The organism is Leptospira harrisiae (assembly GCF_002811945.1).
Classification (GTDB): domain Bacteria; phylum Spirochaetota; class Leptospiria; order Leptospirales; family Leptospiraceae; genus Leptospira_A; species Leptospira_A harrisiae.
In genome coordinates this window covers 1754559-1812229 of record NZ_NPDX01000001.1, presented here as the reverse complement: position 1 = coordinate 1812229, position 57671 = coordinate 1754559, and the positions used below count along the sequence as shown (strand labels likewise).

Genomic DNA, 57671 nt, shown 5'->3' with positions numbered 1-57671 from the left:
ATCCTTTTTTGTCCAACACTCAAGTGAATTCCCAAAACTATAAGCAGGGACTATGTGTTCCCATTCAATCCATGTTTGGCGGAGGTTGTCTTTTCTACTTGCGAGTCCACAGGATTCAAAATCAATTTTAAGCCTTCCTAAAACTTCCTTGTCTTCGGAAAAGGGACATCCGCAATAAAAATCCGTTCCCACTTTTTTATAAAAACGTTTTAGAACTCGTTTGGCTTTTTGAAAATCAAACTCTCTAGAGTGGTATTCTTTTGTTTCTTCTTTTTCTTCTGTTTGGGAATAGAGAAAAAAACTAACCAAACATAGGAGAAAAAAAGTGAAATAGATATAGTGGAATTTTCTCAAGGGAGAATCGGTAGTAAATAGATAAACATTGTACAAAGAAATGCTAAAGTCCAAATGGTTGACCTTGCTTTCGGTAAATCAGCAATATAAAGATAAATATATAAAAATCGCAAAGCTACAAAACTCATCGCGAGAATTTCTAACCAATAGAAATCAACTTCCAGGAGAAGATTGAATAAAATGGCGATAGAAAAAATGGAAAATGCTTCAAACCCGTTTTGATGTGCACCGTTTGCACGAGCACCCCAACCAGAGAGTTTTGCTTGTTGCATTCTCGGGTGGTGGTTGTCGTAACCTTTTCCTTCTTTTGCCATTGCAAGGGCAACAATTCCTTTTGCTAAATAAATTTGGCCGATTGAAACAAGTAAACAAATAGTGATGATCGTCATTGGCTAAAGTATTATCTTACTTTCTTGCTTGTAAAATACAAAATTACCAAAGATCTCTTAGTTTTCTTAGTGTCAAAAATATAGATCGATCATTTGAGTATGTTTCCTTTAGCTCCGTAAGTCGATCTTTGACAGAGATTGTATTCCTTCTAAAAAAAGGGTTTAGGTTTTTTTCTGCACCCATTTCAGAAATTTGAAGAGGCATTAAGGAAGATTTGTAATTGTCCCGAAACGCATTTTTTGGATCTATATGTTCTGCAAACTTTAGATTGTTGTCCCAATAATCATGGCCTGGATAAAGCAAACAGGTATCGGGAAGGTTTTCATAACGAGAAGTAATGGTTTCATACAAAACATTGGGATCTCCTCCTCGAAAACAATTTCCCACTCCCGCATTAAATAAAGTATCTCCGGAAAAAATTCCTAAGATGGTTTTTGGGTTTCTACGAACAAAGCTTAGGTGAGAAAATGTATGGCCTGGTGTGTCCCAAACTGTCAGAGATTCCTCTTCGACAGAAAAAACGATATCACCTTCTTCTAAAGTTTGATCCATCCCTGGAATTTTGTGTTTTGCGTCCTTATGTCCGTAGACAACCGCTTTAGTTTCTTCTTTTAGCTCTAAATTTCCTTGGGTATGGTCACCATGTTCGTGCGTATTTAAGATTCCTTTGATTTTCACTCCTAACTTTTGTGAATGATTTAGGATTTGTTTTGCATCAAAGGGATCAATACAATATGCCTCGCCTGTTCGATTGGAAAAAACGAGATAACTAAAGTTGCGAAGAGGTGAGTGAGTAAAAATGGGAAGGATTTCAATCATTTGGATTTATCCTTCCCATTATTTTCCTAATAAAGGATTCGAGTTCGGATCGAATGTTTATGGGCTTTGATTTTGTCTTTCAATTCATCGCCCAGGTTTTTATCAATTTCCATGCTCAAATAACCAATGTTTGCTGACGTACTCAAGTTTTGTGTCAAAATATTTCCACCTAATTCGGAAATGATGGAGTTGATATCTCTTAAAAAACCTGGTTGGTTTTGGTGGATATTGAGAATTCTATGGTAACCCGATTTCAAACTGCCTAATTCAATATTTGGAAAGTTTACAGAAAAAGTAGTGGATCCATTATTCACATATTTTAATAATTTTTCAGCCACTTCTGATCCAATGTTCTTTTGGGCTTCTTCTGTAGAACCACCGACATGCGGTGTAAGAATGACGTTTGGTAAACCTTGTAATGGACTTACGAAGGGATCATCATTCGATTTTGGTTCTTCTGGAAACACATCCACTCCGGCACCAGCAAGTTTTCCAGATTTTAGTCCTTCGACCAATGCATCAATTTCTAATACTTTTCCACGGGAAAGGTTTAATAGATAAGCACCTGGTTTGACTAAATTCAAATGTTCTTTTCGAAATAGATTTTTGGTTTCATCTGTTTCAGGAACATGGAAAGTTATAAAGTCGGATTGTTTGAGTAGTTCTTCATAACTATGTACAGAAGATGCGTTTCCAAGCGGCAATTTGGAAATAATATCATAAAAGACAACTTTCATACCCATAGATTCCGCAAGTACGGAAACTTGGGATCCGATATGTCCGTAACCAATGATCCCTAAAGTTTTGCCTCGAACTTCGAAACAACCTTTTGCAATTTTATTCCATTTACCTAAATGGACATCTCGCGACTGATCTGTTGCTTTTCTTGCAAGCATTATGATCTCGGCAATGACAAGCTCTGCCACCGATCTAGTATTGCTGTATGGTGCATTAAATACAGGAATGGCACGTTTTTCAGCTTCGTCCAATTCCACTTGGTTGGTTCCGATACAGAAACATCCAATGGTCATTAATTTTTTAGCATTCGCAAGAGCTTTGATTGTAACATTTGTTTTGCTGCGTATGCCCAAAACATGTACATCGGATATTCTTTCGATGAGTTCCGCTTCTTCCATCGCATCTTTGACGAGGGACACGTCAAAACCGTCTCGGTGGAAAAGTTCGTAAGCATCCTTGTGGATGTTTTCCAGAAGTAGGACTTTTATTTTTCCTTTGGGATAAGATACCATAGGAACAGGATTTTTTCCTTTGCCAAACCTTGCACCTCGAAAAAGGTTGAGCTTATCATGGAAAGAATCTTCTCTCTCACCCGAATTTCCTCCATTTTTCTCACTTTTCTGGTTCTAGTTTCCTGTTCGGGAACCAAAGCCTATGTGGTCACACCGGAACCTACCTTAGAGCAACAAACGGCTATTTCCAAAGAGATTTGTTTGCAGAAATTTCTTTGGTTGTTTCCTGGAAAACGTCCTTGTGTGTATTTCAAAGCAGAAAGGGACAATGGCACGGGTCTTGTGCAGTACTTTCTTCTTTATGAAATTGGAACCTTTGACGTAGACATCCCAATTGGAGTGTCATTAAAGTTAGGAGAGACTTGGTACAACCTAAAACGGACAAATACCGATTATTCTGATACCATTATCATTAGCTCTGCGATCTCTTCAGAACTCATCCCAAAAATCGGTGAGAGCCAAAATATTGCGATTAGTTATACAAACAGAAAAGAGACAATCAACTACAACTTAAGTTCAAGCCAAACTGCTACGTTTCAATCTAACTTATCAAAACTAATTCGCACCATCGAATCAGAACCAAAGCTCAATATCAATAAAAAGTAACCGGTTTCGATTTAATAAAAAAGCCTTCCTGGAAACATCCTAGGAGGCTTTTTTTATGCTCTAAAACTTTATCGCTAAAAGTTTTAAGCGATAAAGCCCCATAGTTTCATTTTTTTAATTTTTGCCTGCGATTCTATTCCGGTCTCATGAGTGGGAATAGGATCGTATCACGGATCGAATGTGAGTCAGTGAGTAACATGACAAGCCTGTCAATTCCTATCCCAAGGCCACCTGTGGGTGGAAGTCCGTATTCAAGTGCGCGGATATAATCGTCATCCATCATAAAAGCTTCGTCGTCTCCGGCTTCTCTTTGTTTCACTTGTTCTTCAAACCGTTCTCTTTGGTCGAATGGATCATTTAACTCAGTAAATGCGTTTCCAATTTCGCGTCCTGCCACATAAGGTTCAAATCGTTCCACATATTTTGGATCGTTCTCTCCCGATTTCGCCAATGGTGAAAGTTCCTTTGGAAAATCAGTGATAAAGATTGGTTGGATGAGGTGAGGTTCTACTAGAGAACTAAAAACATCGTCACATACTTTCCAAATGGAAACAGAATCAGAAGAATCCACTCCTTTGGCTTTTGCTTGTGCAATCGCATCCTTTAGTTCAGTGATTTGACTAAAATCAATTCCTGAGTATTCTTTAATGATATCTATGTATTTTACTCGTTTCCATGGAGCCGAGAGATCAATTTGATCTTTTCCGTAAGCAAACTTTAAACCTTTTCCAATGGACTCGGCAACAGAAACGATCATTCGCTCTGTGAGAGACAACATCGTTTCCATATCGCCAAAGGCCATATAGGCTTCCATCATGGTAAATTCTGGATTGTGTTTTGTGGAGATTCCTTCGTTACGAAAGTTTCTGTTGAGTTCAAACACTCGATCCATTCCACCAACAATCAGTCGTTTCAAATAAAGCTCAGGAGCTATTCGTAAAAATAGTTCCATATCGAGTGTGTTGTGGTGGGTAACAAATGGCCTTGCCGCAGCACCACCAGCAATCGGTTGCATCATAGGAGTTTCAACTTCCAAAAATCCTTCATTCGTTAAAAATTTACGAATTTCTGAAATGATACGAGAACGCATTTTAAATGTTTCCCTTACATGTTCGTTCACTACCAAGTCTACATAACGCATGCGGTATCTTTGTTCTACGTCTGAAAACGCATCGTAAATGACTCCGTCTTTTTCTTTGACAACAGGAAGAGGGCGGATACATTTCGCAAGCAGTTGAACGCTTGTTAGATGGAGCGTTGTTTCTCCTTTTTGCGTCTGGAAAAGCCATCCTTCGATTCCAATCCAATCACCTAAATCGAGTGATTTAAATAGAGAATAATTTTCTTCCCCTAAATCATCACGAGTGGCATACAATTGGATGAGACCTTCTGCATCCTTTAAATGTGCAAAACTTGCTTTTCCCATCACACGTTTTGCGTGCAATCGGCCACCCAGTTTGAAGGATTTTTTTTCCGTTTGGTTTGGATCAAATCCTGCAATGAGTGATTTGGAATCGGCATTGGGAAAAAAACGAAGAGGATAGGGGTTGATTCCTTTGGCTTTTAAATCGTTAATTTTTTGAATGCGTTGCTCTATCAGTTCGTTGGAATCTTTAATTTCATCCATTTATAGGACACCTCTAATATAAGAATACAGATAACGTACAAATTCGCCGGTGATTTCTTTGACCCCATCTTCTGTTAAAAACCAATTAGATCCCGAAATCTCGGATGGGAATCCATAAGCTGTTACCTTGATAGGCAAACTAGCTAAGGTTTTACGATAAGTTCCTAAAACTCTTTTGGTTTCATACTCCCGAGTGAGGAGTAAAATGCTTCCTAGGTTGTCAGAAACGGCTATTTTTAATAGGTTTTTGGATGCCTCGTCTGTGTCACCCATTTTGGATGTTGAGATTATGAGTGAGGACAAAAGAGTCGGACTCATTCCTTGTGAAATTAAAACATCTTTGATTTTGGATTCCCGTTCACTGGGGGAATATAATTGGTTTAGTGTTTTATCTTCTCGAATAACAAGAATTAGTTTTTTAAAATCCGCTCGTTCCGAAAGTGTAACGACTGCCTTAAGATTTTTTTTTGAAGGTAGCGGGTTTATCACCTCGAGAACCGCTACATCTGATTTTTGGTAAGTTTCCGAAGACTTTAACCAATAGGGGGATGAAAGTAATAGGCCAACTAAAACAAAAATAGGGGAAATGAAGCCGGTCAGGAGGAGTTTGAGTCGGAAGGTAAGATCGGATACTTGCATACTTGTGACCCCTACAACCTACCGAATGGTGAGTGCAAGTGACAAGAGAAAATTCATCTCCTTGACGAAAGAACCCGTTTTCCTAACCTGTCCTACATACACACCCGCTCGGATGGTGGAATTGGTAGACACGCTACTTTGAGGTGGTAGTGCCGCAAGGTGTGGGGGTTCGAGTCCCCCTTCGAGCAGAATCCTATTCATCACAAAACAATCATTATATACAATCAAATCGACTCGAACAGTTTTGTGAGCCGACTCGTTGCGACCCATAGGGAGCAATGATTCGGAAAAGCCGACCCGGAAGGGAGGCGACGAACAAAGCCGTGCCTCGAAGCGTCGTTCGGACAGGAAGTCCGAACAGCGGAGAGGTCGAGTCCCCCTTCGAGCAGAATCCCAATCAATCGCAAAACAATCATTATATAGAAGAAGATGGATTCACAATTGGTTCATAATAGTGAATGATTGCGCCTGCGCCAAAAACTTTTGTTTTTGTCAGTTTTAGGATCATTTTTTCTTTGATGTCTTTGAACAAGGACAAACCACTTCCCGCAATTACGGGATGGACACAAAGTTGGAATTCGTCTATTAAATTTAATTTAGTCAACGTAAGAATCAAACTCGGACTGCAAATGAATACGTTTTTACCCGATTGTTGTTTGAGCTCCAATACCTCTTGCTCTAGATCCTTACTTGCTAATTTTGCGCTTTTCCAATCTAAGTGTTTTAAAGTGCGAGAAAAAACAATTTTCGGAGTATTGTCTATTGCAACGGCAAAATCGTACATTGATTGGTCACCGGTCGGATTTTCTAAAACGGTTCGCCAAAATTCCATTAGTTGGTAGGTGATCCTTCCATATAAAGCCACACCGGCTTCTCGGAGTAATACAGCGTAATGTTGATGGATTTCTTTATCAGGAATTCCTGAAGTATGATCACAATAGCCATCGATTGTCATATTAATGGCTGCAATTATTTTTCTCATAAAGATCCTTTTTAATCTTCCGAACCATTGGTTCACATTAGTTTTCCCTTTTTTTTAAGGACTAACCTTATGAACAAAACAATCCTATTTCAAATACTTCTCAAAAAAAACAACGGCTCTCGTTTCTGCTTCTTTCGGTGCAAAGTTCCAAAGACGTTCATGACGATTGCATTCTGGTGACCAGAGAGATTTTGGTTCACCTGCCTTTGCATATAAATCCTTTGCATGGTGATAATCTACATAATCGTCCTTCGTACAATGAAAGATGGCGATGGGTCTTGGGCTAATGGATGCGATTTTATCAATGGGCCTAACGGAATCAATGTCCATATCTCCACGCAAGTTGAGTGCTAGTTTGACAACGGGAATAAGAGGGTAATAAGGGATTCCAAAGTCCCGTTTTGCCGATTCCACAAGAACATCAATGGCACTACCATACCCGCTACTAAAAATTCCAGCTTGGATTTCTGGATGGTCAGCCATTGCAATGATACTTGTCGCAGAACCCATTGAAAATCCGAAGATACCAATTTTTTCATAACCTTTTGATTTTAAAAATTGAATCGCTGCATCCACGTCCTTTTGTTCATGAAATCCCATTGAGGCAAAACCACCATGGTTACGGCGTAAACTGAGTAAAAGTAAATTGTATCCTGCCTCATGAAGGCTTTTGGCAAAACGAAGTCCCTCGTTTCTTTGTCCCCCGTGACCATGGACCATAATGATGGAACCTTTGTTTTGTTTGGCGGGTATCCAGTAACTAACGAGGTTTAATTTGTCAGCCGTTGTAATTTCTACTTCTTCAAATTCCAAACCCAATTCCGAAGGGCCTTGACAATACACATGGTGGTCTAGTTTACAATTCACTTTGGGATAAAGAACCAAACTGGAAAAATAAAAGGCAACCGCAACGAGTAAGGTAATAATGATAATCATTCCAGAAATTGTGTATTGAGTCGTTCGTTTCATGAGCCCATAAAAAGTCGGAAGTTTTCAATTTCTGCAAGTAAAAAATAGAGTCTTTTCATTTTTGGAACATATGGAATCTGCTTTAAGTGTTTTTTTTATTTGTTGTATGAGTGTTCTGAGTCCCCTTTCCGGTGTGAGTGATGGGGAACTGAGAGGATGCCCACCTTCGCCTAACTGTGTTTCTAGTCAAAGTATGGAATACAATTTTGTTCATAAAGTTGATCCAATTACCTATACCACTTCCCGTCAGATTGCTTACGAAAGAATTTCTAAGTATTTCCGCGAATCAGAGAACATATGGATCAAGGAAGAAAAAGAAGGAGAATACATACGTGTGATCTTTTTTACAAAGGTTTTTCGTTTCCCTGATAGGGTTGAAATTTATTTTCCAGAGGGAAAACAAGAAGCGCAAGTTCGTTCCCAGTCAATCTTGGGTCTTTGGGATATATTTGCCAATAGAAGGAGAGTCAATCAATTCAGAGAGATACTTGCGAAAGAATGATTAAATAAGGTTGTTGTGTTTTAGAAAATAAATTCCTCCAACTATCCTTTCAATTTTGGCACCAAACAGCCAATCGCCAAGAATCGTTATTTTTGTTCGTTTGCATAGCTGTTTCCATTCCTCAAATGTTTCTCTATCTAAGTCCAAAGCTCCTTCTTTTCCAAGGAGCTGAATTTGTGCTTGAGCGTATTTCCATCTGTGGTTCCAAATTAGGTTTGGTTCTGGGGCACCATACTTTTCTTTTAACTCTTGAATCAGAATTTCTTTGTATTTTGGTGTCGGATTTTTATTTTCATCCATCCAGTCTTCAAAATGAGACTCAGAAAACATGGCTCCAAATTGTACAAGAAGGGCGGATCCATTATGGAATTCTTTGGGATATTTTAAACTCTCCCAACTTTGGTATTCCCAATCAATGCCTCTTTCCAGAATTGTTGTCACTGGTATACGTGAATTTGGATCCAGTGAAAGTTCAGTCCAGTTTGGTCTCCACTGATCCCAGTAAAAATAACTAACTAGAGTTTTGCGGTAGTCGTTATAGTTTGATAAAAATTCTGCCCAAAGTTTGAGGTTAGAATTGTTGGCAGAATTTTGAATGATTTCTAGGATTTGTGGAATGGGTAAGGTTAGGATCACTGAATGTGCAGAAATCGTTTCTTTTTTTTTTGAATCAGAAAGTGAAAAATCTAAGTTCCAAACATTATCATCGTTGGAATGTATTTTTTTAAGAGTATGGCTTTGGATTTTTTTTACGTTTCCCATCATGGAAAAAACCAAATTGGACATTCCATCTTCTGGATAAAAATGTGATTCATCGTAAATAGGTTTGATTTTTATTTTTACCGATTCTGACTTCAAAATTTCTAGAATGGAATACTTAGTTTCTTGTCCAAGCCAGCGAACTTCCATTAAGTCTTGAAACATAGTTGCGCCAAAGTCAAATGGATAGGGATTGTTTTCAAATTTGGTAGAAACTCTTCCCCCAAGTTTCCGTCCCTTATCAAAAATAATGACATCCGGATGCAACATAGCTACCGCTGCGCCAGAAATTCCGGCACCAACGACAACAGGAACTTGGTAACAAAAATTTGGATCCATTTCTAACTCGCTCTTCCCAAGCGAGTTTTTATTATAATTGTTTGATTAGGGATTTCAAATCATTAATCAAAGAAAAGGGAACCGGTTTGATTTCCTCAGCCAATTTAATTGTGTCTTCAATGGTACGAGTGAGGACTTGTTTTTCGGCAGCATAAGCTGTTTGAGGTAATTTGGACTTGTTTTTCTTAAAAATTGTAACTTTGTTATCAATGATTTCGATCATTTGGTTCAAATATTGAATCTTTTGGTCCATAAGCAAAAGGTGTAACACACATAGAAAAATGAGAAACCAATTTTTCAACAAGGTAAGGAAAATCATCGTAGGGGATCCAATGACAGATGCGAAGTGGGATTCGTATCTTCCTTTGCCTTTACAAACACTCTCTCCATTCCAGTGGACTCCCATTTCAGTCATTGATAGAACTTGGAAATATCTTGCATCAGAAAATGTAACTTCTGTTGTGGATTTAGGTTCAGGTGTTGGAAAGTTTTGTATTTATCTTTCCTATCTTTCAAAAAACTCCTTAGAGATACATGGATTGGAAGTTCGACAAGAACTCCTTACTATATCTGAAACTTTGAAAAAACATTGGGGCACCAATCGGGTTCAGTTTCATAATACAGATTTTTTATCCCAATTCCCATATGGACATTCACATTATTATTGTTTTAACCCATTATATGAAACAATGAGAGGAAGCCATTCTATTGACTTAAAAAAAAATAAATCCTCAAACCAGTTTTTGAAAGATCTACAAACATTAAAACAGAATCTTTTTTTGCTGAAACCAAAGTCGAAGCTTATCACCTTTCACGGGTTTGGTGGTAGTTTTTTACCTGGTTTTCGTTTGATTTTAAATGAAGAAATTCTTGGTGGAGAGTTTCAAGTTTGGGAAAAGGTAGAAAACTGATCCCAAACAAATCAAATTAACAATTCAGAATATTCCTAGGATCTTTTTCTTTTTAAATGTGGTTTCGTTAGAAAAAGATAAAGGATTCCAGAGCCTACAACGACTAGTGAAGTAAAAATCATTCCATAATTGATGTACCAAGGTTCTTCTGGTGTTCTAGGCCAAACCATATTGGCGACCGCTGTGATTCCGTAGAACAGAGCAATGGCATTGATGGGAAATCCCAATTTTCCCAAAGTAAACGATCCAGATGGTTTCCATCCTTTGGACCTAGCATACAAAGCTGCAATCACAACCATTTGGAACGCTACATATATTCCTGCGGAGGCAAAACTAATGATTGTTGTGACTGCATCTTGTAACCAGTGTCCCATACTTGCAATGACAATCGGAATGAGACCCGTGACAATCAAAGCATTCACTGGAACTTTTCCAGATTTGGATAGATGGTTTAAGTGTTTACTGCCAAAGATCATTCCGTCTCGAGCGAAGGAAAAAAGAAGTCTACTAGCTGCTGCTTGTAAACTGAGTAAACATGATAAAAAAGAAACCATTACCACTACAATCACCATACGGTATCCTGTCATACCCATTGCCGCAACAAGAGTTGTCGTGACTGGATCAGCATCTTCTCCAGAAATTGCTTTTTCTACATTTGGTAAAGCAAGTAGAAGTGCCAAACATACAAAGGTTGCAGCACCACCACCAATGTAAATGGTCATACGCATGGATTTTGGTATCGCAGAACCCGCATTTGGTGTTTCTTCTGCAACATCACCACAGGCTTCAAACCCATAATAACAAAACATAGCTGCTACAGAAGATGCGAGAAAAGCAGGAAAATAGTTTGTACCGTCGCCAAAGGAATATGTATTCCAGAGAATGGAGAGCGAATTAACCTTTGCAAAAATTAAAAGATAACCACCAACAACGACAGCTCCAACCAATTCACATAAAAAACCAAAAAAAGCAACCTGTGCCAATAGTCTTGTTCCACTTAAATTGAGAATTGTGGAGATTAGGATCATTCCGATTGCAATCCAAATGAATCCAGAATTTCCAAATTCAATTCCGATGAGTTGACTTAAGAAAGGAGCACCTCCGACGGCGACAGCAGCCACTGTGGTAAAGAGAGCCCAAGCATAGACCCATGCAGACATCCAAGCCCAACGTTCTCCCACCAAACGAAGAGACCATGGGTAGATTCCACCTGAAATTGGGTATTGGGAAACAATCTCCCCGAAAATCAAGCAGACTAAAAATTGGCCTAAACCCACTAATAAGTAATTCCAAATCATCGGCGGACCGCCAGCTTGGATTGCTAGGGCAAATACGGAATACACTCCCACAACAGGAGAGAGGTAAGTAAACCCTAGAGAGAAATTTTCCCAAAAACTCATACTACGTTCAAATTCAGATTTGAGTCCGAGTGCTTCTAATTGTGCCGAATCCTGATCCAGAGATTTTTGATCCATGAAACATCCTTATCTTTGATTTAAGTAACGATTTTAGGAATGGTTTTAGAACTAGGCTTGTTTTCTACAAACGATTTTGTTTTTCCATTGACGGATCGAAATTTGGAAACTAGAATCCTTTCTGTTACGGAAATCAGATATGAAACAAACAATTATTTTAGCAACCATGCTTTCACTTTCACTCAGTTGCGCTAGTTCGCAATCCCGCGATGGAGGTTCTGAAGAACCAGGTCTTGTCGATAAAATCATCGAAAAAGCAAATTCCGAGGAAGGGCAAAAAGCCATCCAAATGGGAAAAGAAAAACTCCAAGACCCAGCAACCCAAGAAAAACTCAAAGGTTTATTATCTAAGGAGAAAAAGAAAAAAGAAATACCTGGAGTTCCCGTTCAATAAATTCTTTAGTGTTGATTGCCAACTTACAATCGTAAGTTGGCTTCGGCAGGAATTGTCGGGGATGGTTTCATAAACAAATAACCTTGGGAATATTCAATGCCTAAGGTTTCGATCATGTCTTGAATGGCTGTGCGGTCTACGAACTCAGCCACTACCTTTGCGCCAATTCCTCTTGCCAATTCCACAATCCCTTGCACTAGTAAGTAGGCAGTTTTATTTTCAGGCAAATTTCGAATGAATTGACCGTCAATTTTAAGATAATCGGGATCAAATTCTAATAACCGAGCTAGGTTTGAGTATTGGACACCAAAATCATCGATGGCAATTTGGCAACCCATGGTTTTTAAGTCACGAATGGTAAAAAGGCTATTTCTATTTTCCGAAAAACTGACATCTTCTAAAATTTCAAATGTCACTCGATTGGGATCAATTCGGTAGTGAGCAAGTCTTGCTTCCACCCATTTGCTAAAACTTTTATATTCTAATTCGGATTCTGTAAGATTGATCGAAAAATCAAAAGGTTTATCAGAAAAATAATTCATAGATTCATCAATCATTTGTAAACCAATCATACGAATGCTTCCTGTAACCTTTGCTAACTTCAAAAATACATCGGGAGTAAGAATGGCATCTCTATCTTTGATTCTTGCTAAACATTCAAATTTTCGTATTTGTTTTGTTTGGTTATCAACAATCCCTTGAAAGTAGGGGATTATTTGTTTGTTCGTGATCGCAGCTTGGATTTTTTGACTACGTTGGAAGTTTTGTAAATGATGGTCTGTCGAAAGATCTTCTGTATAAGAAACAAATTCGGAAGAACTTTGCGATTCTGCTCGAAATAATGCAAGTTTAGCTTTGTAATAACAATCCTCTTGACCGGAGGCAGAAGAAAATCGACAATCTAGGTGGAATCCCACTCCATCTAAAATCAAGTCATCCGATTTTAATAATAAACGGAAACTCCTGATTTTTTCCACTAACGTTTGTTCTGATAAGGTGGAAAGGACTGCAATTTCATCGGAATATATATGAAAGACCATTTCTTCGTTTTGTAAGTGGACCGAGAGTAGTTGTAGTAGTTTTCTAAATAGTTTACGATACACTTCAATTCCGAACGTTTTAATGATGGTAGGAAAACTGACAATTTTAATTAGGATCATTGAATGATTCGCTGTTGGAGATTTGTCATTTTTTAGTTGTTGTACCAAAGATTCGAAATTGGGGTATTTAGAATCCCTATGAAAATAAAGAGAATCAGCGAGTTCTTTGTTTTTTTCCTCTAAAGTTTTTTCTTGGAAATAAGCGTCAATGGCCTGTTTGATGGTAAGTTCTAGGTCATGTGCATCCCAAGGTTTGGACAGGTATCGATACAAACAACCGTGATTGAGGGCGTTTCCAATGGCTTGGGCAGGTGCTTGTCCCGTAAGCATTATTTTTTTGGTTCGGGGGTGCGTTTCTTGCATTTCAATGAGAAATTCATCACCTTTTTGGCCAGGCATTACGTGGTCGCAGATGACAACGGCTAGGTCTCCGGAACTTCCCTCAATTTCTTTCATGATTTCCTTTGCTGTTTCAGCACTTTCCGCAGTTTCAATGGTGAAAGTGGATCCAAAGACTTTTTTAAGTTGTTCTTTGAGATTCCAAAGGATGAAGAATTCATCATCGATGCATAAGATATAGGGTTTTTCGTTCAAAGGGATACCTGGAGAAGAGTCTCAAATAATTGCCATCTTTCAGAATATGCAAGAAATATTTGATGTTGACATTTTCTTTCAATTGTATCTAATCATCCCGGTTCCCAAGTTGCTTGGGTACGTGCAATTGGTTTTACGAGGACAGGAATGATTTCTAAGAAAATATATGTGGGAAATTTGAAATTTACCCTTAAGGAAGAAAATATACGCCAGATATTCTCCGTTTACGGAGTGATCCAAGATCTGAAAATGATTCACGACCGGGAAACTGGGAATTTTAGAGGGTTTGCTTTTATCACTTACGCCAATGAAGAAGAGGCAGAAGAGGCAGTCACTCAAATGAATGGACAACCTGTTGATGGAAGGAATCTCAAGGTAACATTTGCTGAGGATAAAAGAAAAGAAAAACAGAACTAAAATTCACTTTTCCGGGATGGCCCATCCCTTAAAGAAGGAGGATGACTCCATCCTCCTCTCTCGTCCATAAGTTAGAAGACTACAAACCAAGCCCCTGGTTAACCCCTAAATTAGAACTAAGATTTGATTTGGATCTACACATGACAGTTGTCAGAGCCGATTATGATGTGGTTCTTTCTTCCGAAACAATTCAGCCATTATTTCTCAATGGTGAGTCTTTGGAGTTTTTGTCTTTACGTATTGATGGTGCGATTGTCGAGCCCAGCGAATACCAAATCTCTCCCACCGGAATTTTAATTCTACATCCCCCTAAACCCAACTTTCGGCTCACAATTGAAAATCGTATTTCACCGGCTGGGAATACATCTTTGGAAGGTTTATACAAATCAGGTTCAATGTTATGTACTCAGAATGAACCAGAAGGTTTTAGAAAGATTGTTTATTCGATCGATCGACCTGACAATATGATGCGTTTTCGTGTGACCATTGCCGGAGATTTGACCCTTTTTCCTGTGATGTTGTCCAACGGGAATTTGTTAGAAGAAAGAGTTGATGCTGGAAAAAAAGAAGTTATTTGGGAAGACCCGTTTCCCAAACCTTCTTATCTTTTTGCACTTGTTGCAGGGGAATTAGTAGAAACTAAAGATACATTTATCACTCAGTCAGGAAGAGATATCACTCTGAAGATTTATGTGGAAAAAGGTAACGAAGAAAAAGTAAGCTTTGCATTTGAATCTTTAAAAAAAGCAATGCGCTGGGATGAAGATACTTTTGGGTTAGAATATGATCTTGATTTGTTTATGATTGTTGCTGTAGAAGATTTTAATATGGGAGCAATGGAAAACAAGGGTCTAAATTTATTTAACGCCAAACTAGTGCTTGCTGATAAAAAATCAGCAACAGATGAAAGTTTTGAAGCCATTCTCGCAGTGATTGCACATGAATATTTTCATAACTGGACTGGGAATCGTGTGACACTTCGGAATTGGTTCAACCTTACTTTAAAAGAAGGCCTTACCGTTTTTAGGGACCAATGGTTCACGGAAGATATGACAGACCCTGCTGTCAAACGAATCAAAGATGTTTTGTTTTTAAAAGAATTTCAGTTTCCAGAAGACCAAGGACCCATGTCTCATCCAATACTACCAAAATCCTATAAGGAGATGAATAATTTTTATACAGTGACTGTATATGAAAAAGGAGCAGAAGTCATTCGTTTGGTCTCAGAGCTCATTGGTAGAGAGAAATTTAAAAGAGGACTAAAACATTATCTTTCTAAATATGATGGTCAAGGAGTCACATTCGAAGAATTTGTTTCCTCAATGGAAGAAGCTGCCGGCAATCAAATTCCTTATTTACGCAACTGGTACCACAGAAGTGGAACTCCCTTACTTTCCGTGAAAGAACATTACGCAAAGGACTCTAATGAATGGATTTTAGATATTACTGATACTGGTGGAAACGAATATCCATTAGTATTTTCGAATTCCTTGGCTGTTTTTGATAAGGAAGGACAGATACTCAAAGAAGAAAAACGTTTGATGAGCGGAGTCCGGGATCAAATTCGAATTTCCGCATTGGATACAAATGGAACAAAACCAATTGTATCTTTGTTTCGATCTCTATCAAGTCCTATCAGGTTAGATTACAATCAATCTGAAGAGGAAAAACAAATTTTAGCAAAGGTTGAGACGGATGGAGTTTCACGTTTTTTTGCTTTTCAAAATCTGATTTTCGATTGGTTTCAAAAATCCATAGTTTCTGGCCAAGAAGAATACTTCTCAATTATTTTGGAAACCATTGCAGATTCTTTTGGAAGGAATTGGGACAAAACCTATCATAGTTTTTATTTATCCTTTCCTGGTTTAACACAGATTAGTGAAAACATTGGTTGTTATGAATTTCAGAAAATTCAAAAGTTAAGAGTGTGGGCAGTCCAAACCATCTCAACCACTTTTACCAATCAGTTTCAAGTTTTATTCGAGGAAAATCGAAAAACCATTCCTATACAAACAAAGGAAGAAATTGGTAAACGAAGATTAAAGAATATTAGTTTGTATTATCTTCTTTATGATGCTACAAGAAAGTTTGAACGATTAGCCGTGGCGGAACAAAGGGAAGCTAAACACATGAGTGAAGAAGTTTCGGCACTGAAATTTCTAATCGAAGTAGATTCTAAAGAAAAAGAAAAATCAGTAAACTTGTTTTTTGATAAATGGAAACAGGATAGTTTGGTTTTAGATATTTGGTTTGCCGCCCAAGTGGGAACAGGTGAGAACCGATTGGAAATCACCGAACAGTTAGAAAATCATCCACAGTTTAACGTTCGTAATCCGAACAAAGTTCGATCCTTGTATTTTAGTTTGGCAAGAAATCCATTGACCTTTCATAAAGAAGATGGGAGCGGGTATTCTTTTTTAGCTAAACGAATTAAAATTTTAAACGAGATTAATCCACAAATGGCAGCTGCTCTCACCAAATTATATTCTCCCGTTTCAAAACAAAAAGGAGAACTTCCGCAGATTGCCAAACGTGAGCTTGAAACTCTTGCCTCTCTCCCCAATCTTTCGAAAGAATTAGGGGAGATCGTTGGCACCATTCTCAGTTCACTTTAATTATACATCGATTTGATTAGATCTTTGTATTTATCATGGATGACGTTCCTTTTCATTTTGAAAAGGTTCGTCAATTCATCTCCCACTTCCATTGCTTTTGGTAAAAAGCGGAAGTCTGTAAGTTTTTCAAAAGATTTGAATCCGTTTTCTGAAGAAATTTGTTTTTTAATGATATTTTGGTAATAAAGTCGAATATCCTTGTTTTGGTTTAAGTCTTCGCCTTCTTTGGTGCTTAGGCCCGCTTCCTTCATTCTATCTTTATCGGGCCAGATAAGTGCCGTAAGTGATTTTTGATCCTGGCCCACCACAATGACTTGGTTGATGAGTGCATTTTCTAATAATAAATTTTCAATAGGAACTGGTTCCACGTTCTCACCACCTAATAAAACAATGGTGTCTTTGACTCGGCCTCTGACAGACAAAGTGTCGTTAAAAGAAATGAATCCCAAGTCTCCCGTATTCATCCAACCGTCATGAATGGCCTTGGACGTGGCTTCTTCATTTTTATAATATCCTTTCATTACCTGTGGGCCTTTGATATGAATGATTCCCATTTTTCCTTTGGGAACAGATTCTCCTTGGTCATTGACAATTTTGACAATGGTTCCATCAGGCCATTTCCCAACGGAACCTTGGACTACATTTCCCACAGAACGAACCGAAATTATCGGTGCACATTCGGTCATTCCATAACCTTCATATACAGGAATGCCAATGACATTAAAAAATTCATCAACATGAGCTGGGAGTGCTCCACCTCCAGAAATAGTTCCTGTTAGGTGGCCTCCTAAAACATCTCGAATTTTCGAAAACACAAGTCCATCCAATACTTTAGAAAGTAAAAATAAATTTAATACATAACCTAGAGAAACTGCAGTGTTTTTTGCTCTTTCAAATGGCGATTCTTCTTTTGTTAAAAGTTTGTTTCCTGCTAGGTAGTCTTGTCCGTCTTTAAATTTTTTACAAATATCATATGCAAAATCAAAAAGTTTCCGTTTGTTTTCTGGAGCTTTTTCTAACTTTTGTTTGATGCCCTGGTATAAATTTTCCCAAAGTCTTGGAGCTGATGCCATAAAACTTGGTTTGATTTTTTGAAAATCATCTCGTAAATCGCGGATATTTGTATACGCAATGGATGCTCCCTCTGCAATGATTGCATAGTCAATGGCTCGTTCAAAGATATGCCAAACAGGAAGAATCGATAGAGTCCTGTCCGAACTTTTAAGACCCACTCTCGGTGGAACTTTTACGACATTGTACACCATATTTTGGTGTGTGAGCATTACACCTTTGGGCATCCCGGTAGTGCCAGATGTATAAATGATAGTGAATAGATCATCGGGTTTCACTTGTTTGGAGCGAAGTTCCAATGAAGGTAAATTTTTTCTAAGAGTCTCACCATCATGAATTAGTGTCTCCATAGAAACAGCAAGTGTATCATTTGAACGAAACCCTGGGTCTAGAATAATTACTTTTTCAACTTTGGTATTGGAAAGAATGGGTTTTAAGGATTCATATAACTTTTCATGTTCTACAAAACAATATTTACTTTCTGAATGGCTAAGGATGTATTCAATTTCTTGCGGTGTGGAATCAGATCCCCTTGGAACGTTTACAGCACCGTTTAACAGAGTGGCGATGTCGGCAATGACCCATTCCGTACGATTGTCGGCCATAAGCCCGATTCTGTCTCCAGGTTGGATCCCCATTTGCAAAAGGGAAAGGGCAAGGTTTTCCGCCTTATGAAAAATATCTGAAAACGTACGACCAAAAAAGTTTTTTGCAGCATCTTTTCCAAAGAACATTTCTTTGGAGCCATAAGCTCTGTTGGCATAATAAAAAACATCATTCAGCGTCGTAAAATTTTTCATTGATCGTATCAGTCTCCGTAGATGCTGACTATCATTGTCTTTTTTGTTTATTCAAGTAATATTTTCTTTTATGTGATTTCCCATTTACAGATTCAAAAAAACGATCAAAGAGGGGATCAAACTCCATTTTTTCGATCAATTCAAAATCATAAAGTAAAGCTTGGTGAGTCCAAAGATTTCCTTCCTGATCTCGGTTTGTCGCAAATGAAGCCCTTCCTAATTTATAATACACAACAGGCAAAAACTCTTTTTCCCCTCCCAAAATTTGAGCCCGTTTTAAGTTTGTGTATGCATCATCCCATCGACCAAGGCTCAATTCACAAGAACCTCGATAATAAAATAAAAAAAACCGTGGATATGCTGTGAGCCTGCGACTATTAAGTTTTTCTAAGCTAACTAAACAAGCGTTAGGATCTTTGTCCATAAATTGTGCATACGCCAAATTAAGTAATATTTCCGGGCTAATTTCTCCGTGAGTTTTTTTATAAATTTCAGAGGTTTTTTGGTAACTATCTTTTGCAGTTTTATAATCGCCAATGACATAAAGATAATAATAGGATTTATAAATTAATACATCAAGTGAATCCGATTCGCAGGCCCGGTAGGAAAAAAATTCATCGAGTGTTTTTGTAAAAGAAGTAAAATCTCTTTCGTTGTATTCTATGTTTGCTATTTTTTTTAATAAGGAACAAGTGCGAGAAGTTCCGTTGGAAACTTCTTTTTTGTATTCTTTTAATGACTTTCTATATGCTTTTAGGGCTTCCTGAAATTTTTGATTGGTTTCGAGTTGGATTGCTTCTCTTTCTTCCTTTTCTCCTACACCTTCACAATAGGATTCTTTGTTTCCTTCGTAATAACAAATTCGTTCACGATATCCGTTTTCATTCGAATCATATTCAACTCGCGTAAGTTGACAATTTTTAAAATACCACCATTCATCCATGCCACCAAAATCATTTTTATCTTTAGTGATTTCTTTTGGACAACCTGTTTGTGCATAATATGTGAAACTATCTTTTTTTCCATTTTTTGTTTCATCTTCTTCTGTAAGAAACAATTGCCCTTTGGAATCATAATAATCCCAGCGGTAAGGAAAAAATTCTTCATCGTTCAAAAAGAAAGATAGTTTTAAAAGGGAACTTCCTTCTTTCCAACCTGAAAAACAAGAAAACGAAAGTTTTCCACTTAAAAAGTTTTGAGCTGGATCTCCATAAAGATCAATTAAGTGGGACCTGATGTCTTGTTTGAATCTTGGATATGGATAGTTTGTATGGTATTTGTCTAAATACTTTTGACAAAACCAAAAAATCTCATGATTCAGTGATTCTTTGTGTAAAACGATAGGTAGTTCCTCGCCCAATCGAAAACTAAAACGTTTGGGACTATGGTCTGAAATTTCAAACTTTTCCTTTGTGTTTTGGACAGCTTTCCAATAATCCTCCAAAAGACTGGCTCCAAGAGGATTCATAAATGTAACTAGGATGGTAAGTGCGAAGAATAAAAATCTCAAGATTTACTTTTTAAATACAAATCATATAGTATAGGATTTTCATAAGGATTTCCTACTTTTCGAATGGAGAAGAGTTGTAGAATGGGGGGACCATTTTCCAAATAAAAAGCACCATGTTCATTGTTGTATCGAATCACACCAGTATGTTGTGTTAGGTTTCCGCCTTTAGCAACCGTGTGTTCAATGATGTCTTCTTCAAATAAATCTTTGTCGTATTTGTCTTTGAGTCCAGTGAAACTATTTACAACGTAGTTGTCTTCATTCGTGATTGGTTGTCCAAACTTCAAAAGTTTCCCATCGAGGGTTAAACTAAAGCCTTTCTGAGTGAATTCTTTTTCTTGTTTGTCCCAAACTCGGAACCGAATTGTAAATGCCATAACTGAACCCAAATTAAGGTTACCGAAGTCCTTTCCAAGGAAAATTCAAAAAAAAATCGATGGTCATTGGAAGAAATCTAAGAATTCTATGCCCCATGAAGGTTATCTCGATTTCCAATATCAAGGGGGGGAGTGGAAAATCCACTACAGCCGCCCACCTGGCTTGTGCCCTTGCCAGACGGGGAAAAACATTGGTCATCGACATGGACATGCAAGGTGATTTAACAGACTTTTGTTTGCCTGATCTGGATCTTACGCAACTAGAGGAAGCCAATGTTATGAGTGTCCTGCTTGGAATGAAACGGATTACTGATTGTATTCGAGAAACGAAAACCTTCGATGTTTTGCCATCCACTCTGAGTTTAGCAAAACTCACAAAATACAATCTGGATTCAACAAGCCTTTGCCTTCAATTCAAACGTGCCTTAGAAGAAGTACGGAATAAATATAAATTTGTGATCATCGATACACCGGGTTCTGCCAAACATGAACTCACCACTGCCATTTATAATTCGGAATTAATTTTAATACCAGTGACTCCAAGTAAGTGGACCATTCGGGCTGTGAACTTATTATTAGATGAAATTTCTCAAACAGAAACAATTTTTAGTCAAAAGAAAAAAATTGCCTTTGTTCCTTCCTGGTTTGGACCTTCTAAGAAACACAGAGATTTACTAGAGAAACTAAAACAGATAGAAGAAATTCCAACGCTTTGTGAAATTCCTAAATCAGAAACCATCAAAACCAAAACAGAAAAACAGGAGAGCTTAAAAAAAGACAGTAATGCTTGGCATGCCTTTGATGTGTTGGCTGACGAATCCATTGTTTTAGTGGATCCAGAAAATTCAATTCTATCCATGAAACCTTAATAAGGGAAGTTTAAGAAACTTAATTCAACTTACTGACTTTCATTTGGATTTGATTTGGAAGCTTGGTTTTTTTTTCGTTCTTCTGCGATTCCTTGGATGTGTTGGGCGAATCCAGGATGGTGTTTTAAAATTTCGGCAAAACGGTCTTTACCCAAAGTATAAACATCACAATAAGATCCTGCTCGAATCGTTGCAGTACGCAATGAATCATCGATTAAACTCATTTCACCAAAAAATGATCCAGAATTTAATGTTGCGAGAAGTTCACCCGATTTCTCTTTGATAACCTCTACGTGGCCTTTTGATAAAAAGTACATATTGTGCGGAACATCACCTTCTCTAAAAATTACATCTCCTTTCATATAAAATGAAGGTTTTAGTTCTAACACTACTTCCCTTTTTAATTCCTCGGGTGCATTTTTGAAAAATGGAACTACTGAAATCAAATGGTTATGTAAAAACATGGAAACGTCAATTTTGATTCCAGAGGGAAGTTGGTCCCAAATCTCAGTTTCATCAATCCCATGTTTGTTTTCCCAAAGATTGACATAGTAAGATCGAATCCGATTGGCTAAGTTCGGCGGCAGTTTTTTATATTTTATAAAACTATCAATTGTATTTAACTTTTCTTGGAAGGTAACTCGAGAAATATCTAAGTTGGAAAGTAGGGTGGCAATATTACCAATCACATACCCATAAATACCTACACCTAAAATCATCACTCCCATTGTATAAATGGTTTGGCTGTTTGTCACAGGAGTGATGTCACCATACCCAATGGTGGTGAGAGTTGTCACTGACCAATACAAGGCACGAATGTATCTTGTCGTAATGTCTTTATCTGCCAAAAATTCTGGTCCAAGGTGGATCCATCCACAAGCGACCCAGTGTGCAAAAAGAGAAGTCCAATAAACAAAGAAGATCAAACGAAAGGTCATAGGATTGATTACTTCTACTAGTTTAAATCGGTCATCAGAATCAGCTCCCAATGCCAAAAGTCGAAGTGATTTAAATAATTCGAACACGCGAACGGAACGGAGTAGTCGTAAAATCTTTAAACTATCTGTCACTCCGAAGTATTGGAAAAAAAATCCCCCAAAAAGATCAAAAGGAAATGCTGATAAAAAATCGATGAGGAACCAGGAACGCAAATAAGTTTTTGTGACTATCCTTCGGTTATGAATGAGGAGTCTGTCTTTTAAAATTGCTGTATTAAAATTGAGCAGGACATCGATTCCAAACACAATTTGGATCGCTCTTTCAAAGTAGTTCACACCTGCAGAAAGTTTATAATGAAAAACCAACCGAATCGGCACTTCAATGGCAAAGTAGGTAATACAAATAAATACAAAAAGATCCCAGATTCGTTTGTATGGAGAATTTGGATGGATCATAGTTTGAGTATCGACACAGATAAGTTTTATATTTGCCTTCTTTTTTAGAAAAATAATCCTGAAAGGAAAAGAGGTGATTATGTTCGGTGGAGCGGGCGGAAACAAGTTTGATATGCTCAAACAAATGAAAAAAATGCGATCGCAGGTCAAAACCATGGAAAAGGAACTTGCAGGTCTCAATTTCGTAGGAATTTCAAAAAACAAACTTCTCTCTGTGACCTTGGATGGCAAATTCCAAATGAAATCCATTCAGATTGAAGATGAATTGCTTGATAAAAAAGATAAAAATCTTCTAGAAAAGTCCATCCAAGAAGCCTATACAAAGGCATTACAGGACGCACAAGCAGGTGCCGCCAAACAAATGCAAGCTATGGGTGGGTTTCCAGGACTCGGAATGTAAATGATTTCGAATCGACTAAAACAAAAAAGCCTACAATGGTTTGTAGGCTTTTTCTAAGAAAAAAAAGGGACAAATTGTCCCTTTTTTTATTTTGTCCTAATTTTAGGAAGCTGGAACGATTTCCACTTCCACGCGACGGTTCGAACCGTCTTTCGGATCAACTCCTTTCAACGGAGTTGAAGAGCCAAGTCCCTCTACGGTTCCAATTCGTTTGTTTTCCACTCCATTGGAAGTGAGTGCATTTTTTGCTGTCACTGCACGGTCTTTCGAAAGGCTTAGGTTTAGGTCTTCGCCACCAGTTTTATTTGCATGCCCGGAAATATTGATTTTGGTTTCAGGATAAGCAGCAAGAGCTTCTGCCAACTTATCAATGTTTTCTTTTCCTTTTCCTTTTAAGTCAGCCTTTCCATCTTCGAAAGCAATCCCACCGTCCATAGTCGCAGTGAGTGCAACAGTTTCCCCACCTCTTTCACTTTTAGCTAGTGTGATACCTTGTTTTTTCATCTCTTCCGCCATGTTGTCATACATTGTGTTGAGATAAAAACCTGTTCCAAGACCTGCCAAACAACCTGCTCCGAGTCCTACAATCTTACCCTTGTTTTGTGGTTTTTTCTTTTCCATAGCCAATGAGGATTTGATTTGTCTTTGGATGTCGTTCTTTTTGTCTTTAGAATCTTTTTTACGTTGTGTTTCATCGTAAACAGCACCTAGTGCTAGACCAACACCGCATCCAATGGAAGTGCTTAGGATGAGTCTTTTTGTATTTTCAGATAATCCACAAGAGATTGTGGAAAGTAATGATAGGGAAAGTAGTCCTGAGATGATTTGTTTCAAAGTGATTGTCCTCGCTTACACTCGCAAATAAGTATAAGGACAAAGTTTGAAGAAATCCTCCCTGTTTGCAAGGAGGATTTCCGTTTCTTTTTGATCGGATTAGTATCTGTCCGTGAGGAGTTTTACTACGGATTCCGGTCGAATGTTCGCTTGTGCGAGCATAGCCACACCTGATTTCGTTAGGATTTGGTTTTTTGAATATTCTACCATCTCCGTTGCCATATCAGCATCCCTTACTTGCGATTCAGATGAAACAATATTCACATAGTTATTACTTAGTGATTTCAATGTTAAATCCAATCGATTGTAATAGGCTCCAAGGTCAGATCGCAAACGATTGACTTTTGTGATTGCATCATCCAATACCTGGAGAGAATCGGAAGCCTTCGTTGGTGTTGATAGGGTCAGCTTGTTACCTGCGGTTTTTAGTTTGAGAGAAGAACTTGTCATCGTATTGATGTAGAGTTCAATTTTCTCATTTCCGTTCGCACCCACTTGTAAGGTCATTGGATTTTTGGAAGCACGAGAGAACCTTCCATCCAACGGCTTGATTTTGTTAAACTCTGCAGATGTTCCGATTCGTTCCACTTCCTCGACTAGTTGGGATACTTCTAACTGGACAAGTTTTCTGTCTTCGTTTGAGTAAATCCCGTTTGACGATTGAACGGAAAGTTCGCGTAACCTCTGTAAGATTGAGTTTACTTGGTCTAAAGATCCTTCGGTGACTTGAAGGAACGACATACCATCCTGGGTATTTCGTTCTGCTTGGCCAAGTCCCCGAATTTGTGATCTTAATTTTTCGGACATGGCGAACCCAAGAGAATCATCTCCAGGTCGATTGATTCGCATACCCGTTGCTAGGTGCTCCATGGATTTATCCATGTCACGCCCGGTGTTTGTGAGCGCCCGCTTTGCGACAAGCGCGCTGATGTTGTGATTGATAATCATTGTCACACCCTCCTGTGTGTCCATGACCCGCCTGTTTCCCTACATGCGGAGAAAAGAAAAAAACACTGCCCAGGAGTCCGTTTCCGTCGGGAAGAGAAGGGGTTGCCTGCCCTTGGTTCTTCCGTGAATTTTGCCTTTCCAGAATATTCTATACCAAAAAACTTATGTCTGTAAAGAAATTTTAGAGGGTAAGGAGTCAGAAATTGAAAATCTACACCAAATTCGGCGATGGTGGTCAGACCTACCTTGCATCCGGAATCAAAGTTTCGAAAACGGATCCAAGAGTGGATCTCTATGGAAGTTGTGATGAATTGAATAGCACCCTTGGGCTTGCCATTTCGTTTGCCAAAGATCTTTCACTTGAGCCTGCATTTTTTGATTATTTAAGCAAGATCCAAAGTTTTCTTTTTGAAATTGGATCAGAACTTGCTGGATACGTGCCCCGAGATTCAAAAGAAGGAACCGTTGTTCATAGCTCTGATGTAGAAAGTTTGGAAAAGGAAATTGATCGTTTGATGGAAGTCCTTCCTGAAATTAAATTCTTTATTTTGCCAGGAGGATCTTCAATGTCAGGTGCCCTCCATATAGCTCGGACGATTTGTAGAAGACTAGAAAGAGATCTACTTGTATATATTGAATCCGGTGGAGAAATCCATTCCGATTTACGTATTTACCTCAATCGTCTTTCTGATTATTTATTTGCGGCAGCACGTTTTGTGAATCATACAATTGGACAAGAGGAAACCATTTGGAAAAGTCGAACCAAATAAAATTACACAAACATCCAAAGGGTATCTCACCACTTTTTCTCACTGAGATGTGGGAACGATTGAGTTATTATGGAATGAGGGCTCTCCTTGTTTTGTATTTGGTGAAGTCCCTTGGTTTTTCTGATGCAGATGCTGGTGCAGTGTATGCATTTTATACGAGTTTTGTGTATTTAACGCCTGTTCTTGGGGGATATTTAACCGACCGTTTCCTTAGTTATCAGTTTTCTATTTATTTGGGCAGTTTTTTGATGTTATGTGGGCATGTCTCACTTGCGTTTTCCGATTTGTCATTTTTCTATTTAGGTCTCGTGTTACTTGCTTTAGGAAATGGATTTTTTAAACCAAATATGTCTACAATCTTTGGAAGGTTATACAATGAAAAACCTGGATTACGAGACAGCGGTTTTACTATCTTCTATATGGGAATTAATTTAGGTGGCCTCCTTGGTCCCATCCTTTGTGGTACTTTAGGGGAACAAGTGGATTGGCATTTGGGTTTTTTATCTGCTGGTGTGGGAATGGCTATTGGAATGGTAGTATTTTATTTTGGTAGCAAACGATTACCTAAATCCATTTGGCAAAAACAAAAGGACCAATTCTTGCAAACTAATATCAGTTCAACGGACCATCAAACCAAACCAAAAATATTACTCATAGTCCTACTTTCGGTATTTAGCATTTTCTTTTGGATGGCTTTTGAACAGATGGGTACTTCTCTCAACTTATTTGCATTACGAAATACGGATCGTTCTCTTTTTGGTGTAGAGATACCAGCTTCGGTTTTGCAATCCATCAACCCTTTGTTTATTCTGGTATTCGGACCTTTGGTTTCTTTTTTATGGGTTTCCTTAGCTAGGAAGAATCAAAACCCAAATCCAGTATTAAAATTTGTTTTGAGTTTGGTTTTACTTGGAATTGGTTTTCTTGTGATGGTGATTGCGGCAAAAGTTGCAGAAACCGGAATTTCTGTTTCTATTTTATTTTTAGTATTAGTTTATTTTTGGAATACATTGAGTGAACTTTGTCTTTCACCAGTTGGACTTTCCTTTGTCAGTTTTATGGCACCTGCCAAATATGCTTCTCTTCTTATGGGAATTTGGTTTTTATCGAATGCCTTCGGTCATTATGCTGCGGGAATTCTTTCGGGATACCAAAACCAGTGGGGAAGTATGACTGTTTTTTATGGTTTTTTTGTACTTTGTTCGTGGTGTGGAGCGATTCTTTTGTATGGAATTTATCTATGGAAAAAAAAATCCATTTTGCATTTGTTAGGAAGTGGTAAAAAAGAAGAAACTGTTTTGTTCGAAACAAATTGAAATTTAGGATTTCATTCCATTGAAAACTTGGGTTACCCCTTGGTTTGTAATACCAAGGATTCTATTTCCTCGAATTTTTCTTCACCTGCCAGTTGGATCACTTGTTCCGCTAGAAGTTTTGCTTTCCAAGTAGAAATATCTTGTACTTTTTCTCCCACTTCTTTCATAAGAGGAAGTGCTGAACTCAAATCACGAAATCCAAGTCCAATGAGTACAGCAGTGAACATCGGATCACTTCCAATTTCACCACAAATGCTGATGGGTTTCTTTTGGGAATTGGCTACATCGGCAATGTTTTTTAATAACAATAAAAATACCACTTGCCAAGGATTATATAAATCTCCCACCAAATGATTGTTACGTTCTACGGCTAGAAGGTATTGCAATAGGTCGTTGGTTCCTACACTGTAAAAGTCAACGTGATTTCCTAGAAATGGTAAGTTTAATGCACATGCAGGTGTTTCCACCATAATTCCAAGTGGGATCTTTTTAGTAATGGATAAACCTGTTAGTTTTAATTCCTCTAAACACTCATTCAATAAAATTTTAGTTTGGAGAATTTCAGATCGAGTTGTGATCATGGGAAGCATGATTCTCATTGTTCCAAATTCACTTGCCCGGAGAAGTGCTCTTAGTTGTTCCTTAAAAATATGGGGATGCCTTAGGAGGTAACGAATCCCTCTATTACCAAGAAAGGGATTTTCCTCTTCATATCCATTTTCCATTTTATCAGCACCAATGTCCCATACCCGAAAGGTTACGGATCGACCTACCATCTTAAGTAGGATTCGTTTGTAGACGGCAAATTGTTCTTCTTCTGTAGGTTTGAATTCCACATAACGAATGAATAAAATTTCTGTACGAACGAGACCAATTCCATCAGCGCCTTGTTCAAAAGCCAAATCTACCTCGTCTTCCGAATCAATGTTGGCACGAAGTGAAAACTTTTTTCCGTCTTTGGTTTTGATTTCTTTTGGCCCGTCACTGATTTCTCGGACTGGTTGGACTTTGTGGATTTCACTTTTGATTCCAGCAAGTTTGATTTCATCAAGTCCTGGAGAGCGGTTTAAGATTCCTTTGGTGGCATCGAGTAAAATATAGTCATCGTCTTCTACGTGTGAGGTGATATTTTTTAAGCCTACAATGGTAGGGATTCCGTAGTTTCTTGCGATGATGGCGGTGTGTCCAGTTTTACCACCGAAGTCAGTGGCAATGCCTCTGAGTTTGCTTTTTCCCAATTGGATCATCTCCGAAGGAGTGATTTCTTTAGCAATTAAGATGACATCATCGGGGATTTTTGTTTGGTCTGCGACTTTATCGGGGTAGAGGTTGGATTCGATCCTTTTTCCAATATCCAAAATATGATCGGCCCTTTCACGAAAGAATTCATCGGGAATGGATTGAAATTCATCATATAGAGAACTAACGGCTGTTTCTAGAGCAAGTCCCGCCGACTCATTGTTTTGTGAGATTCTTTCAAAAACTCGAGCACGAAATAGGGGGTCATTTAAAAAAACAATTTGTGATTCTAAGATTTCAGATAGTTCTCTGTTTGCCTTTGATTTTTGGACAAGATCTGCAAGATCTTCCTCAGTTTTATGAAGGCCTTTTTTTAAGAGTTCGATTTCTTCTTTGATTTCATCTGGAGACAGATCGGTACGATCTTCCCGTTTGCGTTTGGTTTGTTTCCAACGGAAAACCTTGCCATATACGGTGCCTGGATAGGCGGAAATGCCTTTGAATGTGGTTTTTTCTTCCATCCTTCCCTTTGCCAAAAATACTTTCGGTAAGGCTTCGTTTGGAAAGTAAAAAACGGGGGATTCTAGCGAACCGCTTGTTTTTTAGAAAAGAGCGGAATTCGTTTGCTTTTGAATTGGGTGAGTTCGTTCCCAGTGACTTGGCTCATAATGCATTTGGCAAGAGAGATGTCTAAAGCATGGCCCGCTTTGGAGGCGATGAGGTGTCCTCGGAAAGGCCTTCCCATCACTGCCAAATCCCCAATGAGATCTAGGATTTTGTGGCGCACACATTCGTTGTCATAACGTAACGTATCGTTTAAATAACCGTCATCGGTCAAAACGACAGCATTGTCTAGTGACCCACCCATAGCAAGGCCACGGGCTTGGAGGGCTTCCACATCTTTCAAAAATCCAAAAGTTCGAGCAGGGAGAATGTCCGTTCCCAAAATGGATTCATCCAGAGTTGTTGTATAGGATTGGCCACGCAGAAGCGGGTGGTTGAAATCGATGCTATAAGTGACTTTGAGTTCGTCAGAAGGCAACATGACGAGGTATTTGTCCCCGTCCACAACCCAAATCGGGTTGGAAATGGTTATGGGTTCAATGGTTTCATCTAGAACCCGGATACCAGCAGAGCGGATTCCTTCCCAAAAAGGAAGTGAGGATCCGTCCATAATAGGAACTTCAACTGAATCAATTTCAAAAATACAATCAGTAATGCCTAAAGTATGAACTGCCGCGAGTAGGTGTTCGATGGTTTGTACTCGGTTGGAACTTCCATCCCCAATGGTAGTGGCGTTACTAGTATCGACCACATGGTCGAGAGAGACTGGAATTCTGATTTTCTGGGTACCTTTGTAGAGGTAAAAGATAAGTCCTGTATTTGCTTCCGCCGGATGGAGCCGTAAAGTCACCATTTTACCGGAATGGACCCCAATTCCCCTAAGTGTGATGGAGTTTTGGATCGTTTTTCTGTGTATCGCCGTTACCATATTCAGTTCCTACTTACAAATTTGTAGAAAAGGAGGTTGGGACAATTCCAAAACCGTAACCCCAAGTCAAAAAAATGTCTCCTTTTTACAACAGTGTGGTGGGAATGTGACGGCCCCAATTTGTGCGTCAAACTAAAGGATTTTACTACAAAAAGGACCGTATTTTACGTGTTAGTGCTTAAAATGCACTGAGTGCCGAACGAATAAAACTAGTTACAGGGGCTTGTTCCCTTGTGTCTTCCAGACCTTCGCGAAGCTCCTTCAAAACCACTTGGGCGTCTCCAAGTGTTGTGTTCACCGACTTGTGAACATCACTTTCGTTGATGAGTTTACCGAGAGTCCCTTGGCCTTCGTTAATCTTTCCTGTGATACCTGCGATGTTTTGGACGGTTTTACGAATGTCGGAACGGTTTTCCGCAATGAGTTCGGATAGGGAAACCAAAGGGTCTTGGGTGACCTTGCCTTGGATTGGCATTATTTTTCCCGACCGAGGTGAAATCTCCACTTTGGTAAGAGCTGGTTCTGACATCAGATATTCTTTGGTTTTAGGATCTACGGGAAACTTGGAACCGGGATCCAAAGATACCACTCGACCAGAAAGTAAACTTTCGTTTTTGATAGTGATTTCGTAATTGGAGAAAAGTTGCACTTTGCCTTTTAATAGAAGGGTAAGTTCCACCTTGGTCCCAATTCCTGTTTCTCCTTCAGGAAGAAGATTTCCATATTCATCAATTTGCACCAAACGGATTTTTGAAACATACCCAAAAGGAACCCCATGGATGGTGACTTTGTTTCCTATTTTAATTCCCTCTGCATCGGGAAAATACACTGGGAGTTGGTAACCAGATTTTTGAAACGGTCCCCCTTCTGTGACAATGGTAAAATAACCCACAGCCACAAGTGAAAAGATAAAAAGAAGTCCGACGATGAGAGCGCGACCTATGGTAGGCATTCCCTAAAGTTCTCCTAGAGTGATGAGCAAAGTCAATTGGATTTTCCTTTTTTTAATTCGGAATGATCGAGAATCATGGGACCAACTGTGTTTCCATGAATGAACTGTTGGATGACAGGATTCGTTGATTTTTGAATTTCTTCTGAAGTCCCACAAAATTGTACTTTGCCTTCATAAAGAAAACTAATGCGGTCAGCTATTCGGTAAGCAGAGTTCATATCATGTGTGACTACGATAGATGTTAGACCTAATTCCTTTTGCAAACGAATGACTAAATCATTAATGACATTGGACATTACGGGATCAAGGCCTGAAGTAGGTTCGTCGTATAACACGATTTTAGGTTGAGAGGTGAGGGCGCGTGCAAGGCCCACACGTTTTTTCATTCCGCCTGAAATATTACTCGGTAACGTATCTTTGGCGGGAACTAAATCTAACCATTTTAATTTTTCCATGACGATACGATCCAGTTCTTCGCCAGATGCAATTTTATGTTCCCGCAAAGGAAGGGCTACATTCTCATAAACAGTGAGCCAATTGATAAGAGCACCTGACTGGAATAAAACTCCCAGTTTGGATCGGAGTTCTTCTCTTTTTTTTTCACCTGCATTGACTATGGATTCTCCAAAAATTTGACAATCACCTTCATCAGGGTCCAGTAACCCAGTGATGTGTTTTAGGCTGACTGATTTCCCTGTTCCCGAAGGTCCAAGGATGACCATAGTTTCACCTTGTTTGACAGTTAAGTTCATTCCCTGTAATATCTTTCGTTTTCCGAAAGCTTTATGGACGTTTTTCATTTCAATGGCAAAAGGTTCCATAATTTCCTTCATTTATAAAATAAAGCCGTGAGCACATAACCAGAAAAAATGACCATTAGAAAGGATGTGACCACTGCCTTTCTTGTAGTTTGGCCTACACCTATGGCACCACCTTCTGTCCTAAGCCCTTGGCTACAGGAAATTGTTGAGATGGAAAGTCCAAATACATATCCTTTCAAAAGTCCCACGTATAAATCTTTTAAACCGGGAACAGAAGAAATTCGATAATAAACATCTTGGAAATAGCTGATCATATCGATGCCAAGTTGGAAGTGGCCAACAATTCCGCCACCTAAGATTCCTAAGGCGGCAGAATATACGCAAAGAACAGGAACCATAAGTGAAAAACCAACGATTCTTGGTAACACTAGATATCGTATGGGACTAATTGACATCACTTCTAAGGCATCAATTTCTTCAGAGACTTTCATAGTTCCAATTTCGGCAGCCATTGCAGAACCCACTGATGCAGCTAAGATAAGGGATGTCATAAAAGGGGACATCTCACGTGTAAGAGTGATCGTAAGTAAAAGTCCAATTTGCCCTTCAGCACCAAAGTCCCTAAGTCCAAGGCCTGTGTTTAGTCCAAGAATCATTCCTGTAAAAATAGAGACTATAGAAACAACAAATAAAGAACCCACTCCTGCTATGAACATTTGTTCTAAAATTTCCCGGCGTTTGAAATACAGATGGTGGGACTGGCCAATGGACCGAAAAAGAAGTAACACAGTATACCCAATGGCATAAAGAAAAGGTTCTAAAGTTTTGGAATAAAGGCGTTTCATATTTCCCACCAAAGGAGTTTGAATTTATTTTTAATATCGCGGGTATCAATTCCTACTAAACCGTAAACAAAATCATAACGAAACCCAGTTGGTGATTTGGAATACTCTACAAGTAAAGGAATGTGGATATGAGTTTCTTCCTCTGTCCAGCGGTGTGTATAAAGCCTAGTGATTAGATGCAAACGTTTTTCTCCATTGGAGGATCTTTTGTATTCTATCAAAGAAAAGATTGGCTCCCAAACATCTTCCATCACCTCAAAGCGAACCGGGATGATGGCAAGTGTATTCCACCCAAAATTTCCATCAGGGTCTTTGTGATAACGAAATAGGGGCCAGAGTTTTACGTAATAATCTTCTCTACCTGTTTGGACATATTCACTTTTCATATGGGAATAAAAAGGTAATAAAAAATGAGAAGTGGCTTTTAGGTGTGAAGTGTTTTGCGACAAACGGATGTAAAACGGAGTGACAAATTCCGCTTCTTTGTTTGCAAAATAAGAATATCCGTAAAAGGGGAAAAAAACAAGTTTCTCTGTATCTTTTTTTGTAGAAGTGGTGTATTGAAAAAATATAAAAAGCGCCGTGTAATTGGTTTGGCCTGTTTTTTTGTCATACCCATATGAAAATAAAGAATTTAAGACTGGAAACCAAAGGTAGGCTCTACTTTTCATATTCCCATCTTTTGAATCTTTACTATTGTAGAATGGAAAAAAAATGGAGTATGAGGTTGGTTCTTTTTTATCTAACCTTTCTTCTCCCCATTGGAAAAAGGGCCAAAGTAAGGATTGGCGTTTGTATTTTCCTTCGTTTTCTTTTATTGAATAAATAGGAAAAATACGAAAGTCATTTCTTGTTTCTGATCCTCCCCACATGACTAAGGGCCAAAGGATGGATTTTGCTTCGTAGGTTTTGTATTTCCATTCAGAATAAACGGGAAACATAACATAACTTAGTTCTTGGTAGGATAGTTTGTTCCGGATCTTACCGTAAATGGGAAAAACACTGAAATAGTTTTCTCTTTGTGATTCACCTTTCCCCCAAATGAAAAGCGGTGTGAAAAGAATGTCTTCATCGTCATCGCCTTCTTCATGTTTGAATCCTGTCCCACTAAAGAAAAACAAGGAGGACCAAGTATACCAGTAGTTGGTTTCTTCTTTATAATAAAAAGGAGATAGGTAACTTTTAAAACGAAAGGCATAAGTTTTGTCTTGGAAACCAATGTAAAAGGGCCGAAAGGCTAAATAACTTTGGCGGCCTCGTTTTTCAGATTCATACAAAAACCAAAATTGGTGGTAATCGGATTTAATATCTTCCGTAAAGGAAGTGGGTAGTTTGGCAGAAACTGAGGAACTGAGAAAGAAGAGACAAAAAACAATTCCGAATTGAATTTTAAAGCGGGAATCCACGTAATTTCAATATCTTCAAGTTTCAAGAAAAGGAATCAAGTGATTTCATGATCCAAACCAAAATCGCACTGCTTTTCGGGGGTATCTCCGGGGAACATATCATTTCCATTCGTTCTTCCTATTTCATTTTCAATACATTAGATCGGGACAAATACCAAGTTTGTCCGGTTTATATCGACCAATCAGGAAAATTTTGGATTCCAATTGGGGAGGAACCAGTTTATCCAGATCCAGCGGGAAAATCGGAAGGTGATTTTTTAACTGAGTTTTCTTCTTTAAACCAAATTGCTAAACCATCGTCAGGGGCTAGTTTAATTGACCAAGGATTTAAGGCCGCCTTTCTCGGATTACACGGTGGTCCCGGTGAAGATGGACGAATCCAAGGATTCCTAGATGTATTAGGAATTCCTCATACGGGATCTGGAGTATTGGCTTCTGCCCTTGCCATGGATAAATACCGTGCCAATCTTTTATTTCAAACGTTAGGAATTCCTGTGGCGCCCTTTGTGGATTTAGTAAAGGGAAAATCCGATGCAAGGAAAATAGTTTTAAATCTTCCGTTCGCTTTTCCAGTCTTCATCAAACCAACACTAGGTGGATCTAGTGTGAATACGGGAATGGCCAAAACTCCAGAAGAAGCCATGGTTCTTATCGATAAGATATTTGTTTCAGAAGACCGGGTTCTCATTCAAAAACTGATTTCAGGAACAGAGGTATCCATCGGAGTATTGGAACGCGTGGAAGGGGAAAAACGGATTCCCTTTGCTTTAGTCCCAACTGAGATTCGACCTAAATCGGAATTTTTTGATTTTGAAGCCAAATACAGCAAAGGCGGAAGTGAAGAGATCACTCCCGCTCCCGTTGGGGATGAAATCACAAAAAAACTCCAAGAGTATACTTTGTTATGCCATGAAATCCTTGGTTGTAAAGGGTATTCACGTACTGATTTTATCATTAGTGATGGAATTCCCTTTGTATTAGAAACAAACACCTTACCCGGAATGACAGGAACAAGTCTCATCCCACAACAAGCAAAGGCAGTTGGGATAGAGATGAAAGATGTTTTTACTTGGTTGTTAAGGATTGCACTTTCTTAGGAAAAATATACATTCCAATCACTATGGCGATAAGACTTGCGATGGTTCCATAAAAATGGCTTGTCATATCGTCTCCGTAGACTTCCAAAATAAGCCATGTAACAATTCCAACAAATAGAGAAAAAATCGCAGACCTTTCGTCTGCTTTCTGGCTGAGTAAGCCAAAAACCATGGGGATAAATAAAGTTACAAGAGAGACCCCTCCTGAGTCTTCCACAAGAGCGTAAATCGAAGGTTTTCCCACTGCGAGTAAAAATGAAATTCCAGCAATGATAAGAACAGAAGTCCTAGAGAGTAGTAATAATTTTTTATCATCCATCTCCTTAAATGCGTATTTTAGAATATTCTCAGAAAGTATGGAGGATGGCGCTAAGATAGCACCGGAAGCTGTGGAAAGTATGGCAGAGATTAACGCTGAAAAAAATAATACCTGAATCCATGGACTTGAAAACTTGGAGATCATTGTGGGAATGAGGAGTTGTCCCGTTTCCGAATTTAGATCAAAATCAGGAAGTAAACTTTTTGCATGGAGGCCCAAAAACAAAGGGATGAGTGCGAAAAGTAAATAAAAAACAGAAGATAAATACGAAGCCCTAATTGCCACCTTTTCGGATTTAGCGGACATCACTCTTTGGAAAATATCCTGCTGGGGTAAAGATCCAAAACCAACAACCATCCAAGCAGATAAATACAAAGTCCAAGCATGGTAGTTGGATTCCGGAAAAAAACGGAAAAAACCATCAGGTTTTTCTTGGATGCTGGACAAAATGGATTTTACTCCATTTAACTCGTACAATACGAAAACAAGACCAACGATGATGGAGATCGATTGAAAAAAATCGGTCAAAGAAACTGACCACATTCCACCTAAATAGGTATAAAAAACGACAAGACAGGCTCCGATCACAATGGCTGTGAATTGGTTGATGCCAAATAGAATTTGCACCATAATTCCAAGTGCCACAAATTGTGCGGCCACCCAACCAAAATAGGAAAAGATAAGGCAGATCCCCGCAATGAGTTCCATTTTTTTCCCATACCGGTTTCTATAGAAGTCACCAAAGGTTAAGATTTGCATTCTATAGAGATATTTAGCAAAGATTAGTCCCAATAAAAAAAGGCAAAGGGCACCACCAAACGGATCTTGGATGACTGCTAAAAATCCTCCTTTAGCAAACTCAACGGAAGAGCCAAGTATGGTTTCACTTCCGAACCAAGTGGCAAATAAGGCTGCTGTGGAGATGGGGAGAGGAAGGCTTCTACCGGCTAAAATAAAGTCTTTTGAGTTCTTAACTTTTTTTGCCGCATACACTCCAATGGCAATAGTAATAAAAAGATAACCAATGATAAACGCAGCTTGGAAATTCATTCTCTAAAATAAATCTTCTTCCACAGGTTTTGAAAGGTTTTCATCCTTCTTTTTTTTGACAGATGATTTTACAATTTCCCCACTTGGAGATTTCGATAAAAATTCAATTTTTGCCTCTGCATCAACTAACCTTTCGGAACAAACTTTTTTCAGTTCCATTCCTCTTTCATAAGCTTTGATAGAGTCTTCCAAAGAAAGGGTTCCTCTTTCTAATTTTTCAGCAATGTCTTCTAATTCACGAAGTGCTTCTTCAAAACTAATTGATTTTTTCTCAACCATTTTAGATTCCTATATTTTTTCTTTTACTTCTACAAGGAGTTTTCCATCAGATAGAAAAACTTCTAAATTTTCATTTTCATTGATTTTATGAATGGATGATATCACTTGTTTGTTTTGGTTACGAATTACAGAATAGCCTCTTTGTAAAGTTCCAAGAGGAGAAAAGTGAACTAATCTTTGTTCTGCGAGCGTAAATTTGTTTTGGATTCTTTCTAAATAGGATTTCCAGTTTTGGGTAAGAGTATCAAACTTTTGGAATTCACTTTGTTTACGAACCAAATAGTTTTTTCCAAGAAGTGAAATTTTTGTCATAAGTTCATCGAGACTGGTTGACCTTGTTTCTAAAAGTGTTTTTGGATTTTGAAAGACCGGTCTACCAGTGATTCCTAACCATTTTTCCTTTCCTAAACGAACCACATTATTGAGTGCCGATTTTAATCTTTCTTCCATTTCATCCAAGCGGATCAAAGTGTCTGAAACATTGGGAATAGCAAGTTTTGCAGCAGCCGTTGGTGTGGGAGTGGTAGCATCAGCGGCAAGGTCTGTGAGCACGCGGTCAATTTCATGCCCAACCGCGGAGATAATTGGAATTCGCGAATTATAGTAAGCCATCACGACTGCTTCTTGATTGAAAGCCATTAGGTCTTCAAAAGAACCACCGCCACGTCCAGCAATGATTACATCCACTTCCCATTTTGGATCATTGATTTCTTTAATGGCTTCAATGATAGACATCTCCGCACCATCGCCTTGGACAAGGCAAGGGGATACTAAAATTTGGATGGATGGGTTGAGATCCGTGGCGATCCGAATGATGTCTTCAACAGCGGCGCCTTTGGGTGAGGTAACAATGCCTAGGCGTTTTGGAAATTTGGGAAGAGGGCGTTTATGAGTCACATCAAAAATCCCTTTTTCTTGGAGGGCCTTTTTTAGTTTTTCAATCTTTAAAAGGATATCACCTTCACCAATCTCTTCTACCTTTTGAACAGTAATGCTATAATACCCACCTGGTTCATATACTGAGACAGATCCATAAACTAAAATTTCCATTCCATTGCGGAGCGGTGTGCCTCGATAGTTTTTTGCCTGGAAAGAAAAAAAGGCACATTTGATTACACTTGCCTGGTCTTTCAGCGAAAAATACATATGTCCCGAACTATTGGTTTGGGAATGATTTGAAATTTCTCCCCGAATCCAAATATTTTTAAACTCTAGGGAATCTTGAAGTTTTGCTTTGATGAGCCGATTGACTTCACTGACACTGAGAGATGAATCCACTGTTTCCATTTAAGTAGTTTGAAAACGAGTTTCTCTAAATATTTTCCAAAAGTCCCAAAGGATAATGACAAGTGTTAATGCCATGGGTCCAATGATGATTCCAGCTACACCAAACTCTTGTAATCCGCCTATCAAGGAAAGGAAAATTAGAAATGGATGCGTTTTCAACTTTTTATCTAAAATTTTCGGTTTTACTAAGTTCTCTAAAATGAGGTAACTGGCACCACCAGCAATCATAAAAAGAATACTCCCTGTCCAGTTTTCTTGAACAAGACCAATATAAAGTCCAATTGGCAGCCAAACAATAGAAGTTCCCACCACCGGTATCAGCGAAAAAATTGTGGCAATGCTCGAAAGTAAAAATTTATTTGAGACCGATGTAAATAGTAATAAAACATAGATTAGGGCACCTTGCAGTAATGAAATAAAAAGGTTTCCCATCATTACAGTTCGAATCGCTTCTTCTATTCGTCTCCCCAGTCGTTCTTCAATTTCTGTAGGAAAGGGGAGTAAAACAAAGAGAGCATGTTCCATTCTACTACCTTCTTTGTATAAAAAGAAAAGTAAAATGAATGTAAAAAATGCATTAAAAATAATGGCTCCAGGAACTTCAAAGGAACCAAGTAAAAAACCAGAAGAGTTTTTGAGTAAACTATATATAGAATCTAAATTTAATATATCCATATGTTGTCCCACATACTCGCGGTACATAAGAGGAAGTTTGATCCAAAAAAATTCATTTTCAGTTAAGAAATCAGTAAGTATGGGACTATTTAATAATAATGCAACGATTGATTCCTCTGTAAGTTGGTTTCTGATATAACTGACTAAGTTTAAAGATTCTCTAATTAGAGTAGAAAGAATGAGGTAAGACGGAATGAATACACCGGCAAGCATTAGGATAACCATGATGTAAGGGGATAAACCGTGAAATTTGATTCCTAAAACATTCTTTAGTTTTTTATGAATTTTTCTTGTAGTGAGATAAAACAATAAAGCAAGGAAACTTGCCCAAAGGAAGGGTTTGAATACAAAAAATAAAGTAAGGCAGGTTCCTAAAAAAAAGGAACCTAATAACAAGTATACGATGGTTTCGTTTTTATTTTTAATCCAATTCATAATTAATAACTAGAATGTTTTCTGAAATAAAATCGTATGTAGTTTGTGTTGGCGCCACTTTCGGAAATAATGATAGATAGGGATTTTTTAATAAATCCTTCGAGTAAGTAGGAAACTTCTCCATCTTTTTCACTTTTATCGATGAGTTTCCAGTCACCTTGGGCAGCTCTTGATTCGATTCGCTTTTGAATCATGGCTAAACTTTCTCCTGATTCCATGAGAAGACTTGCTTCTTTGGTATGGATATGGCTCGTTTTGAATTCGCTGGATTGCAATAAAGTTACCTTTTCGGGAAAGAAAGACTGGGGAAAAGCAGGAGGAGCACTGGCTGGGAATTTTGTCACCACGATTTGGTCGAAACGATAGATTTCGGTTTGAGGAATGGGACGACATTCCCAGAAAATAAATAGGAAAATTGGCAAAAATCGAAGCATTACGGAAAGCAAATGTGAAACTAGTGATTCCTTCCATTCATTTTTTTAAATCTTTGTTGCCAACTGGTTGGAAAGCATTTCCTTTTCCATGTGCTGGATTTTCTACAATTTGATAAATTTTTGAATCAGATCCTGGCATTGCCCCCAGTAGTCCTTTGGGCTTTTTTCTGTTTTTCAAACTTTCTTGAAAATATTTTTCCCCCATGGCCCGGAGACACGGTTACCGTATTTTCAGGCTTTTTATCTTCCAATCCTGGTTCCCCTTTATCCATACTTTCTATCGTAGGGGCAACCTATATAGGAAACCTGCTTGGGGCCTTGGCGATGTATTATTTTGGTGAGAGGATCTTACAATTTCTAAAGCGATCCAGGTTTCCTTTTTTATCGGCTCTCTACCAGGAGGAAAATCTACATAAAACTCTGGAATGGTTTCGAAAGCATGAGGTAATTGTCGTTCTATTGTCTCGATTTTCAGCTGGGATTCGCTTCTTTGTCTCCATTGTTGCTGGTATGTCCAAAATGAACGTCATTAAATTTATTCTTTTGTATTCCGTTGCGATTTCCATTTGGTGTGGCCTACTCCTTTTTGGGGGTTCTCTTCTCGGTTCGAATTGGAACCAAATCGTTGTTATGCTATCATACTACAACCAGACCATTGGAATGGTTCTCATTTTTCTTTTTTTGTACTTTCTATACCAAATTAGGAAGAAAAGAAATACAAAGTTGACATGATTTCCTTTTCTGTTAGGGTTTTCACCCATGAACTCTTGGGGAAATATAGCGTTTGATTTTTATACATTCGGCTCTCTTGTCGGTGTTATTTTTACTTTTTACAATGCACAATTTTTTTTAACGGTGAAAGAAAAATCAGAGGCTACCTACCGACTTGGGATGGGAACTCTTTGGCTTGGACTTTTCCATTTTGGTTATATGATTAACTTTTCCTTTATGGGACCTGCCTCCGCTTATATGCGTTGGTTTGTGATCATTGGAGCCATGGCAGGAGCTTCCTATTTAACCAGTTTTTTCTTAAGTTATCCCGAAGTTTATTTTCCACGGTTGAAAAAGAACCTTTTTCGAATCATGACCTTTGTTGTTGTAACAGTTACCGGATATTTTGTTTATATAAGTTTAACGGCTGGTAGGTTATTCTTTTTTAGTGGGCATTATTGGGATTTTCCAGTTCCGGTCTTTTACAAGGCATACGCACTTATCGTTTTAGTTTTTTTTGTTACTTTTTCTTTGGTTGCCATTCTTCAAATTTTTAAGATGCCAAAGGAATCTCGGTTTGCTACTGCAAGTATTCTCATCGCATTCATACTTGTGACGATCCTACCTGGAATCATGAATGCACAGTCAAGAGATGGTGCCATAGGACGTGGACTTTATCAAACAATCACTGATCTTGTATTGGTGATTGGATTATTTGTTGCTAACGTAGTTTATATCAACAACACAAAAGACAAAACCACTATCATATCTAGAATCATAGGAATCTCACTTGCTTCGTTTTTACTTGTTTTGCAGTTGGTTGCTTATTCAGTGATCCAACAATCCGAAGCAAACTATGATATGGTGCATACGGCTAGGGCAAAAAACTATATTGTTGGAATCGAAACAGACCAAATTCCCAGTTTTCATTATACGTATGATATTCATCAAAAAGAGTTTCTTCAGAAGAATGGTATGGATGTAACTGCTGTAGATCCGGTTGGTTATGAATCTGAATATTGGAATTCCTGGGCATTAGAGACTATACTTTCTTTTAAGAATCAAACAAATTGGAAAGAAAAAACTGGCAATTTATTACCAAAACTTCCTGAAACAAGCAAGGGTTATGCGGCAGAGATCAAACGTCTTTTGGCATCAGATAAAATTTCAACTCCGGAATCATTGATTGATGAGCTTGAATCAGAAAAACGGAAAATTCTATACACAAGAAACAAATTAAGAGAAATCCCTGCGAAGAATTTTTCGGAAGGAGCGGAATCTCTTGTTTCAAAAAAAGAGGGCCCACTGTCAGGTTTTTATGGAGCTGCACGTTCCGTTTTAGAATCAAAACTCCCGGAAGAAAAAAAATCGGAAGTTCTTGATCAAATGTTTGCACCAATGCCTAACCATGGAGATAGAAATTACCGAGGTAAAGTCAAGTTCTCAGAGGACAATCCTAAGTATTCGTTTTTTGTCAGTTATTTGGTAGTGGATAAAGAAAAGGGTCTCATCCATGAAGTAGGTTATCCTTATTTAGATTACCGCGAATTCCAAGAAGAAGTTACACTTCCTTGGATCATCGGTGTACTGTCTCTGGCTGTACTTGTGATTTTTGGATATCGTTTGTTTTTCCTATTTGCACTCTTAAGACCAATCGAACAAATCATAGAAGGTTTGACAGAGGTAAACTCTGGAAACTTAGAACATAGATTGACTGTTTATGTAGAAGATGATATTGGGTTTATGGCGAGATCCTTCAACCGAATGGTGCGTTCCATCCAAGCAGCAAGAAAGAAGTTGGAACAGTATGCAGACCAATTGGAAGTAAAGGTACAAGAGCGTACAAAAGAGTTAGAAAATTCCTTAAAAGAAGTCCAATCTCTCAAACACCAACAAGATGGGGATTATTTTTTAACTTCCCTTCTTTTACAACCGTTTAATGCCAATCATGCGAATCATGATAATGTACAAGTAGATTTTTTATTGGAACAGAAGAAAAAATTTACCTTTCGCCAATATGAAAAGGAGATTGGTGGGGATTTGAATATCGCTAATCAAATTTTTCTTAACAATCGTTCCTATACTGTATTTCTGAATGCAGATGCCATGGGTAAATCCATGCAAGGTGCTGGTGGGGCACTTGTCCTTGGTTCTGTTTTTGAATCAATCATTACAAGGACACAACTTCTTAGTGAAGCAAGAAACACATATCCAGAAAGATGGATTAAAAATACATTTTTAGAACTTCATAAGATCTTTGAGGGTTTTGATGGATCTATGCTTGTCTCACTTGTCCTTGGTCTCATTGATAATGAAACTGGGTTATTGTATTTCATTAATGCAGAACACCCGTGGATGGTTCTTTACCGAGACGGGATTGCCAGCTTTATCGAAAACGAACTTATGTTTCGTAAACTCGGAACTTCAGGCGTACAAGGAAATTTGTATATCAAAACCTTTCAATTAGAAGCTGGTGATGTTTTGATTGCTGGGTCCGATGGTCGGGATGATTTACTCATTTCGCATACAGAAGATGGGAAACGAGTGATCAATGAAGACGAAAGACTTTTCCTGAAAGTCGTAGAATCAGGAAAAGGAGATTTGGATCAAATTTACGAAGAATTGCGCCAATACGGTAGCCTCACGGATGACCTTTCGCTTTTACGTGTATCGTTCATCGAAGAAAAAGAACGTTATAAAATTGAAAAAGAAAGACTAAAAGAAATCCAATCGCTTTTACATAAAGCCAAAGAAGCGAGCGAATCTGCGGATCTCCAAGAGGCGGTTTCATACTTGGAACAAGCAAATTCTTTGGAAGAGAACATTCCGGAGATCAAAAAGAAATTCATCCAACTCTATTTGAAACTCAAAGACTATGGAAATGCCAAAAAAATGGCCAAAGACTATAGTTTGTTAAAACCTATGGATACGGAAATTATGTACATCACTGCTTTTTGTGCAAGAAAAGTGGCTGATATCAAAACTGCCATCGATTTTGGGGAAAGGGTGCGCCTACGTGATCCAAACCATGTCAAAAACTTGATCAATTTGGGTCAGACCTATTTGGCGGATAAAAATCTTTCCCGGGCAGAGAACATTCTGAGTTCGGCCTTGGAACTCGATCCTGAAAATCCAAGTTTGCAAAGGCTTCTTGACCACATTCGGAAAAAACAAAACAAACAAGATGTAGTTAGTTAGAGTCTAAAGTCTACATTGAATGAATCGTTTGCGATAAAAATATCCGATACCTTTCGGGACTTTACAAAGGAAGAATGGAATCTTTTGGTACCACCTGATTCCGTCTTCCAAGAATACGAATTCCTATCTGCTTTAGAAAACACTGGTTGTATTGGAAATTCAGATTGGATTCCAGTTTTAACTTCCGCTAGGCGAGATGGGGTTTTGGTGGGAGTCCTTCCTGCCTACCTTCGGAGTGATTCGTATGGGGAATATATTTTTGATTTCCAATGGGCCAATGCCTTCCACCGCGCGGGAATTCCTTATTACCCCAAAGTGACGATTGCCGTTCCTTTCACTCCTGTGACGGGTTCTCGGATTTTACTTTCCGACGGTTTAAACGAAGAGGAAAAAGAAAATTTGAGTTCTCTTCTTTTACAAACAGTTTTGGCCTATGGAAAGGAAAAAGGAACTTCATCCGTTCATATTTTATTTTGTAAAGAGGAAGAACAGAAGTTAGGCATACAAAATTCATTTGCACCTAGGCTTTCTCATCAATACCACTGGTTTAACAAAGGTTTTGCGAATTTTGAAGAGTTTTTATCTACTCTTGTCAAAGACCGTAGAAAAACGATCCGCCAGGAAAGGCGAAAAATTTCAGAATCGGGACTTCGGATTCAAACTCTAACAGGTGACCAAATCACAGAAGACCACGCTCGTATCTTTTATCAGTTTTATCAGGACACCCATTCCAAAAAATGGGGGCAACCCTATTTGAATCGGAAATTCTTTTTAGAAATGCATCAAAATTTTCGCCACCGATTGGTACTTGTTTTGGCATCCGACCTTTCTGGTAATCCTATCGGTGGGAGTTGGAATGTATTTCGGGACGGGTTCCTGTTTGGAAGGTATTGGGGAGCATTGGAACATGTTCCCAACTTACATTTTGAATGTTGTTATTACCGATTGATTGATTTTGCAATTGAACATAAAATGGAACGAGTGGAAGCCGGGGCACAAGGCGAACATAAATTTTTAAGAGGATATGAAGCCGTTCCCATGTATAGTTTGCATCATATTTATAATGAACAGGGAAGAGCCGCTATTGAGTCCTATTTGGAACTAGAAATCACTATGGAAAGAGAAAATATTTCCGCTTATAATTCACAGTCGCCTATCAAATCACTCCGGGAGGGAACCTAAGTGTCAGATCCAAAACGTAAATCTTATACAGATATGAATGTGGAACTTCTCGAAAGAGAAAAACAGAAAAAGAAATTAAAAAAGCCAGATCGGTATAAGGTAATTCTGATCAATGACGACTACACTCCGCAGGAATTTGTCGTCTTTGTACTAGCAAATGTATTTCGGAAAACAATGGAAGAATCTCGTCAAATTATGTGGAAGGCTCATACTTCAGGATCAGCCGTTTGTGGGGTGTATTCTTTGGACATTGCTCGGACAAAAGTTGCAGAAGTACATAAACTCGCAGATGATGCGGGGCATCCATTACAATGCCAATTGGCGAAAGAGGAGGACGAATGAACCTTTCCCTAGATTTAGAAAAAACCTTAGAACTTGCTGGTAACGAAGCAAGTAAATACCACCATGAATTTATTACATTAGAACACTTGTTATATGGTCTTACCTATAATGAAAAAACAAAAGAAGTTTTAGTCAATGTAGGTTGTGATTTGGATCTGCTGAGAAAAGAACTGACAGAATACTTTGAAGAAGATCTTTCTACCATAGCCGTTCCAGATTTAAAAATCCAACCAAGATACACTGTCGGTGTTCAGTTTGTCATCCAGTTTGCAGCCTTCCATGTTCAAAATTCTGGCAAAGAAGAAGTGGATGGAAACAATGTTCTTGTAGCACTTTTTAGAGAAGAAGATAGCCAAGCCTATTATTTACTCGCCAAACAAGAAGTGAACCGTCTGGACGTAATTAAATACATGTCCCATGGAATTAAAAAAGAAACGGAATCCGAAGAACCAAATTTTGCCGAAGAAACGGATGCAGAAGAAGTTGAAGGTGGTTCTCGGAAATCCGCACTGGAAAAATTTTGTGTTAATCTTACGGAAAGAGCAAGGTTAGGAAAATTAGATCCTTGTATTGGCCGAGAAGTTGAAATTGAAAGAACGATCCATATTTTATCTCGGCGTCGTAAAAATAATCCTATTTTTGTGGGAGAGGCTGGAGTCGGAAAAACTTCTATTGTGGAAGGGATCGCCGAACGAGTAGTAAAAGGCCTTGTTCCAAAAAGTTTACTGGGTTTAGAAATTTACTCACTAGATATGGGGCTTGTGATGGCAGGAACCAAATTTCGCGGGGAATTTGAAGAACGTTTGAAAGCCATCTTACAAGAAGTTGTTGGGAAACCAGAACGGATTATCTTTGTGGATGAAATCCACACCATAGTGGGTGCCGGTGCGGTCTCTGGTGGGAGTTTGGATGCTTCCAATTTGATGAAACCTGCTCTTGCCAATGGGGAATTGAAATGCATTGGAACAACTACTTACAAAGAGTATAAATCGATTTTTGAAAAGGATCATGCCTTATCTCGTAGGTTCCAAAAGATTGAAGTCTCAGAACCATCCAGAGAAGATGCGATCGAAATTTTGAAAGGTCTCAAACCCAAATACGAATCCTTTCACGGCGTTACTTACAGTGCCAAAGCCATCGAAGCTTGTGTGGATTTATCTAGCCTTCACCTAAGGGATCGATTTTTACCAGACAAAGCCATAGATTTAATGGATGAATCTGGCGCCTTTGTAAAGTTACGCGACGAAAAAAAGGACAAGGCAAAAAAACAAATAGGGATTTTGGAAATCGAATCCCTTGTTGCTAAAATTGCAAAAATTCCAGAAAAAACCGTCAAGGCCGATGACAAAAAGAAATTAGAAACTCTTGATTCGGAAATCAAATCCATTGTTTTTGGACAAGACCATGCCATTGAACAAGTGGTAGATGCCATCCATTATTCTCGCTCTGGTCTCAGTGACGAAGGGAAACCAATCGGTAGTTTTCTTTTTGTAGGGCCTACTGGTGTGGGCAAAACCGAAGTGGCAAAAACTTTGGCAGAAAAAATGGGAGTGGAGTTTCTCCGTTTTGATATGAGTGAGTATATGGAAAAACATTCAGTATCTCGTCTCATTGGTAGCCCTCCCGGGTATGTGGGTTATGACCAAGGTGGTCAACTCACGGATGCCATAAGTAAAAATCCCCACTGTGTTTTGTTATTTGATGAAATTGAAAAGGCACATGAAGATATTTATAATATCCTTTTGCAGGTGATGGATCATGCCACACTCACCGATAGCACAGGGAAAAAGGCAGATTTTCGTAATGTCATCCTGATCTTAACAACAAATACCGGTGCCCAGGAAAGTTCCAAACCCCTCCTTGGGTTTGATACTGACAGGTATGATGACAGGTCTCTCAAAGCCATCGAAAGAACATTCACACCTGAATTTCGTAACCGACTCACTGCTGTTGTGGAATTTGGTGCACTTTCCATTGCAGTAGTGGAACTAGTTGTCAAACGGATGTTTCGCACTTTGCAAGCCAAAGCCAACGAAAAAGGAATTCAATTGGAGTTATCAGACAAAGCAGTCAGATATTTGGCAGAAACTGGTTACGACAAAACCATGGGAGCAAGACCCATTCAAAGAATTCTCAATGCAGAAATTGGAAAACCTCTTTCCAAAAAAATCCTTTTCCAGAAAGAGAAGGGAAGTCGTTTTCTTGTGGATGTGATGGAGAAAGACGGAAAAGAAGTTTTGGAAATCACTCCATTATAGGTGACCCCGAATTTTTAAAAGAAAGGATTCTATTGTCTGATCGTTTTTCTTAAGTAGAATCCTCTTTTTAGAGCAAAATCCGAAGGTATTTTCTCTAAATAATTTTCGTGGAAGAAGGTGTAATCAACCGTACTTAGCAAATGCGGTGAAAGTCCATCTTCATAATCAAAGATAGTTATTACGTTATTCTCTCTAAAGCCTTCGTATTTATATAAAAAAAGGGAAGGTGTGTCCTGAGGAATACAAATACCGATAGATATTGGCTTCTCTTTTCCTTCCATTTTTTCATAAATTAAGTCAGCTATGACTTTGTAATCAGGATCATTTGTATATGAATTGGTATTAAAAGATTTCCAAAAAGCAGAGTTTTTCCCTATATATTCTCTTCCTTCTCTTTTGCTTATTACATACAAACTAGCAAATGTTAGTGCTAAAGTGGCGATCGTTATGCGGATTGCATTTTTGTCAGTTTGAAACAAAAAAAACGAAACTGGTATGATGAGAAAGGAAAACATTCCTGCAAAATATCTTCCTCTCCATGGATCATAAGGACCGACGAAAGCATTAATAATAAAGTATAGGAATGCAGAATAGAGGAATAATTGTGCAATTGTTGGAAAATGAACTGGTCTTTTGATAAGTAAAACAAATGCAGATAGAAATACAATAATTCCCCAGATTCCACCATATGAAAAATCTTCATGAATTCTTTGTTCTCGTTCTGGATTAAACTCTGCCCTAGAGTTCCTTGGCAAAAGGTAGTGTTTTGATATAACCGCAAAAATGTTGGCAACAATTGTCTTTATATCACGATTTGTTTCCTTGAAAACTTGAGGGGGAAGGCCGTCAAGAGTAAGAATATCTGAAGTGAATCTAATTAGATTATCAAAACCGGAGATCCAGATGGGATCTTTTATTAGTGTGTGCTCTTTTAAAACTTCTGGTGGTCCGATAGGAGATCCGTAATGCTTTAGATTAGTCGTATAACCAAAAAAAATGCCGAAGAAAGCAATTGATGCGATAATAAACGTGTTTCGAAGACTGATTCCAAGGAATTTAAATTGTATTCTTGCTGGTAAAAGATTTTTCCCAAAAAAGGGAATCATGGATAAGACATAAAGAGCGAAGGTTTCTTTGATGGCTGCGAGTAGGAACACCATTAATCCTAAAATAATAGCGATTCTTGAATCATTCCAATGGATCAATGGGTTCTTAAGAAAAAGGCACAAACTGATTGAGCTAAAAATTATAGCAGTCTGGATAATATCAGTTTGCGTGGTTGTTGAAATTAATAACGTTTCAACAATAAAGAGATTCGCAACTAAAGAAAAATATTTTACATTACTATTTGCAGAAATTAGCTCCATAATATGAAAACTCGATATGGATAAAACTAGGAGTGAAAGAAGACTAAACATTTGTAATAATGGTAGATATCCTGTTCCTTTCCAGAGCCAAATATACAAACTCGTTGCTCCATGCGGGTGAGTGACCTGTGCCCAATAGTTTGTTCTAAATATTTCATAGTTTTCTTGCGATAAATAGCCGAATATACGAGGAATCTGATAAGCAAGTGAATCATGGTTATGTGGCGGTAAGATTAATACGATACAAAGGTTAAGGAGTAGAAATACTAAAAAAATCGAAACCGCCAATCTATGAAAAAAGGGTTTTGGAAATTTAGGAACATGGAATTTAATTTGTTTTATGAATGGTATTAAACAGAAAAAACAAAGAAAAGAAATGAGATATTGAGGTAATGTTTGGTTTAAAACATTAAAAAAAGATAGAATCTCTTGTGTCAGTATAATATAAACTAGTAAGAAAAGAAAAAAAACCTCAGTGAATCTCTTCGAATTTAAAAAATTGTCATTAATTAGTTTTGCACCGCATAAAATCGTTATTAGGTCAAAAAGTATAAACATCTTTTAAGTTGGTTTTAGATCCTACCTAAAACTTCATCCTCTCGTTTAAAGGTGAGGTATCCAAATACAAAAGCACCAAATAAGGATCCTAAAAATAAATAAAACGGAAGTCCAAGGCCTACTTCTTCGGGTTTAACAAAATCATAAAAATAACGTTTGGGATCCAAATAACCCCAAATCACGAAAACGATAGCTATCATTTGGCATGCGAAAAACCAAACCCTTGTCCATGCCGATTTCCAAAATCCTAAAAAGAAAAAATTGAGAAGACTTAGTAAAATAAACACGGAATTTAATTTTGGCCCAAGAGAAATGGATTCTTCTGTTTCAAAAAAACGAATTTGGTATGAAAACCAAGGCAGAACAGAGAAGACTAACTGTAAAAATAAAAAAATAAAGAATATTTTATCAAAAAAAAGTTTTGTGTTCCAATAACGATAGAGAGCCAAAAAGATTCTTTTTGTTAGGTGCCACCAAGCAAGTAATAGATCGGGAACAAATAAAAGAGATTCTTTTAAGAATTGAATCAAATTGAAACATTTCGAAAGAAGGGTATTTGTCATTCTACTTCTGCTACCATTTCCAATTCTACACTAGCATCCAATGGGAGTGAACTCACACCAATGGCAAAACGCGCATGTTTTCCCTTTTCGCCAAAAATGGCTGCAAGTAGTTCAGAGGCACCATTCGCGACTAAGTGTTGTTCGGTGAATTCTGGTGTTCCTGCTACAAACACTCCCAGTTTGACAATCGATTTGATTTTGTCTAGGGAATCGATATGAAGTAGTAATGCAGCAAGAGCATTGAGGACACATTGTTTTGCTTCTTCTTTTGCTTCATCGAGGTTTAAATCTTTGCCAACTTTTCCTGTTTTTCTTAATTTCCCGCTAACAAGAGGAAGTTGTCCGGAAGTAAAAATCAGATTTCCTGACCTTTTAGAAGGGATATAAGCAGCAAGGGCAGCCGGTACTGGAGGAATTTCCAAACCCAGTTGGATCAACGTTTCTTGGATAAGCATTGGATTCCAGGCTAGAGAGGATGGCTTTCCGGGACAAAATTTTTTTTGGAAAATTAGTTAAAATGGAAAACATTCTTGACGATTGGCAGTCAAAGATATAGATTGCTAATCGAAATGGCAGTCGTGCAGCACGAGTGCTAAAGAGGAGAATGAGCATGTTGTTCCGAATTCTAGACCCACAAACCAAAGCAAATCAGTTCTGGAGAGATTTTGATAGACTGAACGATGAGTTGACTCGTTCCATTTTGGACAGTCAATTTGGATCTTCGTCCAATTTCCCTCCGGTAAACGTTTATACGAAGGAAGACGAGGCCCTAGTGACTTGTTTGCTTCCAGGACTCGAACCAGACCAAATCGAAATCAATGTGAAGGACAATTTACTTTCAATCCACGGAAAGAAAAAAACAGAAGAACTCGCAGAGGGAACCGAAGTCCTTCGTCGTGAAATCTTCAATGGAGAATTCCGTAGAACCTTGGAACTTCCATTCCGTGTGGATGGAGAGCAGGTCCTTGCAAAATTCACAAATGGAATTTTAAACATCCACCTTCCTCGTAGAGAAGAAGATAAACCTAAAAAAGTATCCATCACCATCGGGTAAGGAGATTCGATATGAATACACTCACAAAAGAAAACAAACAAGAAGTTACAGAAACAGTTGAAGGTAAAGATCAAAAATCGGCAACGAATGTTCGTGTCTATTCACCTAACGTGGATGTAATGGAAACTGAGGATGCGTTTTATTTCCATGTGGAAATGCCTGGGGTAGACCAATCTTCGGTAGATATATCCATTGAAAAAGACCAACTAATTTTGGAAGGTAAGTTTGTAATGCCACAGGAATCTCGTGGTCAAGTGCGACTTGCGGAATACAAGGAAGGAAATTGCTTCCGAAAATTTACAATAGGCAAAGCAATCCATTCGGACAAAGCCACCGCCAAAATGAAAAACGGGATTTTGGAATTAACGATTCCAAAAATGGAACCTAAAAAAACAAAAATCGAAATTCAGAAATAAAGTCTCTTTGGTGTTTGGTAAATCTAAAGTGAATTTGATTTCGGACCCGGTTCATCTCTTAAAGAGGTGCCGGGTTTTTTATTTAAATTAGGGATCGAATGGTTTCTAGTAGTTTCGTATTTTCTTCTTCTGTTCCAATGGTGATCCGAACATAGTCTTTGGAAATTCCCGTAGAAAAATACCGAATGAGAATGTTTTTATCTTTTAACTGCAAATATAAACTTTCAGGAGAAACACCTAACTTTGGTTTGCAAAATAAAAAATTAGTTGAAGATTCGGGAATAAAAAAACCAAGAGATTCCAATTCCTTTTTTAGTTTGGTTCTTTCTGAAATGACAAGAGTTCGTTTTTCCAAAAAGTATTCTTTGTCTGCATAAGAGGCCTCTGCAACAACTTGTTCCAAAATTCCTACATTATAAGAATCTTTAAGTTTGCGAATCCAAGAGATCACTTCGAGCGATCCCACTAAATAACCCACACGGAGTCCAGCAAGAGCATAGGATTTGGAAAAGGTACGAGATACTAATAGGTTCGGATGGTTTTTGATTTCTGCCATCAAAGTAGAGTTAGGTTCTGTGAAATCAATATAGGCTTCGTCGGAAAGAACAACCCCTTCAAAATTTTTAACTAAATTTAAAAGTTTTTCCTTTGGTTCTTCCACGCCGGTCGGTGCATTGGGATGGGCAAAACAAAGTAATTTTCCTTGTTCTTTTCCCAAAGATTCAAAATCAAAATATAAGTCGGATTTGAGTGGAACCGCTTTGTAAATGGCTCCCACCATCATTTGTTCTGTTAACACAGGATAAAAGGAATAGGTTGGGTCTGGTGCCACAATGACATCTCCTGGGCCCACGAGCGCTTGGAATAACAAACGTAAGGCTTCGTCAGACCCATTCGTAACCAAAATTTGATCCGGGTCTAAGTCATAATCTTTTGCTATGAGTTCTTGTAATTTTCGGGAGTGGTAGTTTGGGTATTTTCGCAAAACACCTGTTTGTAAAACTTTTTCCACAGCCTCTTTGATTTTCGGAGAAGGAGGGTATGGGTTTTCGTTTGTATTTAGTTTGATCGTGGAGGCACTAAGGCCTGGTTGTTCACCAGGTGTATATGGTTTATATGTGATTAGTTCCTTACGCAAAAGAGATTCGATCGAAAATTTATTGGATTGAGTGGACATTTGGTTATAACCGGTTTAGGGCATTGATATAGGCTTTCGCACAGGCCTCAATGATGTCTGTGGAATCACCTTTCCCAACAACCCGACGTTCCCCGTCTTCTAAAGTTACGGATGCCTCAGCCATCGCATCCGTGCCTTCGGTTACAGGAGAAATCACAAGCCTTGAGAGGAGCGGCGAAAGACCTGTCACTTGGCCAATGGCTTTAAAGATACTGTCCACCGGGCCATCACCATGCGCTTCGCCTTCTTTGACCTCTCCCTTGATTTGGAGAGAGATTTTGGAACTGGGAGTTTTGTTTGATCCAGTATTTTGTTCAAAAGAAAGGAGACGATATTTTTCATCCACTTGGGACCTGCTGATCTCTGCCTGGAAAAGTGCAGCGATGTCCTCATCAAATACTTCCTTTTTTTTATCTGCAATTTCAAGGAACCGATTGTATGCATTGTCAATTTCTTCTGGTTTGGGATCGAAACCCATTCGAATGACTCGGTCTTTAAAACCTGCCCGACCAGAATGGCGTCCAAGAACCATACGGTTGGATTTCAGTCCCACGGATTCAGGAGTCATAATTTCATAGGTTTGTCTGTTTTTGATCACACCATCTTGGTGGATTCCGGATTCATGAGCAAAGGCATTGGCGCCCACAATGGCTTTGTTAGGTTGGACAACCATCCCTGTGATGGTTTTTACCAAATGGGAACCTCGAGTGATGAGGGTGGAATCAATTTTTGTTTCTACGCCAAAAGCATCCTTTCTTGTTTTTAGAGCCATCACCACTTCTTCCATAGCAGTGTTTCCAGCTCTTTCTCCGATCCCGTTGATCGTACATTCTATCTGACGACCACCGGCAAGAACGGTTGCCAGAGAGTTTGCGACGGCAAGTCCTAGGTCATTGTGGCAGTGTGCAGAAAATATGACTTTGTCAGCACCTTTCACTTCCTTTTTTAGGAAACGAAAGAGATCCATATATTCTTGTGGTGTGGTATATCCCACTGTGTCTGGGATATTGATGGTAGTGGCACCTTCTTCAATGACAGCTTCGACTAACTCGCGTAAGAACTCCCATTCGGAGCGAGTGGCATCTTCCGGTGAAAATTCTACATCGGTAACAAAGTCCCTTGCCATTTTTACAGCAAGTCTTGCCATCTCTAAAACTTCTGCGGGAGACTTGCCTAACTTGTGTTTCATGTGGATGGGAGAAGAGGCAATAAAAGTATGAATGCGTTTTTGTTTGGCAGGTTTTAAAGCATCACGAGCCGCCTCTAAATCGGGACGGAGTGCACGGGCGAGTCCACATATGACTGGGCCTTCAATTTCACGAGCAATCCTTTCGACAGCTTTGAATTGTACAGGGGAGGAAACTGGGAATCCAGCCTCAATGATATCTACCTTCATCCGGGCTAGGTGTTGGGCAATCTCTACCTTCTCATCTTCGCTCATGGCAGCCCCAGGGCACTGTTCCCCGTCCCTTAAAGTAGTATCAAATATGCGTACGTAATCTTCCATCTACTTCCAGATCATAGGTTCGCTTCACTCTGTCAAGTGCGTATGGAATGCCCCTGTGATCCAATGGTAGGGTTTTCCGTCCTTATCTATAGGGATGGGAGCCCTTTTACCATCAGTCCAAAACCGAATGGGTTTTTCTAAGTGGTAAGGAACCTTTGTGTCGGTGATGTTTGAAAAGTATGTCTTGGTTTCTCCTCTTGGATGCGGAAAAGTTAAAAGAAAGAAGCAAAGTCCTAAAACCAATCCAAAAAAAAGAATAGGATTTCCTTTTTGGATCGTAGCACTGACCACCCAAGTAACCCCGAGAAGTCCAAAAAACAAAAGAGGAAACAAATACCGGATGGGATAAGGATGGAGGTAGGTAAACCTTCCGATGGTGAGTAAAAGTCCAACAAGGACTGGAAAAAATACGATGAGTAAATGGCGGTTTAGTTTGGGAAACCTGGGAAATAATAGAAGCCCGAGTCCCATTAAAACAAGAATGGACTTTCCTTGGTAAAATATATGTTTAGAAAAATCCCAAAGGTAAGTCACCGAAAGCTGAATGATTTCCCAAGCACTGTGTTTTGAAAGATAGGAAAATAAAATCTGGATACTACTGGGAATGGAGACAAACGATTTCAGTCCCCAAAAGATAAGTTCGCTAAAAAGAAAAAAAAGAATGGCGAGGAGCCAAAACCGCTTTGTTTGAAAGTAAGAAATTCTTACAGAGTATGGTAACTCGTCGTCCCAAATGCGAACCACAAAAAAAGAAATCACTCCCAAAGCAAAAGAAAATCGATCGGAAATATACAGTAGAGAAAAACTAAAGAAAAACAATAGAACTAAGGGAAGTGGCAGAATCGAAGAAGGACTAAAATTCCTTTTTTCTCTCTCGTTTAACAAAGAGTATAGATAAAGGGAAAGTAGGAGAGAAAAAAAGAAACCCGTGCTATGGTGTGCTCCCGAAAGAAAATAAACTAGCGGGAGAGGTCGATCACTAAACGAGAATCCCAAAAGAGAGAAAAAAATAAAAAGGATTTCAAAGAGATAGAGAAATTGGAATGACTTTGTTTGGTTTGTATACTTCGATAGAAAGATAAAAATTCCAAATAATACTAAAGCCATTTGTATCGTTCCATAAACACTAGGCAGATACAGAAAAGGAACGACCGGATAAAGGAATAGATACAATAATAGATCAGGAAAAAAATAGGGAGAGGGGGGTAGATACCAATGTCTAATCCCAAGACCAGAAACTAAATCCTTTAGAAACAAAGGAAGATACAAACTATCTGCCGAATGTAATGGTTCAAAATAGATAGTTTCGCATAACAAAAAGTTAACGAAAGTAGAAATTGAAAAAAATAAAAAATAGGAAAGTATGGATGGAGAGCGGGACAACATTCGATTTACAATTTTACTCTTTGAACTTAGACGGAGGAGAAAATACTGGCCTTCCTGCTCGTTTTTACCAATCGTTTTTAGGCGGGACTCTCCTAAAAGAAAGTTTTGGGCATTCGGAATTGAAACTGACTTCTGGTGAAACCATAGTATTCTCTAAAAATACAGAACATTGCCCGGTTCGCCCAGGAACCATCACCATTCGTTGTGATCAGAAGGTAAAGAACCACCCCCAGTTTTCCTCTTTGAAGTTAATCGAGCAAGTTCCAGGGAAAAATTATTCCTTATGGGAAGACCCTTGGGGGAACTGGGTTTGGATTTATTTTACAGATTCTAAATAAGAGGCCAATTGGTCTGGAAAGTCAGTGATGAGTCCGGCCACACCCGCTGTTAGTAACTCCTGCCATTCTTTTTCTGTATTGGTAGTGTAAGGAATCACAAGGAGAGACTGTTTTTTTAGGCCTTCCACAAAATCTTTGGAACAAGCAGAAAGATGTGGGAGAATTAAATCTGGTTCATAGTCCATATAATTCTTGTTTAGCGAATCTCCCTTTTCTACTAGCAGGCCACGAAGTACTTCTGGTTCTTCCTGTCTTATGAGATCCACAAGATCCCAATCAAAACTACTCACCCAAATTCGATTAGTTAAATTCCATTTCCGAATGAGTTTCACAAGAGCAAGCGCGAGTGCCTTTCTCTCTTCTGGATTCCCTTCACTTTTCATTTCAATATCAAAGACTGTGGTTTCGGGGAGAGTCTGGATAACCTGAGAGAGTGTCGGAATTTGTTCTCCTTCAAAGGCTTCTTCAAAAAAACTCCCCGCATCGAGTTCAGCTAAATCTCTATATTTATATTCAGAAACCTTCCCTTTTCCATCAGTGGTTCGATCGACTGTAAAGTCGTGGATGACAACAAGTTCGCCCGAAGCACAAAGCATCGTATCCAATTCAAAAAACCTTGTGGACTCTGCTCCCACTAGAAAAGAAACAAGGGTGTTTTCTGGAGCAAGGCCACGAGCACCCCTGTGGCCAATATTGGCAGGTACATTTCCTAAAATGGATTTGAGTCTTTCGATTCTTGGTTGGAACATTTTCTATTACCCTGGTTGGATGGTGGACTCCAAACCTTCTTCTTCCATTGCCGCATGGAACATTTGTTTTTTCAAACTTTCCCCTAAATAACGATCAATATAGATATGGATGGCATAGAGAAGTGGTGTGATGAGAATGGCCACTCCCAATTTATAAAGAAAGTTGGTATTGGCAATGGAGACAAGTTTAGAAACAGGATGGTATTTTCCAAGAGCGATAAAAATCACAACATAAGAATCGATGAGTTGGGAGATGACAGTGGAGCCTGTGGCCCTGAGCCAAATGTGTTTTCCTCCTGTCTTTTTACGAAGGAAGTGAAAGGTATTTAGGTCTATCATTTGACCAATCACATAAGCAATGATGGAACCAAGAATCACAAGACCCGAATTGGCAAACACACGTTCGAAGGAGGCATCATCGATGGGCGATTCAGGGCTTGCGGGAATTTGGATATCGATCACAATTAAGAGGTAAGCAAATCCAATCATCACCATGCCGAGAAACGTTGTAGCACGAACCACTTTTCGACCATAGTATTCATTCAAAAGATCTGTGATGATAAAGGTAACGGGAAAAGGGATAACCCCCATGGTCATTGTGAATCCAAAGGCAAAAAATAATTTACTACCAGTGAGTTCCGCAAGAAGGAGAAAGGTTAGAAAAAAACTAAGAAGAACCGTATAAAGAATCACTGGTTTTTGTTTGAGAAGGTGCATTGTATCTTTTTCCTTTCTTTTTAATTTCGACTAGGAGAGATTCCTGCCTAAAAAATTATGGGATGAGAAATAGGTAGTGAGTTCTTTTAATAATCTCTACTCTTTTTTTATCATACGATCGATAATCATACTAGAAGTAATTTATGTCCGAATCTGAAAACCCATCCACATCCAAACGTCCGCTGTCGAATGCAGCTAAATATACACTATTATTTGCCTCTTGGGTGTTTCTTTCCGCAATCTCCTTTTATTTAGGAATGAACTTAATCCAAAATGATGGAACCGCTCTTGTTTTAAAAGATACTGCCAAAGTGGGAAATGCCAATCCTAGTGTGGTGGAAGCATCCACTCCTTCTCTCGGAACCCCATCCGAGATGGAAACTAAAGAAAACGGAGAAACCCAAACAAACACCGAAAACCCAGAGGAATCTGTGGAACTTCCTGGTTTTGTTCCTGACGATAACGTAAGTTTCCGTTCTTCCGCTTGGTCGACAGATTGGACTGCCATGAAAAAAACGGTGCATCTTTACAATGAAATCCATCCTTTTATTTATACGATGAAAGGTGGGCTTTCCAATAACGGAGAACTCATTTCCAGTTGGTCTAGTACTTCTAGAAAGGAACGAGTTCAAGAACTTCGTGCGCTGAATCCAAAAGTGAAAATCATTCCTACCATCTTTCGTTGGGAAAATCCAAAAGAGAAAATCCAAGAAAACATTGGAATGGGTGGACGTAACGATATTCGTGATCATCATATCCAAGTCATTGTCAATGAAATTATGACTTATGGTTATGATGGAATAGATATCGATTATGAAGGAATGTCTTGCGATAAAAAAGAAAAAT

General features: G+C 38.6%; 57 protein-coding genes and 1 tRNA gene (2 of these 58 cut by a window edge). 21 read left to right on the top strand and 37 right to left on the bottom strand.

What is annotated here, in order from left to right; all coding sequences use genetic code 11:
- The 4 genes in view from CH364_RS08385 to serA are tightly spaced (at most 43 nt apart) and all read right to left on the bottom strand, a layout consistent with a single transcriptional unit that may run on beyond the window.
- Positions 1 to 354: the start of an endonuclease gene (locus CH364_RS08385; RefSeq protein ID WP_243401293.1), read on the bottom strand. The gene continues 411 nt to the left of window position 1, outside the view; 354 of the gene's 765 nt are visible here — the first part of the coding sequence; the start codon lies at positions 352 to 354; its stop codon lies off the left edge, out of view.
- The gene (locus tag CH364_RS08380; protein ID WP_100743075.1) at positions 351 to 743 is read right to left on the bottom strand and encodes an MAPEG family protein; all 393 of its coding nucleotides are present in this window, start codon (positions 741 to 743) and stop codon (positions 351 to 353) included. The genes CH364_RS08385 and CH364_RS08380 overlap by 4 nt, the downstream gene beginning before the upstream one ends.
- A 43-nt stretch (positions 744 to 786) precedes the next feature.
- Positions 787 to 1563 (bottom strand): hydroxyacylglutathione hydrolase family protein, encoded by a 777-nt coding sequence (locus tag CH364_RS08375; RefSeq protein WP_100743074.1) that lies wholly within the window; start codon positions 1561 to 1563, stop codon positions 787 to 789.
- Between the two features lie 26 nt (positions 1564 to 1589).
- The gene (gene serA / locus CH364_RS08370) at positions 1590 to 2813 is read right to left on the bottom strand and encodes a phosphoglycerate dehydrogenase (RefSeq protein ID WP_100743073.1); all 1224 of its coding nucleotides are present in this window, start codon (positions 2811 to 2813) and stop codon (positions 1590 to 1592) included.
- 57 nt (positions 2814 to 2870) lie between these two features.
- Here serA and CH364_RS08365 point away from each other — a divergent pair, with 57 nt between their 5' ends.
- Positions 2871 to 3419, top strand: coding sequence for a hypothetical protein (locus CH364_RS08365; protein ID WP_100743072.1), 549 nt, complete (start codon positions 2871 to 2873; stop codon positions 3417 to 3419).
- Positions 3420 to 3552: 133 nt separating this feature from the next.
- Here the strand turns inward: CH364_RS08365 and lysS are convergent, their stop codons facing one another.
- Both lysS and CH364_RS08355 read right to left on the bottom strand, forming a co-directional pair.
- Complete coding sequence (gene lysS / locus CH364_RS08360; RefSeq protein ID WP_207762249.1) at positions 3553 to 5037, bottom strand: lysine--tRNA ligase; 1485 nt, start codon at positions 5035 to 5037, stop codon at positions 3553 to 3555.
- A 9-nt stretch (positions 5038 to 5046) separates the two neighbouring features.
- A complete protein-coding gene (locus CH364_RS08355) occupies positions 5047 to 5685 on the bottom strand; it encodes a hypothetical protein (protein WP_100743070.1) in 639 nt (212 codons plus the stop codon).
- Positions 5686 to 5791: 106 nt separating this feature from the next.
- Between CH364_RS08355 and CH364_RS08350 the strand changes: the two genes are divergently transcribed.
- Positions 5792 to 5873 (top strand) — tRNA-Leu (locus CH364_RS08350).
- Between the two features lie 227 nt (positions 5874 to 6100).
- On the opposite strand, the gene CH364_RS08345 is transcribed toward CH364_RS08350, so the two are convergent.
- Together CH364_RS08345 and CH364_RS08340 are read right to left on the bottom strand one after the other, a co-directional pair.
- Positions 6101 to 6667 carry a dihydrofolate reductase family protein gene (locus CH364_RS08345; RefSeq protein WP_100743069.1) on the bottom strand — a complete coding sequence of 189 codons (567 nt, stop codon included), beginning with the start codon at positions 6665 to 6667 and terminating at the stop codon, positions 6101 to 6103.
- Between the two features lie 84 nt (positions 6668 to 6751).
- On the bottom strand, positions 6752 to 7636 hold the full coding sequence (locus CH364_RS08340; RefSeq protein ID WP_100743068.1) for an alpha/beta hydrolase: 885 nt from the start codon (positions 7634 to 7636) through the stop codon (positions 6752 to 6754).
- A 70-nt stretch (positions 7637 to 7706) separates the two neighbouring features.
- Here CH364_RS08340 and CH364_RS08335 point away from each other — a divergent pair, with 70 nt between their 5' ends.
- Entirely contained in the window at positions 7707 to 8138 is a 432-nt protein-coding gene (locus CH364_RS08335; protein WP_100743067.1) for a DUF1499 domain-containing protein, read from the top strand.
- Here the strand turns inward: CH364_RS08335 and CH364_RS08330 are convergent, their stop codons facing one another.
- Together CH364_RS08330 and CH364_RS08325 are read right to left on the bottom strand one after the other, a co-directional pair.
- Positions 8139 to 9236 carry an NAD(P)-binding protein gene (locus CH364_RS08330; protein ID WP_100743066.1) on the bottom strand — a complete coding sequence of 366 codons (1098 nt, stop codon included), beginning with the start codon at positions 9234 to 9236 and terminating at the stop codon, positions 8139 to 8141. It lies immediately after the preceding gene.
- Between the two features lie 31 nt (positions 9237 to 9267).
- Entirely contained in the window at positions 9268 to 9489 is a 222-nt protein-coding gene (locus tag CH364_RS08325) for a hypothetical protein (RefSeq protein ID WP_100743480.1), read from the bottom strand.
- A gap of 28 nt (positions 9490 to 9517) precedes the next feature.
- On the opposite strand from CH364_RS08325, the gene CH364_RS08320 reads away from it, so the two are divergent.
- Positions 9518 to 10147, top strand: coding sequence for a class I SAM-dependent methyltransferase (locus CH364_RS08320; protein WP_100743065.1), 630 nt, complete (start codon positions 9518 to 9520; stop codon positions 10145 to 10147).
- A 35-nt stretch (positions 10148 to 10182) separates the two neighbouring features.
- On the opposite strand, the gene CH364_RS08315 is transcribed toward CH364_RS08320, so the two are convergent.
- A complete protein-coding gene (locus CH364_RS08315; protein ID WP_100743064.1) occupies positions 10183 to 11622 on the bottom strand; it encodes an APC family permease in 1440 nt (479 codons plus the stop codon).
- A gap of 139 nt (positions 11623 to 11761) precedes the next feature.
- On the opposite strand from CH364_RS08315, the gene CH364_RS08310 reads away from it, so the two are divergent.
- Positions 11762 to 12016: a hypothetical protein gene (locus CH364_RS08310; protein ID WP_100743063.1), complete on the top strand. Its 255-nt coding sequence runs from the start codon at positions 11762 to 11764 to the stop codon at positions 12014 to 12016.
- 23 nt (positions 12017 to 12039) lie between these two features.
- Here CH364_RS08310 and CH364_RS08305 read toward each other — a convergent pair whose 3' ends face one another.
- Positions 12040 to 13710, bottom strand: coding sequence for an EAL domain-containing response regulator (locus CH364_RS08305; RefSeq protein WP_100743062.1), 1671 nt, complete (start codon positions 13708 to 13710; stop codon positions 12040 to 12042).
- Positions 13711 to 13857: 147 nt separating this feature from the next.
- Here CH364_RS08305 and CH364_RS08300 point away from each other — a divergent pair, with 147 nt between their 5' ends.
- Entirely contained in the window at positions 13858 to 14127 is a 270-nt protein-coding gene (locus CH364_RS08300) for an RNA recognition motif domain-containing protein (RefSeq protein WP_100787843.1), read from the top strand.
- A 41-nt stretch (positions 14128 to 14168) separates the two neighbouring features.
- Complete coding sequence (gene pepN / locus CH364_RS08295) at positions 14169 to 16742, top strand: aminopeptidase N (RefSeq protein WP_100743060.1); 2574 nt, start codon at positions 14169 to 14171, stop codon at positions 16740 to 16742.
- Here pepN and CH364_RS08290 read toward each other — a convergent pair.
- From CH364_RS08290 to CH364_RS08280, 3 genes are read right to left on the bottom strand one after another with little or no spacing between them, the layout of a single operon-like run.
- Positions 16739 to 18613 carry an AMP-dependent synthetase/ligase gene (locus CH364_RS08290; protein ID WP_100743059.1) on the bottom strand — a complete coding sequence of 625 codons (1875 nt, stop codon included), beginning with the start codon at positions 18611 to 18613 and terminating at the stop codon, positions 16739 to 16741. The genes pepN and CH364_RS08290 overlap by 4 nt on opposite strands.
- A gap of 31 nt (positions 18614 to 18644) precedes the next feature.
- The gene (locus tag CH364_RS08285) at positions 18645 to 20081 is read right to left on the bottom strand and encodes a tetratricopeptide repeat protein (protein WP_207762248.1); all 1437 of its coding nucleotides are present in this window, start codon (positions 20079 to 20081) and stop codon (positions 18645 to 18647) included.
- Positions 20082 to 20119: 38 nt separating this feature from the next.
- Positions 20120 to 20500, bottom strand: coding sequence for a YopX family protein (locus tag CH364_RS08280; protein WP_100743057.1), 381 nt, complete (start codon positions 20498 to 20500; stop codon positions 20120 to 20122).
- Positions 20501 to 20595: 95 nt separating this feature from the next.
- Between CH364_RS08280 and CH364_RS08275 the strand changes: the two genes are divergently transcribed.
- The gene (locus CH364_RS08275; RefSeq protein WP_100743056.1) at positions 20596 to 21369 is read left to right on the top strand and encodes a ParA family protein; all 774 of its coding nucleotides are present in this window, start codon (positions 20596 to 20598) and stop codon (positions 21367 to 21369) included.
- Between the two features lie 29 nt (positions 21370 to 21398).
- Here the strand turns inward: CH364_RS08275 and CH364_RS08270 are convergent, their stop codons facing one another.
- Positions 21399 to 22763, bottom strand: a complete 1365-nt coding sequence (locus CH364_RS08270) for a cyclic nucleotide-binding domain-containing protein (protein ID WP_100743055.1) — start codon at positions 22761 to 22763, stop codon at positions 21399 to 21401.
- 79 nt (positions 22764 to 22842) lie between these two features.
- Between CH364_RS08270 and CH364_RS08265 the strand changes: the two genes are divergently transcribed.
- Positions 22843 to 23163 carry a YbaB/EbfC family nucleoid-associated protein gene (locus tag CH364_RS08265; RefSeq protein ID WP_100717416.1) on the top strand — a complete coding sequence of 107 codons (321 nt, stop codon included), beginning with the start codon at positions 22843 to 22845 and terminating at the stop codon, positions 23161 to 23163.
- A 102-nt stretch (positions 23164 to 23265) separates the two neighbouring features.
- Here CH364_RS08265 and CH364_RS08260 read toward each other — a convergent pair whose 3' ends face one another.
- Positions 23266 to 23997: an OmpA family protein gene (locus CH364_RS08260; RefSeq protein WP_100743054.1), complete on the bottom strand. Its 732-nt coding sequence runs from the start codon at positions 23995 to 23997 to the stop codon at positions 23266 to 23268.
- Positions 23998 to 24096: 99 nt separating this feature from the next.
- Positions 24097 to 24945 carry a flagellin N-terminal helical domain-containing protein gene (locus tag CH364_RS08255; RefSeq protein ID WP_100743479.1) on the bottom strand — a complete coding sequence of 283 codons (849 nt, stop codon included), beginning with the start codon at positions 24943 to 24945 and terminating at the stop codon, positions 24097 to 24099.
- Positions 24946 to 25148: 203 nt separating this feature from the next.
- Here CH364_RS08255 and CH364_RS08250 point away from each other — a divergent pair, with 203 nt between their 5' ends.
- On the top strand, positions 25149 to 25715 hold the full coding sequence (locus CH364_RS08250; RefSeq protein WP_100743053.1) for a cob(I)yrinic acid a,c-diamide adenosyltransferase: 567 nt from the start codon (positions 25149 to 25151) through the stop codon (positions 25713 to 25715).
- Positions 25694 to 27031, top strand: coding sequence for a peptide MFS transporter (locus CH364_RS08245; RefSeq protein ID WP_100743052.1), 1338 nt, complete (start codon positions 25694 to 25696; stop codon positions 27029 to 27031). Before CH364_RS08250 ends, CH364_RS08245 begins: the two co-directional genes overlap by 22 nt.
- A gap of 32 nt (positions 27032 to 27063) precedes the next feature.
- Here CH364_RS08245 and ptsP read toward each other — a convergent pair whose 3' ends face one another.
- From ptsP to CH364_RS08215, 6 genes are all read right to left on the bottom strand, one after another.
- Positions 27064 to 28791: a phosphoenolpyruvate--protein phosphotransferase gene (gene ptsP / locus CH364_RS08240; protein ID WP_100743051.1), complete on the bottom strand. Its 1728-nt coding sequence runs from the start codon at positions 28789 to 28791 to the stop codon at positions 27064 to 27066.
- A gap of 62 nt (positions 28792 to 28853) precedes the next feature.
- Positions 28854 to 29762 carry a UDP-3-O-acyl-N-acetylglucosamine deacetylase gene (lpxC, locus tag CH364_RS08235; protein WP_100743050.1) on the bottom strand — a complete coding sequence of 303 codons (909 nt, stop codon included), beginning with the start codon at positions 29760 to 29762 and terminating at the stop codon, positions 28854 to 28856.
- Positions 29763 to 29940: 178 nt separating this feature from the next.
- Positions 29941 to 30714: a mammalian cell entry protein Mce gene (mce, locus tag CH364_RS08230; protein WP_100743049.1), complete on the bottom strand. Its 774-nt coding sequence runs from the start codon at positions 30712 to 30714 to the stop codon at positions 29941 to 29943.
- 32 nt (positions 30715 to 30746) lie between these two features.
- Positions 30747 to 31535: an ABC transporter ATP-binding protein gene (locus tag CH364_RS08225; RefSeq protein WP_100743048.1), complete on the bottom strand. Its 789-nt coding sequence runs from the start codon at positions 31533 to 31535 to the stop codon at positions 30747 to 30749.
- 8 nt (positions 31536 to 31543) lie between these two features.
- Positions 31544 to 32320 carry an MlaE family ABC transporter permease gene (locus CH364_RS08220; RefSeq protein WP_100743047.1) on the bottom strand — a complete coding sequence of 259 codons (777 nt, stop codon included), beginning with the start codon at positions 32318 to 32320 and terminating at the stop codon, positions 31544 to 31546.
- Complete coding sequence (locus CH364_RS08215) at positions 32317 to 33726, bottom strand: hypothetical protein (RefSeq protein WP_100743046.1); 1410 nt, start codon at positions 33724 to 33726, stop codon at positions 32317 to 32319. Before CH364_RS08215 ends, CH364_RS08220 begins: the two co-directional genes overlap by 4 nt.
- A gap of 47 nt (positions 33727 to 33773) precedes the next feature.
- Here CH364_RS08215 and CH364_RS08210 point away from each other — a divergent pair, with 47 nt between their 5' ends.
- Positions 33774 to 34823, top strand: coding sequence for a D-alanine--D-alanine ligase (locus CH364_RS08210; RefSeq protein ID WP_100743045.1), 1050 nt, complete (start codon positions 33774 to 33776; stop codon positions 34821 to 34823).
- On the opposite strand, the gene CH364_RS08205 is transcribed toward CH364_RS08210, so the two are convergent.
- The 5 genes from CH364_RS08205 to CH364_RS08185 are packed head-to-tail and all read right to left on the bottom strand — an operon-like array spanning position 34792 to position 39302.
- Entirely contained in the window at positions 34792 to 36192 is a 1401-nt protein-coding gene (locus CH364_RS08205; protein ID WP_100743044.1) for a high affinity choline transporter 1, read from the bottom strand. The two genes, CH364_RS08210 and CH364_RS08205, sit on opposite strands and share 32 nt — an antisense overlap.
- Positions 36193 to 36195: 3 nt before the next feature.
- Entirely contained in the window at positions 36196 to 36471 is a 276-nt protein-coding gene (locus tag CH364_RS08200) for an exodeoxyribonuclease VII small subunit (protein WP_100743043.1), read from the bottom strand.
- 9 nt (positions 36472 to 36480) lie between these two features.
- On the bottom strand, positions 36481 to 37758 hold the full coding sequence (gene xseA, locus CH364_RS08195; protein ID WP_100743042.1) for an exodeoxyribonuclease VII large subunit: 1278 nt from the start codon (positions 37756 to 37758) through the stop codon (positions 36481 to 36483).
- Positions 37759 to 38868, bottom strand: coding sequence for an AI-2E family transporter (locus CH364_RS08190; protein ID WP_100743041.1), 1110 nt, complete (start codon positions 38866 to 38868; stop codon positions 37759 to 37761).
- Between the two features lie 2 nt (positions 38869 to 38870).
- Complete coding sequence (locus CH364_RS08185; protein WP_100743040.1) at positions 38871 to 39302, bottom strand: hypothetical protein; 432 nt, start codon at positions 39300 to 39302, stop codon at positions 38871 to 38873.
- A 120-nt stretch (positions 39303 to 39422) separates the two neighbouring features.
- On the opposite strand from CH364_RS08185, the gene CH364_RS08180 reads away from it, so the two are divergent.
- From CH364_RS08180 to clpA, 5 genes are read left to right on the top strand one after another with little or no spacing between them, the layout of a single operon-like run.
- Positions 39423 to 40034 carry a DedA family protein gene (locus CH364_RS08180; protein ID WP_423790164.1) on the top strand — a complete coding sequence of 204 codons (612 nt, stop codon included), beginning with the start codon at positions 39423 to 39425 and terminating at the stop codon, positions 40032 to 40034.
- 27 nt (positions 40035 to 40061) lie between these two features.
- The gene (locus CH364_RS08175; RefSeq protein WP_100743038.1) at positions 40062 to 43211 is read left to right on the top strand and encodes a SpoIIE family protein phosphatase; all 3150 of its coding nucleotides are present in this window, start codon (positions 40062 to 40064) and stop codon (positions 43209 to 43211) included.
- Positions 43212 to 43226: 15 nt separating this feature from the next.
- Positions 43227 to 44393, top strand: a complete 1167-nt coding sequence (locus CH364_RS08170) for a GNAT family N-acetyltransferase (protein WP_100743037.1) — start codon at positions 43227 to 43229, stop codon at positions 44391 to 44393.
- Entirely contained in the window at positions 44394 to 44735 is a 342-nt protein-coding gene (gene clpS, locus CH364_RS08165; RefSeq protein ID WP_100743036.1) for an ATP-dependent Clp protease adapter ClpS, read from the top strand.
- Complete coding sequence (clpA, locus tag CH364_RS08160; protein ID WP_100743035.1) at positions 44732 to 46993, top strand: ATP-dependent Clp protease ATP-binding subunit ClpA; 2262 nt, start codon at positions 44732 to 44734, stop codon at positions 46991 to 46993. Before clpS ends, clpA begins: the two co-directional genes overlap by 4 nt.
- A 29-nt stretch (positions 46994 to 47022) precedes the next feature.
- Here the strand turns inward: clpA and CH364_RS08155 are convergent, their stop codons facing one another.
- From CH364_RS08155 to CH364_RS08145, 3 genes are all read right to left on the bottom strand, one after another.
- Positions 47023 to 48360 (bottom strand): hypothetical protein, encoded by a 1338-nt coding sequence (locus CH364_RS08155; RefSeq protein WP_125232005.1) that lies wholly within the window; start codon positions 48358 to 48360, stop codon positions 47023 to 47025.
- A 572-nt stretch (positions 48361 to 48932) separates the two neighbouring features.
- Complete coding sequence (locus CH364_RS08150; protein ID WP_100743033.1) at positions 48933 to 49481, bottom strand: hypothetical protein; 549 nt, start codon at positions 49479 to 49481, stop codon at positions 48933 to 48935.
- Entirely contained in the window at positions 49478 to 49936 is a 459-nt protein-coding gene (locus CH364_RS08145) for a RidA family protein (protein WP_100743032.1), read from the bottom strand. Before CH364_RS08145 ends, CH364_RS08150 begins: the two co-directional genes overlap by 4 nt.
- A gap of 155 nt (positions 49937 to 50091) precedes the next feature.
- Here CH364_RS08145 and CH364_RS08140 point away from each other — a divergent pair, with 155 nt between their 5' ends.
- Both CH364_RS08140 and CH364_RS08135 read left to right on the top strand, forming a co-directional pair.
- Positions 50092 to 50535 (top strand): Hsp20/alpha crystallin family protein, encoded by a 444-nt coding sequence (locus CH364_RS08140; protein WP_100743031.1) that lies wholly within the window; start codon positions 50092 to 50094, stop codon positions 50533 to 50535.
- Between the two features lie 11 nt (positions 50536 to 50546).
- Positions 50547 to 50951, top strand: coding sequence for an Hsp20/alpha crystallin family protein (locus CH364_RS08135; protein ID WP_100743030.1), 405 nt, complete (start codon positions 50547 to 50549; stop codon positions 50949 to 50951).
- An 82-nt stretch (positions 50952 to 51033) separates the two neighbouring features.
- Here CH364_RS08135 and hisC read toward each other — a convergent pair whose 3' ends face one another.
- Genes hisC through CH364_RS08120 form a run of 3 tightly spaced genes read right to left on the bottom strand, consistent with a single transcriptional unit; the run spans position 51034 to position 55021 of the window.
- Positions 51034 to 52128, bottom strand: a complete 1095-nt coding sequence (gene hisC, locus CH364_RS08130; protein ID WP_100743029.1) for a histidinol-phosphate transaminase — start codon at positions 52126 to 52128, stop codon at positions 51034 to 51036.
- A 4-nt stretch (positions 52129 to 52132) separates the two neighbouring features.
- Entirely contained in the window at positions 52133 to 53635 is a 1503-nt protein-coding gene (locus CH364_RS08125; protein ID WP_100743028.1) for a 2-isopropylmalate synthase, read from the bottom strand.
- 24 nt (positions 53636 to 53659) lie between these two features.
- Positions 53660 to 55021: a hypothetical protein gene (locus CH364_RS08120; protein WP_100743027.1), complete on the bottom strand. Its 1362-nt coding sequence runs from the start codon at positions 55019 to 55021 to the stop codon at positions 53660 to 53662.
- On the opposite strand from CH364_RS08120, the gene CH364_RS08115 reads away from it, so the two are divergent.
- Entirely contained in the window at positions 55003 to 55359 is a 357-nt protein-coding gene (locus CH364_RS08115) for a VOC family protein (RefSeq protein ID WP_100743026.1), read from the top strand. The genes CH364_RS08120 and CH364_RS08115 overlap by 19 nt on opposite strands.
- On the opposite strand, the gene CH364_RS08110 is transcribed toward CH364_RS08115, so the two are convergent.
- Complete coding sequence (locus tag CH364_RS08110; RefSeq protein WP_100743025.1) at positions 55338 to 56108, bottom strand: glycerophosphodiester phosphodiesterase; 771 nt, start codon at positions 56106 to 56108, stop codon at positions 55338 to 55340. The two genes, CH364_RS08115 and CH364_RS08110, sit on opposite strands and share 22 nt — an antisense overlap.
- A gap of 6 nt (positions 56109 to 56114) precedes the next feature.
- The gene (locus CH364_RS08105; protein ID WP_100743024.1) at positions 56115 to 56825 is read right to left on the bottom strand and encodes a queuosine precursor transporter; all 711 of its coding nucleotides are present in this window, start codon (positions 56823 to 56825) and stop codon (positions 56115 to 56117) included.
- A gap of 143 nt (positions 56826 to 56968) precedes the next feature.
- Between CH364_RS08105 and CH364_RS08100 the strand changes: the two genes are divergently transcribed.
- Positions 56969 to 57671, top strand: the 5' portion of a protein-coding gene (locus CH364_RS08100) for a glycosyl hydrolase family 18 protein (protein WP_100743023.1). Its footprint extends 872 nt past the window's final position; the window shows 703 of its 1575 coding nt (coding positions 1–703); its start codon is at positions 56969 to 56971; the stop codon falls past the right edge of the window.

Excerpts from the sequence above, each read along its gene's own strand:
- CH364_RS08290 (WP_100743059.1), bottom strand. The coding sequence starts at position 18,613 with ATGAAAAATTTTACGACGCTGAATGATGTTTTTTATTATGCCAACAGA.
- CH364_RS08285 (WP_207762248.1), bottom strand. The coding sequence starts at position 20,081 with ATGAATCCTCTTGGAGCCAGTCTTTTGGAGGATTATTGGAAAGCTGTC.
- CH364_RS08135 (WP_100743030.1), top strand. The coding sequence starts at position 50,547 with ATGAATACACTCACAAAAGAAAACAAACAAGAAGTTACAGAAACAGTT.
- CH364_RS08340 (WP_100743068.1), bottom strand. The coding sequence starts at position 7,636 with ATGAAACGAACGACTCAATACACAATTTCTGGAATGATTATCATTATT.
- CH364_RS08150 (WP_100743033.1), bottom strand. The coding sequence starts at position 49,481 with ATGACAAATACCCTTCTTTCGAAATGTTTCAATTTGATTCAATTCTTA.
- CH364_RS08115 (WP_100743026.1), top strand. The coding sequence starts at position 55,003 with ATGGAGAGCGGGACAACATTCGATTTACAATTTTACTCTTTGAACTTA.
- CH364_RS08310 (WP_100743063.1), top strand. The coding sequence starts at position 11,762 with ATGAAACAAACAATTATTTTAGCAACCATGCTTTCACTTTCACTCAGT.
- CH364_RS08200 (WP_100743043.1), bottom strand. The coding sequence starts at position 36,471 with ATGGTTGAGAAAAAATCAATTAGTTTTGAAGAAGCACTTCGTGAATTA.
- CH364_RS08375 (WP_100743074.1), bottom strand. The coding sequence starts at position 1,563 with ATGATTGAAATCCTTCCCATTTTTACTCACTCACCTCTTCGCAACTTT.
- CH364_RS08330 (WP_100743066.1), bottom strand. The coding sequence starts at position 9,236 with ATGGATCCAAATTTTTGTTACCAAGTTCCTGTTGTCGTTGGTGCCGGA.
- CH364_RS08205 (WP_100743044.1), bottom strand. The coding sequence starts at position 36,192 with ATGAATTTCCAAGCTGCGTTTATCATTGGTTATCTTTTTATTACTATT.
- hisC (WP_100743029.1), bottom strand. The coding sequence starts at position 52,128 with ATGTCCACTCAATCCAATAAATTTTCGATCGAATCTCTTTTGCGTAAG.
- mce (WP_100743049.1), bottom strand. The coding sequence starts at position 30,714 with ATGCCTACCATAGGTCGCGCTCTCATCGTCGGACTTCTTTTTATCTTT.
- serA (WP_100743073.1), bottom strand. The coding sequence starts at position 2,813 with ATGGTATCTTATCCCAAAGGAAAAATAAAAGTCCTACTTCTGGAAAAC.
- CH364_RS08210 (WP_100743045.1), top strand. The coding sequence starts at position 33,774 with ATGATCCAAACCAAAATCGCACTGCTTTTCGGGGGTATCTCCGGGGAA.
- CH364_RS08335 (WP_100743067.1), top strand. The coding sequence starts at position 7,707 with ATGGAATCTGCTTTAAGTGTTTTTTTTATTTGTTGTATGAGTGTTCTG.
- CH364_RS08110 (WP_100743025.1), bottom strand. The coding sequence starts at position 56,108 with ATGTTCCAACCAAGAATCGAAAGACTCAAATCCATTTTAGGAAATGTA.
- CH364_RS08140 (WP_100743031.1), top strand. The coding sequence starts at position 50,092 with ATGTTGTTCCGAATTCTAGACCCACAAACCAAAGCAAATCAGTTCTGG.
- CH364_RS08320 (WP_100743065.1), top strand. The coding sequence starts at position 9,518 with ATGAGAAACCAATTTTTCAACAAGGTAAGGAAAATCATCGTAGGGGAT.
- clpA (WP_100743035.1), top strand. The coding sequence starts at position 44,732 with ATGAACCTTTCCCTAGATTTAGAAAAAACCTTAGAACTTGCTGGTAAC.
- CH364_RS08265 (WP_100717416.1), top strand. The coding sequence starts at position 22,843 with ATGTTCGGTGGAGCGGGCGGAAACAAGTTTGATATGCTCAAACAAATG.
- CH364_RS08105 (WP_100743024.1), bottom strand. The coding sequence starts at position 56,825 with ATGCACCTTCTCAAACAAAAACCAGTGATTCTTTATACGGTTCTTCTT.
- CH364_RS08185 (WP_100743040.1), bottom strand. The coding sequence starts at position 39,302 with ATGCTTCGATTTTTGCCAATTTTCCTATTTATTTTCTGGGAATGTCGT.
- CH364_RS08325 (WP_100743480.1), bottom strand. The coding sequence starts at position 9,489 with ATGGACCAAAAGATTCAATATTTGAACCAAATGATCGAAATCATTGAT.
- CH364_RS08280 (WP_100743057.1), bottom strand. The coding sequence starts at position 20,500 with ATGGCATTTACAATTCGGTTCCGAGTTTGGGACAAACAAGAAAAAGAA.
- CH364_RS08145 (WP_100743032.1), bottom strand. The coding sequence starts at position 49,936 with ATGCTTATCCAAGAAACGTTGATCCAACTGGGTTTGGAAATTCCTCCA.
- CH364_RS08190 (WP_100743041.1), bottom strand. The coding sequence starts at position 38,868 with ATGAATTGGATTAAAAATAAAAACGAAACCATCGTATACTTGTTATTA.
- CH364_RS08270 (WP_100743055.1), bottom strand. The coding sequence starts at position 22,763 with ATGATCCATCCAAATTCTCCATACAAACGAATCTGGGATCTTTTTGTA.
- CH364_RS08380 (WP_100743075.1), bottom strand. The coding sequence starts at position 743 with ATGACGATCATCACTATTTGTTTACTTGTTTCAATCGGCCAAATTTAT.
- CH364_RS08155 (WP_125232005.1), bottom strand. The coding sequence starts at position 48,360 with ATGGAGCTAATTTCTGCAAATAGTAATGTAAAATATTTTTCTTTAGTT.
- CH364_RS08220 (WP_100743047.1), bottom strand. The coding sequence starts at position 32,320 with ATGAAACGCCTTTATTCCAAAACTTTAGAACCTTTTCTTTATGCCATT.
- CH364_RS08175 (WP_100743038.1), top strand. The coding sequence starts at position 40,062 with ATGAACTCTTGGGGAAATATAGCGTTTGATTTTTATACATTCGGCTCT.
- CH364_RS08355 (WP_100743070.1), bottom strand. The coding sequence starts at position 5,685 with ATGCAAGTATCCGATCTTACCTTCCGACTCAAACTCCTCCTGACCGGC.
- CH364_RS08300 (WP_100787843.1), top strand. The coding sequence starts at position 13,858 with ATGATTTCTAAGAAAATATATGTGGGAAATTTGAAATTTACCCTTAAG.
- lpxC (WP_100743050.1), bottom strand. The coding sequence starts at position 29,762 with ATGGTAACGGCGATACACAGAAAAACGATCCAAAACTCCATCACACTT.
- CH364_RS08275 (WP_100743056.1), top strand. The coding sequence starts at position 20,596 with ATGAAGGTTATCTCGATTTCCAATATCAAGGGGGGGAGTGGAAAATCC.
- CH364_RS08255 (WP_100743479.1), bottom strand. The coding sequence starts at position 24,945 with ATGATTATCAATCACAACATCAGCGCGCTTGTCGCAAAGCGGGCGCTC.
- CH364_RS08120 (WP_100743027.1), bottom strand. The coding sequence starts at position 55,021 with ATGTTGTCCCGCTCTCCATCCATACTTTCCTATTTTTTATTTTTTTCA.
- ptsP (WP_100743051.1), bottom strand. The coding sequence starts at position 28,791 with ATGGAAGAAAAAACCACATTCAAAGGCATTTCCGCCTATCCAGGCACC.
- CH364_RS08345 (WP_100743069.1), bottom strand. The coding sequence starts at position 6,667 with ATGAGAAAAATAATTGCAGCCATTAATATGACAATCGATGGCTATTGT.
- CH364_RS08365 (WP_100743072.1), top strand. The coding sequence starts at position 2,871 with ATGGAAAGAATCTTCTCTCTCACCCGAATTTCCTCCATTTTTCTCACT.
- xseA (WP_100743042.1), bottom strand. The coding sequence starts at position 37,758 with ATGGAAACAGTGGATTCATCTCTCAGTGTCAGTGAAGTCAATCGGCTC.
- CH364_RS08315 (WP_100743064.1), bottom strand. The coding sequence starts at position 11,622 with ATGGATCAAAAATCTCTGGATCAGGATTCGGCACAATTAGAAGCACTC.
- pepN (WP_100743060.1), top strand. The coding sequence starts at position 14,169 with ATGACTCCATCCTCCTCTCTCGTCCATAAGTTAGAAGACTACAAACCA.
- CH364_RS08225 (WP_100743048.1), bottom strand. The coding sequence starts at position 31,535 with ATGGAACCTTTTGCCATTGAAATGAAAAACGTCCATAAAGCTTTCGGA.
- CH364_RS08125 (WP_100743028.1), bottom strand. The coding sequence starts at position 53,635 with ATGGAAGATTACGTACGCATATTTGATACTACTTTAAGGGACGGGGAA.